Source organism: Mycoplasma sp. NEAQ87857, assembly GCF_009792315.1.
Classification (GTDB): Bacteria; Bacillota_I; Bacilli_A; order Mycoplasmatales; family Metamycoplasmataceae; genus Mycoplasmopsis.
Map to the genome: position 1 here is coordinate 692056 of NZ_CP045542.1, position 57671 is coordinate 749726.

Below are 57671 nucleotides of genomic sequence, written 5' to 3' on the forward strand. Positions count from 1 at the left end.
AAGAGATTCTTTAGGTAGAGAAGGGGTGATTATTATTAATACTCTTTATTCACCTAAATCAAAAAAAATTATCTCAAAATTACACATTAATTATGTTGGAGTAATTGATGAAACTGATCAACCTGAAATTAATAAATTAATTAAATCAATTTTAATTGAAACATTTAATAGTAAACAATTTAGTTCAATGCGTGAATTAAATGAAAAAGTTAGAAAAATTATTCGTAAGAAAATATTTAAACTAACTGATAAAGATCCAATGGTTGCATTAACTTTAACTAAATTATAAAAATGACTAAAAAACAATTTTATAACAAACTTGGTTTAAGTTATATTGAATCTGATGTTCAACAAAATAATGGATTTACTACAGGTATTAAAACAATATGACTTATATTATTAACTATAATATGGTTAGTTCTTTGTGTTTTTAGCATCGCTTTTGCTTATGGGATCAATAATAAGGTTTTAAACTACATTTATATTTATTCTTTGGATTTGGTGTTTGGTAATTTAATTTGAATTTTTCTGCCTTATTTTGCTTTTATCTTAATTGTTTTGATTTTAGAAAATATTTTTAAACAAAAAACAGTTGCTTGGTTTAAAAGAATTTATAAAATTCATTGATTTTATGCTAAAAAAATGATTATAAAAGCTAGTATATATTTATTACTAGCTTTTATACTTATGGATAATATAATTCTTTATTTTACTAATGGGATTGAATTAAATTTTGAATCAGAAAAAGTTTATTTATTGTTTATAAATGGTTGATGAAAATATTTTAAAGAAGGTTTTTATCAAACCAAACATATGGGTTTTGTGTTTGATACTATTATTAATTTAACTTATTTAATTACTTTATCAAGTATTGTTCCATTTCTTTTAATGTTTATCTTTTTCTTTTTAGCGATATTAAATTTACAACCATATAAGAAAATTAAAGATAAATTTCTTTCAATTTTAGGATTAAAAAATAAATGATTAAGCATTTATAAATTTAATGAAACAACAAATAATTTGCATTCAGTTTTAAAAGCTACTTCGGAAGTAATGATATATATTGATGCTATTTTTTATTTAGCTAGAAGAAAGAAATTAGATTTAAATAAGAATTTTTTAGCTTTAGAAAAAGAAATTAGATTAAAAGTTAGTTTTCATGAAATTAAACATTTTTTAGAAAAACATAAAAAAGAACAAAAACAACATTTAATTAATTTAGAATTACAAAGCAAGAAAACAGTTGTAGAACCATTTTTTGCTCAACAACTAGATAATAAGCAAATGATCAATAAAAACAATGAGGATAAAATAAGTTTTTCAGCTAATGTGGATGATTTTTTCAAATTAGATGACAAAGAAGGTGAAAATGATTAAACAATATTTATGAGAAGAAGCTAAAGAAATCTTAGATAATAACAAAGATAACAAATTAATTTTTCTAACTTTTACCACCAAATGATGTGGTGATTGTAAAATGATGAAACCTGTAATACAAAGATTATCAGAAAAATATCAAAATAAGAAAAATGTTACATTTATTGAAGTAGATGCTGAAGAAGCTAAGTTATTTAGAGAAGTTGATAATAAATGAAACGTTTTAAGAGTTCCAACTTTTATCTTACTTAAAGGCCAAGAGATAGTTGAAAAAGGATATGAATATATTCCTGAAGAAATCTTAAGTAATTGAATTGATAAAAAAATTTAAGATATAAAAGCAGTATAATCCTGTGTTTCCAAGTTTTGACCAATTTTTTAGCACTTTTCCACACTTACTATACTACGTATAGTAAAAAAATTATTTTTTCCACATAATTACATTGTAATTATGGTATAATTAGGAGTATGAAAAAAGAAAAGTGAATTATTGTTAGAAGTAAAAGAAAAGACACATACTACATCACAGCAGCTATCTCAAATGGTCATGCTAGAGGTTATAAGAGAAGTATTGGTTTGGGGAATTTAGAAAAATTAGAAAAATCTACAAAAGACCCAATTAATCTCTTAAAAGAAGCTTGTGTTAGTTGAGATCCTGAATGACCTAAAGACAAAATTTTGCAAGAAGTAAATAAAGTTCTTAAAAATTCAGTTGTTGAATCAAAAGTTGTTAATTATGGTCATCAAGTTTTATTTAACACAATTGATGACTTGGATATTTTTGAGAAGACAAAAGAAACAAGATCAAAAGAATTAATAAAAATATTGAAATTTATAATTTCAACACGTATCCTAAAACAACAAAGTCTTATTAAAACTTTTGAAAGTATTCCTGATTATGAAATTGAATTTGATTCAAAAAAGACTACATTTTACAACTCTTTAGATTATCTTTCAGATAATAAAACAACTATTTTAAAAAACATCAATAATTCATTAATTTCTAAAAACCTAAGATCTGTTGATGTTATGTGATTTGATTCATCAACTGTATATTTTGAAACTTTTACAAGTTTAGGTCTTAAACACCCTGGATATTCAAAAGATGGAAAATTCAAAGAAGATCAAATTGTAGTGGGTTTAATCACTGATGAAAATGGTATTCCAATCCATTACAAATTATTTAAAGGCAATACAGCTGACCCAAATACTTTCATTCCATTTATCAACGAAATCAAGAAAATTTACAACCTTAGAATGGTTACAATAATTGCTGATAGAGGAATGAGTACCAATAAAAACATTAGATTCCTAGAACAAAATAATATTGATTTTATAATCTCTTACAGATTAAAAATCGCTACTAAAAGAACTAAATTATTCGCTCAAGATCCTGAAGGATATGTTGATTTAGATAATTTTAAATTTAAAGAAGAAACTTATGAATCGCTATGACAGAAAAAACGTCCAAACGGAAGAACTAGACGTAGAATAATAACTTATAGTGAAAAACGTGCTAAAAAAGATAAACAAGATAGACAAATTCTTATTGATAATTTCAATAAAAAAGCTAAAAATGGTATTGTTGCTCAAGCTGATTTGCTTGCTGGTAAAAAATACAAATTCTTTAAAGAAATTGAAAATGGTAAAACAACTTCATACAAGTTAGATTATGAAAAAATCGAGAGAGATAAAAAGTTTGATGGTTTATACGCTTACGAAACATCAAGACACGATCTTACAGTTCAAGATGTTGTTGATTTATATGCAAAACAATGACAAGTTGAAGAAAACTTTAGAACATTAAAAAACGCTTTAAGAATCAGACCTGTGTATGTGCGAAGTGACAAACACATTGAAGGATATTTTCTTTTATGCTTTATATCATTGGTTCTTATGAGATATTTACTAACTTTAGTAAATAAAAACTTAGAACCTGTATTAGGTGTTAAAAACGAAAGATTTACTAACACAAGATTAATAAAAGCAATTTTAAGTGCTAATAAATATGTTGAAGTGATAAATTCAAAAATTATCACTGAAAAATTAATAGAAAATAAAGATAATATGCAATATTTAAATGATTTTGCTATTATCAAAAAGATATTAGAAACTCAAAAACCTTAAATTACAATGTAAATTTTTGAAAAAGTTAAAAAAAGAGCAATAAAATGCTCTTTTTATCGTTTTTTGTTAAAACTTGGAAACTCAGGAGATTCAAAAAGGATATTTATTTATTGGCGATAATCTTTCGTTATTAAAATTTATCAAAACCAATATTAAAGATTATTCTGCTGAATCAACTTATTATTTAGTTTATACTAAATTTGATTTTGATATCTTAGACGCAAATGAGAACAAAATCTTTTAATTAGCTATAGGTATTTACCTATAGCTTTTTTTATCCTTATATTATGAAATTTTTTCATTAAACAAATAATTTTTAAAGATTGGTTATAACATATTATTAAAAAATATAAAATTAATAATATATATAAATTTAAGTTAAGGAGTTATTATGAAATTCAAAAAAATGTTACTACTATTAGGAGGATCAATGATCACTCCAATTAGTTTAGTTTCTTGTGTTAATCCTAACACTTCAAATACTGAAAAAGAGAAATTTAACCAATATATTCAATCATTGCAAGGAATGGCAGAAATTTACTCTCAGAATAATCAATCTAGCTATGCTAATTATTTAAATAAATTAGTTACTAATGCTTTAGTTAAAAGCAAAAATAAAACTGCATCATTGACACAAATCACTAATAAAATTAATGATGAATTAAAATTACTTGATCAAGCTCAAAATAATGGTCTAACTATAGAAGAGCAAATTGAATTAAACAACAAGCAAAAAGAACCTGTAGAACCTATTAAACCAACAGAACCAGTTAAGCCTATAGAACCTGTAAAACCAGTGGACCCTGTTACTCCAATTGAACCCATTAAACCAATAGAACCCATTAAACCTATTGAACCTATAAAACCAGTAGATCCAGTTAAACCTATTGAACCTATTAAACCTGTTGAACCTACTAAACCAGAAACACCAGTAGAAAATGTGTCTTCTAATGAATTTTCTATTGATTATACTAAAGCTACATATCAAGATGTTGTTGCTAAATTACAAAACTTATTAAACAAAAAAAGTAGTCCTACTAAATATGGTCAACTAGAAGCTTCAAAAACTTTAGAATACCAAAACTTATTCCAAGTATATAAAAACGGATACATTGGTATCAAAAGTGGCGGAAATGAAGATAATAATAAATTAGTTTCATATACTGGTGAAGGATTATCTAAATATTTAAATGGTTCTATAACTACCAATGTAGATAAAAAAGTGATTTCATTAACACTTATAGTTGATCAACAAAAAAGTATTGTATTAGATTTATCTAAATTTAAAGGATTTAATGATCAACCTACTGAAAACGTAGAAAAACCTATAATAACAGATACACATAATAACACTCAACCTAAAGAACCTGAAAAAGACAAAACACCTGCTGATAACACACCTGTACAACCAGTAAATCAATTTACTGTTGATTATACTAAAGCCACATATCAAGATGTTGTTGCTAATTTACAAAACTTATTAGATAAAAAAAGAAGTCCTATTAAATTTAACCAATTAGAAGCTTCAAACACTATTAGCTACAGCAACTTATTCCAAGTTTACAATAATGGATTTATTGGTATTAGTAGTGGTGGAAATGCAGAAAATAATCAATTAGTCTCATATACTACTAAACCTAATGAAAAATACTTAAATGGTGAAATAACAACTGATTCAAATAAAAAAGTTATTTCATTAACTTTAATAATTAGTGATAATGAAAAAGTAGCATTAGATTTATCTAAATTCAATGGTTTTAATGATCAACCTACTGAAAATGTAGAGCAACCTAATAATCCTACTGATCCAGTAGCTCCAGTTGAACAACCTCAACCTCCTGTTAATCCAAACAACCCAACCAATCAACCTAACATTGATACAAATTCAGGAAATAATAACCCAGTTGTTGAAATAAGTGATCAAGAAAAACTAGATAATTGAGCTAATGAACACGCTTCAAACATTGTAAAAGTTGATGATTTAAAACAACTTTATGATGCTATTTCTCAAAAATTAACAAATAATAAAGCTACTTTACCTTTTGTTTGAAAAACTAACAAAAAAGAAAATATTAATGAATTAAGATTTAATATTGACAAAAATAATTTTATAACTCCTGACTTTTGCAGTTAAAAAATTTTTACTTATATACATAGTATATAAGTAATATTAATTTTTTTACTTGTTATTCTGTTAGAATATGATATAATGCGAATATGTTTGTGAAAATTAGTAAAGTAAGTGGTGTTGAATATGTAACACTAGTGGAATCAAAATGAGACAAAGTTAAAAAGAAAGCAGTTCATAAAGTTGTACAAAGATTGGGTAGAAAAGAAGATTTAATAGCAAACGATCCACTTGCTATTGAAAAATTAAAAGAAGAATGTAAAAAGTCAAAAGCAAAAATATCAGAAGCAAATCAATTAGTAACTGATGTTATGGATTCACTTCTTCATAATGTACTTCTTACTGATAACGAAACTTTAGACACTATGTGTTATGGTAATTTGATTTATAGAAAATTATTCAAAACACTAAAGTTAGACAAGTTTTTCAATAAAGTTGATAAAAGTTATAGGACAAAATACTCACTTTCTGAACTTACAGAATTCTTAGTAACTTCAAGAATTTTAAGACCTGAATCAAAACTTCAAACTTTCAATCAAAAAGAAAAATTTATTACAAATTATGACTTTTCTCTTGAGTCAGTTTATAGATCACTTGAAAAAATTGGTAAAGAAAAAAGCAAGGTTGTAAGTTATTTAAACAAACAGTTATCAAGCTTGTACAATAGAGATTTAACACATTGTTATTATGATGTAACAACAATTTATTTTGAAAGTTTTGACGCTGATGAATTAAGAAATTTTGGTTTTTCAAAAGACTTAAAAGTGAATCAAACACAAGTGGTTTTAGCACTTGCTATTGATAACAAAGGTATTCCTATTACATATGAAGTTTTTCCCGGAAATACTAATGAATTCAAAACATTTTTACCATTTTTAGAGAGTTTGAAAAACAATTTTGGTTTCCAAAACATCACAATTATTGCTGATAAAGGCTTAAATTCTAAAAATAACCTATTAGAAATGAAAAAATTAGGTTACAACTACATCATTACTGAAAAAATAAAATCATTAGATAAAAAGGTGTCTGATGCATTTGATTTAGATACTTTTGAAAGTGTTACAGATAAATTTTTCGTGAGAAAAATACCTGTAATTGACTATGTTAATAGTGACGAAAAAGTCTATGCTCTAGATGATGAATTAGTTTTAACTTACTCAAGCGAAAGATCAAAATATGACTTATATCACATTGAAAAATTAAAACAAAAAGCTACTAAACTAATTGAACAAAAGAACCATACAACATACAAATCATCTATTAATACAGGTGGCAAAAAGTATATTTCAAGTAAAGTTGAAAACGTTGAATTCAATCAAAAACAATATGATAAAGATTTAAAGACAATTGGGTTTTATGGGATAAGAACTAATATTAAAGAAATTGATCCAATGAAAATTTATAAACAATTAAGAGGTTTATGAAAGATTGAAGAATCTTTTAGAGTGCTTAAAACCAATTTTGAAGCAAGACCAGTTTATGTGTGAAAAAAGGAATCTATTTTAGGTCATTTCTTAATTTGTTATATATCTTTAGTTATTCAAAGATATCTTGAATTATTATTAAAAGAAACAGTAAATTTTGAAAAAGATGATCAATATTTAACTACATCTAAAATTATAAAAACCTTAAATGAGAAAGCTACAGTAGTCATTTGAGGAGAAGATAAAGAACATTTTTTAAGATTAAAAATGGATGAAGGACTTACAAGAATATTAAAAGCATTTAATATTAATTCACTACCTAAATATGGTAAGGTTGAAAATTTAAGTTCTATTATACTAGGAAAAAGATAAACAAAAAGACGAAAACGCAATAAATACAGGGGTTTTCGTCTTTTCTTTAACCATAACTGCAAAAGTCAGGAAAAACTAGATAATTGAGCTAATGAACACGCTTCAAACATTGTAAAAGTTGATGATTTAAAACAACTTTATGATGCTATTTCTCAAAAATTAACAAATAATAAAGCTACTTTACCTTTTGTTTGAAAAACTAACAAAAAAGAAAATATTAATGAATTAAGATTTAATATTGACAAAAATAATTTTATAACTCTTAAAATGAATATCGATCTACCTAATACATATAAGTTAGGTAATATAAGTAATAAAGGTAACTATAGTCCTAAATTAGAAGAAACTTTTGATGAAACATCAAAAGTATTAACTCTTACATACTATGTATGATCAAAAAATCTTCACTCTACAAATACTTATACATCAACTATTGATTTTTCATCTTTAACAACTTCTTCAAATGAGAACGAAAATACTCAACCAAAACCAGAAGACACAACTCATAACGAAGATCAAACTCCACCTGTATCAACTATAGATAATAATGGTTCTAATTCTGATGACACAAATGAATCTTCAAATCCTCAGCCATTAGTTAATGGAGGTCAACCAAATCATTCTAACGAAACAGGTGATTCTAATCCTGTTGTATCAGAACCATCACCAGTCAATGATGCCCCCGCAGAACCCCAACCAGTTGCTGAAACACCAAAAGAAGCTGTATTATTTGATGTAGATAAAAATAAATTAAAAGAAAAATTAAAAAGTAAGACAAAAGATCTTGTGACATATAAAGCTTGAGGCGATCAATTTGAAACAATCTTTGGTATTAAAAGTGGTGACATTAAAGAAGATAACAAAATATTCACATTAAAAAATGAATTTCAAGGAAAACTTAAATATTCTGGCGACAAGAAAAAAAGTAAAAAAATCATACAATACTACCTAAATGCAAATTACGATCAAGAAAATAAAAAATTCATAATAACATATAAACTTAAAGATAGTGATGAAGAACATACTTTTACAGTAGATTTAAATGATTAAATTATAATGAGCAATTAAAAATTGCTCATTTTTTAATCTCTTTAAGATCAGAGAAATTTATACTTTGACTTTAAAACCAAAATACTTTATATGAAAATGGTTTAAATAATTTTCATATATTTTATAGTAACTCGTTTAATATTAATGGCTTTAAGTATAATAAAAATAAGACTTATTTTTGTGTAAAAATCATTATATTATTCATATTTTAATAAAGGAGAGTATCTATGCTGTTAGCAGAATTATTAAACAAAAGAACCACATTACAAAAAGAAATGGGACAAATTAAAATTTGATTAAAACAAAACTCAATTTCAACAGTTGGTAATGAAAACAATAAAGAATGATTAGAAAAATACGATTTACTTTGTGAATATGAAGTTGAACTTCAAAACACAATAACTTTAATTAACGAAACTAACAACAAAGTTAAAGCTGGAAATTTCCAAAACATTAATGCTATGTTACTTCAAAGAGATCTACTTAATAAAAAAATATCATTTTTAGAACAAATAACCGAAACAATTCAAAACGCTAAAAGAGAGGAAATTAGAGCTTTTAAATATCAAAAAGAAGATGTAAAAATAACTCCAATGTTTATTAATGCATTAGATTTTCAAGAAGAAATTCTAAAATTAAAAAACGAACTTAAAAAGTTAGAAAACTTAATTCAAAGAACTAATTGAACTACTGAAGTTTAAAAATAGTTATATAAACTTGCTAAGTTTATAATTTATAGGGTTAATATCAAACACATTCTCAATCTACAATATTTTTTAAATATTGTAGTAAATATCTTAAACATTAAATGAGACATTTGTCAACCAAAGTAGTGTTATGGATCAATTTAATATAAAAGTTTTCAATTTACAATTTACACCACCATATCACTTTTACAATTTAAAATTGCACAATTTATAAATAACAATTTAATTACATTTGAGATGCTTAAATTTTAGATTAAAACTAATTTCTTTTTATAAGTATTATTTTTAATACGAATTTATTGTTTGATATTATGGAAGGGGTGGGTTAACAAAAAAAGAGATGTAAAAATCTCTTTTTTTTTCTACTTTATTGCAAAAATATTACTATTACAAATAAAAAACATAGAAGTATCATTCAAAATAGAACAAAATAGACAATGGTAAGAAAATTTTATCGATAAAAATTAAAAAAACATCATAATTATAAAGATGAAAAAAGGCAAATATGAAATGACAGAACTGACATAAGTTAGTTATTTTTTGATATCTTTAAATTTATATTTTTTTTCATATATAATCAAATTATATATTCAAAATTAGGAGGTAAAAAAATGAAAAACAATACATTGGATGCTTTAATGGGTGTAGCATCATTAGGAAGTGTCATACCTAATAATACACCTACATACGCAACAACTATTAATATAGACAAGGATATTCGAACTACATTAAATGATAGTTCGCTATTAGATATAAATGCTGCAGTCATAAGTAGAAATTTTGACTTTAAACTACCAGGGACACTTGTTTATGATGGACTTGATGCAATACATAATAAAAAAATAATAGCTAGAGAAATAGAATCATATGGAAGTGAAGTTTTAAAAAATATCGATAAAACAGTTGAAAAGTTTTTCGATGGAGAATTAAGTAAAAATATTCTTTTAGATACATTTTGTAAGGAAATAATCCAAAAAGAAGCGATGAAAAATTACCAAAAAATCAAATCACTTGATTTTAATGATGGAAAAACTCAAGAATTGTTTAGTAATCTACAAAAAACATATGAAGAAAACAAAAACAATAGTAATGAAGTCGTTTTCAAAACAATTGATAAAAAACTAAAAACTAATGTTGACGAAATAAAAAGAGAACAATTAAAAAAACAAGAAGAAATTCAAAGACAGAAAGAAATACAAAAACAAAAAGAAGAAGAGCATAAAAAAGAACTCGAGAGATTAAGATTAGAGAAAGAAAGAATTGAAAGAGAAAGAATTGAAGCTCAAAAAAGAAATGAAGAAATTAAAGAAATAGATAGTCAAATTCAATATCTTAAAAAATTAATTGCTAAAGGTGAAGAGATTATCTCTATTTACGAAGAACAAATTGAAAGAGTAAGAGTTCTTAATATTGTATCCACTTCTTTAACCGCTGCAGCTTGAGCTTTATTTGCTGCATATTCAGCAATGGCTTGATTTACTTTTGGTGCTACATTGGTCTCTGCCACAGCCGCTGCCTTTCAAGCAGGATTAATGACATATTCTGCAAAACAAGCTTGAGACACTTATCACAGTCTAGAAAATGATTTACAAGGTTTAAAAAATACCTTTAGAAGCACAGAAATGTTAGAAATTAAGAATTTATTAAATAATTATCCAGCTAATGAATTATGAAATTTAATACATAACGCTGTTAAAAGTAAAGAATTCAGAGGTGGTAATGTTATTAAGGATATATTATTACTAGTACTTATGAATAGACCAATAGCATTACTTACTACACCACTTATTTTTGGAGTTGTTATTCAAAAATTAATAAAAAGAGTGTTTAAGGTTCCTGTAGAAGTAACTTCAAAGATATTCACAAAATGAAGTTCAAAAGCAGCTATGGAAGGGATAAAAACAATATTTGTAGAAAACTTTGGCAAAAGTAATAATTTTTTAATTAAAAGTATCTCTAAACTATCTGAAAAACTTGCGGGAAAAGTAGCTAATATTACAGTTTCTGGTACTCTTACAGGTATAGGAGTTGCTTTAACTTTTGCTGATGTTGTGGCTTCTGCAACGCAATTAGGATTTGCTGGTAATTTTGCATCGAGATTAAATAAAGTATTATATGAAAAATAAATTTAATGCAAACTTAGTTAATCTTTGAATCTTACAAGGTATTGCTGCAGCTTGATTTTTAGTACCTATATTAATAAATATAGCTTTTATCAAATTACCAAATCGTACTATTATATTTAATTATATTTCAATTGGTATTGGGTGCTTTTTCCAATTATTTTTCTTTATATTACTATTAGTTTCTATCAAAAAAGGAATGAGACTAAAATCATTTTGTCAAGATTTTAACAGTAATTATAATGATTTATTTATTGAAAAATTTAGACATGTTACAGCATACTTATTTAATAAGGACATAGTGTCCGGATTTTGTTATAAACAACTTTTTAATCTTAAAAAACTCAAATATAAACAAGTTGAATATTTTGATAGCAAATATATTGAACAGTGAAAACAAAAGAGATTGAAATATTTAAGTATCTATATTTTTATCTTCAATTGATTTAAATGTTGATTCATTGCAACTTATATAGTTCCATTCTTTCTATACTTACCAATTATTTTAATGTTAGGAAACCCAAGACCAAATGAATTATGAATTTTAGTACTATCAATGCCCGGAATTGCTATGTTTATAGAATCATTTGTTGAGTCATTTGTATATAAAATGCAAGTTGAATTTGTGGTATTGTTCAACAATCCACATACTAGTGTTTATAAATTTGTAGCTTATATGAATCGATATAGTTATGACTATAATAGAGTTATTTTTAGTAGGAAAAATCGTTTAAGATATGTATTTATACATCGTTTCACTTTTATTTGAGAGTATTTTAAAACAGAAACATTAGTATGTTATGATAAAGATGATGCTAGTGCATGACCTTTACATATTCAAAATATTCAACAATCTATCGAATCTGAAAGTGATCAAGAAGTAATTGACAGAGCTTATCAAAAAATCCAAGAATACCGAGAATCAAAAGTTAATAAAAATTAAATACCACTATCCAATAACTAACATAAGTTAGTTATTTTTTCCTGACTTTTGCAGTTAAAAAATTTTTACTTATATACATAGTATATAAGTAATATTAATTTTTTTACTTGTTATTCTGTTAGAATATGATATAATGCGAATATGTTTGTGAAAATTAGTAAAGTAAGTGGTGTTGAATATGTAACACTAGTGGAATCAAAATGAGACAAAGTTAAAAAGAAAGCAGTTCATAAAGTTGTACAAAGATTGGGTAGAAAAGAAGATTTAATAGCAAACGATCCACTTGCTATTGAAAAATTAAAAGAAGAATGTAAAAAGTCAAAAGCAAAAATATCAGAAGCAAATCAATTAGTAACTGATGTTATGGATTCACTTCTTCATAATGTACTTCTTACTGATAACGAAACTTTAGACACTATGTGTTATGGTAATTTGATTTATAGAAAATTATTCAAAACACTAAAGTTAGACAAGTTTTTCAATAAAGTTGATAAAAGTTATAGGACAAAATACTCACTTTCTGAACTTACAGAATTCTTAGTAACTTCAAGAATTTTAAGACCTGAATCAAAACTTCAAACTTTCAATCAAAAAGAAAAATTTATTACAAATTATGACTTTTCTCTTGAGTCAGTTTATAGATCACTTGAAAAAATTGGTAAAGAAAAAAGCAAGGTTGTAAGTTATTTAAACAAACAGTTATCAAGCTTGTACAATAGAGATTTAACACATTGTTATTATGATGTAACAACAATTTATTTTGAAAGTTTTGACGCTGATGAATTAAGAAATTTTGGTTTTTCAAAAGACTTAAAAGTGAATCAAACACAAGTGGTTTTAGCACTTGCTATTGATAACAAAGGTATTCCTATTACATATGAAGTTTTTCCCGGAAATACTAATGAATTCAAAACATTTTTACCATTTTTAGAGAGTTTGAAAAACAATTTTGGTTTCCAAAACATCACAATTATTGCTGATAAAGGCTTAAATTCTAAAAATAACCTATTAGAAATGAAAAAATTAGGTTACAACTACATCATTACTGAAAAAATAAAATCATTAGATAAAAAGGTGTCTGATGCATTTGATTTAGATACTTTTGAAAGTGTTACAGATAAATTTTTCGTGAGAAAAATACCTGTAATTGACTATGTTAATAGTGACGAAAAAGTCTATGCTCTAGATGATGAATTAGTTTTAACTTACTCAAGCGAAAGATCAAAATATGACTTATATCACATTGAAAAATTAAAACAAAAAGCTACTAAACTAATTGAACAAAAGAACCATACAACATACAAATCATCTATTAATACAGGTGGCAAAAAGTATATTTCAAGTAAAGTTGAAAACGTTGAATTCAATCAAAAACAATATGATAAAGATTTAAAGACAATTGGGTTTTATGGGATAAGAACTAATATTAAAGAAATTGATCCAATGAAAATTTATAAACAATTAAGAGGTTTATGAAAGATTGAAGAATCTTTTAGAGTGCTTAAAACCAATTTTGAAGCAAGACCAGTTTATGTGTGAAAAAAGGAATCTATTTTAGGTCATTTCTTAATTTGTTATATATCTTTAGTTATTCAAAGATATCTTGAATTATTATTAAAAGAAACAGTAAATTTTGAAAAAGATGATCAATATTTAACTACATCTAAAATTATAAAAACCTTAAATGAGAAAGCTACAGTAGTCATTTGAGGAGAAGATAAAGAACATTTTTTAAGATTAAAAATGGATGAAGGACTTACAAGAATATTAAAAGCATTTAATATTAATTCACTACCTAAATATGGTAAGGTTGAAAATTTAAGTTCTATTATACTAGGAAAAAGATAAACAAAAAGACGAAAACGCAATAAATACAGGGGTTTTCGTCTTTTCTTTAACCATAACTGCAAAAGTCAGGAGAAAAAACTTTATTTTTATGATCCGAGTTTAGCACTAGCTGCTAGTGATTTAAATGAAAAGTTAGCTATTAAACATTTAAGTATTTTTGGTTTTTATTTTGAGAATCTTGTTTATAGAGATTTAAAAATTTATGCTCAATATTTAGATGCAAAATTATTTTATTATCGAGATTCTAACGGTAATGAAGTTGATTTTATTTTAGAATTTGAAGATAAAAGTTATTTTGCAATTGAAGTTAAATTAGGAGATAAAGAAAAGATTGATGAAGCTGCAAATAATTTGATTGCATTCAAAGATAGATGTCAAGTTCAAAAAGATAAAAATAAAAAAGAACGTTATAGATTTAGAGAATGAGTGCCTAAAGCATTAATAGTTATTACAGGATTAGGATCAGTTGCTTATCAACGAGAAGATGGTGTTTATGTTGTTCCAATTGGTATGTTAAAACCATAAAAAATACATTAAAAAATTGATTTTATATTTAATAATCAAGATAAATAATGTTTATTTTTAAAAAATCTATTTTTATAGCAAAAATCCCTTATTTTTGCTATTTTTTTATTCAAAAAAGTTTAATTTTTTATTATCAAAAAAATATATTTTTTCTATAATTATTTTTATGAAAAATAAGTACTTAATTTTATCCAAGTTACTTACTAAATTCATTCTATTAATTTTTAATGATTATACTTACCCTAATTTAAAATCCACCATAGAAGAATATAGTGAGGATATATTTGATAGAGTCTCCCCTTTAATTAATTTTGCTTAATAATTAGTTGAAAGGAGAATTTAAATGACAAACGAAAAAAAGAAACAAAAATTACCAATTATTGAGTTAACAGAAGTTGTTAAAGAATTTTCTGACAAAACAGTTCTACATAGTATCGATTTAGAAATTAAACGTGGAGAATTTGTTACTTTATTAGGGCCTTCAGGTAGTGGAAAAACCACAATTTTAAGACTTTTAGGTGGTTTTGAATGAGCTACTAGAGGTGAAATTAAATTTAACGGTATAGACATTAAAGATTTACCAGCACATAAAAGAAATGTGTCTACTATTTTCCAAGATTATGCTTTATTTCCACATTTAAATGTTGAAGGAAATATTGCTTATGGTCTTAAATTAAAAAGAATTAATAAAGAAGAAATTAATCAAAAGCACATTGCTTTATTAGAACAAAAAAAGAAACTTTGACAAAACAAAGCTACATTAAAAATGAATGAATTGGATAAAATCCAAGAACAATATGAACTTGAACTTGAAAAATACAAAGAAGGTACTTATCAATATCGTAAACGTCAAGACTGATTAGATGATTCGGACTTTAAATATTCTTATTGAGAAAATTATGTATCTCAAAAAACTGAAGCATTTGAAAATAAATATTTCAAAAGAAAAATGACTAAGCAAGAAATGCAAGATAAAATTCAAAAAATGATTAAGCTTGTAGGTCTTGAAGGTAATGAAACTAAAGCAATTTCTCAATTATCAGGAGGAATGAAACAAAGAGTAGCATTAGCTAGAAGTTTAGTTATTGAACCTGAAATTCTACTTTTAGATGAACCATTAAGTGCTTTAGATGCTAAAATTAGACAAAAAATGCAAGTTTTATTAAGAGAAATTCAACAAGAGTTAGGATTAACTTTTATTTTTGTTACCCATGATCAAGATGAAGCGTTGGAACTTTCAGATCGTGTAGCAGTTATGCGTGGAGGGGTTATTGAGCAATATGACACTCCTAAGAATATTTATGACTTTCCTGTAAATATTTGAGTAGCTAAATTTATTGGTGATTCAAATATTTTTGATGCTAAAATAATGAAAAATGGAAATGTTAAAATGCTTGATAAAGAATTTAAAACAATCCATGAGTATGAGCAATTTAAAAACAGCAATGTTGATGCTTTAATTCGTCCTGAAGACATTGATATTGTTTTAACTACAAAAAATACTAAAGATAAGATCAAAGGAAAAATTAAAGATATTTCTTATCGTGGAAGCTATTATTATTTAAGTGTTGAAACAGATGAAGAAGAAATTATTTATGTAGAAACTTCTAAGAAATTTGAAATTGGTGATAAAGTATATTTAAGTTGAACAATTGATTCAATTCATTTAATGGATAAAGATCCAAAGTGAGATTATTCAAACCATGATTTCCAAAATTAATGCGAAATTGCAATTTAATGGGAAATTAGCTTTATTAATCCCTTATGTTTTAGTTGCAATTTTTTTAATCATATTACCAATTATTTTAATTATTCATAGTGCTTTTTCTCAAGTGGGAGATTTTGATAGTTTTATTTTAATTAAAACTCAAACCACTTGAAATATTATTCTTAGAAGTATTTGAGTAGGTTTAGCTTCTGCTGTAATTTGTTTAATTATTGCTTTTCCTTATGCTTATTTTTTATCTACTTCAAAAAGTAAAATTTTCCAAATTTATGCTTTAAGTTTAATTATTTCACCAATGGCCATTTTTACCATTGCTCGTATTTATTCAATTAAAGGACTAGCTTTATCAATTTTTTCTACTGATCCTAGTGCTTTAAATAGTCATATTTTTATGATTATAGGTTTAACTTATTTAAATTTACCATTAATGGTTATGCCTTTATATTCAGTTTTTAAAGATATGCCTAAAAACATTATTGAAGCAAGTAATGATTTAGGTTACAATAACTTTAAAACATTATTTAAAGTTATTTTACCTTATGGAACTAAAGCGATTCTTAGTGGATTAGCAATGATATTTTTAGCTAGTGCTACTACTTTTATTATTTCTGATAAATTATTACCTGATGGAAGTAATTTTAAGTTAATTGGAAATGTACTTAACCCTAAAATTAATCCAGGTAATAAATATGATCTTTCAAGTGCTAGTGTGTTAGTTATTGTGGTTTCTGCTATATTCATTGGAATTTATTCATTATTTTTAATTATTCCTAGAATTATTTTTAAATTCAAAAAAGGAGCTCATTATGAATAAATTTTTTGAATATTTAAAAAGATTTTATATTTACATTATTTTAACTATTGTTTATGTTCCTTTAGTTTTTGGGGTGGTATTTAGCTTTAATAAACCAACTCCTAAAGGTGAAACTAATACAACTTGAACCAAAGGAACAGTAGATAACTGATTAAATTTTTTAAGTGATGGTAGAGATATTGCTTTAACTAATACTATTTTATTAGCTGTGATAGTTAGTTTTTTAGTAGTTGCTTTAAGTTTAGTTACTGTATATTCACTTTATCGTCAAAAAAGTAAAATAGCTAGACCGATTACTCATGCTACTAGTAATATTCCATTAATTAATCCCGATAACATTACAGCTATTGGTTTAGTTTTAGTTTTTGGAGCTTTTTTTGGAATAGTATCAACTAGTAGTGAGGGATTTTTAAGAGTAGTTGTAGGTCATACTATTATGGCTTTACCTTATGGAATTTCATTGATGCTACCAAGAAGCGATAAGTTTAATAATAACTTTTTTGAAGCTTCACAAGATTTAGGATATTCAAAGTTACGTTCATGATTTAAAACCTATTTTGTTTATATGTTACCTTCTATTGTGATGGTAATAGTAGTAAGTTCAGTATTAAGTTTCGATGACTTTATTATTACTCGTACAGTGTCTAATGTTGCTACTTTAGGAACCAAATTATATGAAGGAGCATTTAGACCTTGAGGATTAGTTCTTGGTTCTATTGTTTTATTTGCCACAATTATTGGAAATGTAGTTTATGTTTTAACAAAAAGTGCAAAAAATAAAAAAGGAACTAATTAAAATGAAAAAATTAAACAAATGATTACTAATAGGTAGTTCCATTCTTGCTGGAACTGGTATTTTTGTTAGTTCATTAGCATATAAACTAACTCATCCATTTAAACCTAGTTTTTTTAATTACAAATCATACATTTCAAAAGATAATCACCAAATTCTTTCTAAAGAATTTGATTATAAAGAATTTGATGAAATCAATCAATTTACTATTGCTTTAACCAATAATAAAGCTGTAGCAGGGATTGGTTCAGATTTTCAAGCGGTTAAATTAGTCCAAGATAATTTAATTAACAAAATTGATTATTCAGTTTTATTAAATGATCCAAGCTTAAAAGGAAATTATCAAAAAACTAAACAAGCTGTTAAAAGCTTAATTCGTCCTGTAATTTGAGATCATTTAGCAACTTATGATCATTTATTAACTAAAGAAAATAAAGGTGAATTATGAGAGTATTTTTTACCTTATTTTTCTCAAGATATGGTGATTTCTTATAACATCAATAAAATTCATCCACCTAAAGAAAATTTATTAGATGATGAAGAAATTGATTTTGAAAAATATAGAAATCAATATCAAGATAAGCTTTATGATATTGTTAATTTATTAAAAATTTTAAAAGCTAATAATTTTAATCACTGATTAATTACTGATGCAGTAAGAGATAATATGCTTTATGGTTCATCATATTGAAAAAATGCTGATGGAACTAGAACTGATGCAAGATTTACTGGAGAAGTAAAAACTAGTACTTATAAAGAATTGATTGATGCATTTACAGATTTAATTAAAGATGGTACAGGATATAGTGTTAAATCATCTAACATTGCTTTTAATGGTGATGGTTTAGAGATTGTTAATAATTTAATTAATCCTAGACGTAAAGATGTTAATGCTGCAATTATGTATAATGGTGATGCATTAGATGCTTATTATGGAGCAGACAACTTTGAAAATTTAACTGAAGATGGTTGAATAAGAAGTGTTAAACCAAAACAAAATATTTTATTGGTTGATGGGTTAGTAATTGCTAAAGATAACTCAGAAAAAGAAAATGAAGTATATTTAAAAAATATTGGTGAATCAATTTATTCTAATTTAAAAATTCATTATAAAGAACTTAAAGATGCAGGATTTTTAGATCAAAATGCATCAGTTGATATGACTACCAAAACTGAAACTTTAGTTAATCAATATTGAAAAGATTTAAAAATTAATGAATTAGAACAAGAAGATTATAACTTTGATCAAAATTATAATCTTGAGCAATTTATTAATAAATATGCAGCAATCATTGATTTAAATTCAGCTAAAAATATTGATTTTAAAAACGAATTTATGTCATTACAACAAAATGCTAATGAAGAAAATTTTGATAAAAGTATCAATATTTATCCATATATGATTCAAAAATATTTATTAGATAATGAATCACAATTATTAACTAAATTATTAGATTTAGTTAATCAACATCAAGATGATTTATCTAAGGTGCTTGAAGGTTTAGGAAATGAAACTTCAGTTATAGCAACATTATTAGTAAATAATTTAAAAGAAAATCCAGATAACTTAAAAACTGTTTTAGAGCAAAAAACTAATAATGATTTAGAAGGTTTTGCTTTAGAATTAGGACAATTAATTGCTTATATTGATTTATCTAACGAAGAAACTATTAAAGGTTGACATAATTTAATTAACTTTAATTTTGTTAATTATGTGCCAACTCAAGAAGTAGATTATGAATTTATTTTACGGAATTATTTTGCTACACCTTTTGAAGGACAAGATAAAATTGCTATTGATATTTTCAAAATCGAAAGTAAAAAAGGTAGAATTGAACATAAATCTATTATGCCTGTTGATAATAAACTTCAAAGTTTAATTACTAGTTATTACTTTGAAAAAACCAAATCATAAAAAGTCGAGTAATCGACTTTTTTATTTTGCTAAATAAATAGTTAATTATGGAAAAATTAAAGCAACACATTAGTGTTGCTTTAATCAGAACTTATTTAATTATTGTATGATTAATCTTTTTAAATGATTCATTATGTTTATTTAAATAGAATATCATTTCTTTGTTCAAACCTAATATATTATCTGTTGAAACCACATCAAAGAATAATACTTTTTGAAGTTTTGAGACTTCATCATTTAAAACTATTTTGTTATGTTTTAAATCAATAGTAATCATATGACGATCAAAGATTTTATCGTGATTTGGACAAAGAAGCAATCCGTTATTTACGTCTTTAGCATAAAATCATTTCATATCGATTGATAGATCATTACTGTTATTTATTTCACTAACTCCTCAGATATGTGAGGCAATAAGCAACTCTTTAATACCTCTGATATTGCAGTTTGCTATAGCACATCTATATTCGTATTTCTCTAATAATTCACGTTTATATAAACTTTGAAATTTTCTAGTAACGTTAATTATTGTGTCATTTTTAGATATGGAATCTTTTGCTATGTTGTCTTTTATTCGTTGAAAACACATATCGTAATTATATAAGTACATTTCAAAAACTAGGGGGAGACTATCTTGATGTACAGCAACAACATTTTTATTTTTTGTACTTTTTTTGGTGCTAAATTTTGTAGTAAATAATTTTGTATATTTAACAATATCATTGTTGTGATTATTTAATTCTTGGTGTATGTAATTAAGTGATATTCATCTATTTGATGAATTATAACTTTGTTCTAAGAATGTTTTTGAAAAGTAAATACATTCGGGTTTTACAAGTAAATAAACAACATTATTTATATCTAATTCGATTTTATTGTTTTGTAATATTAATGGAACATAGTAATTTATGATTAGTACTTTATCATAATTTAATAAATATTTCATTATTTCTTTTTTATGAGTTGGCAATGATATCTTTTTTGAATCATTTCCTTTAGATATATCCCTACCACCACTATCACAATGTTCAAAGTATAAAATTAATTCATTGATTAAGATTTGATTTTTATATAAATTTAGTCTATATATTTTATCTTTTATTTTTTCAACTTTATATTCTTTGTTATTTATTTTATTATTTGGGTTTTGGTTTAAGAGTTTAATAAATTTATTTAAAAAATAATTATCAGATAAGTTTGTTTCAAACTTGTAATAAGTTTCTAAATTACCCTTAATTTCTTCTAATGGATGGAATAAACGTTTATCATTGTTGGTAATTTGATTATTTAATATATGTATTCTAGGTTTAGACATTACTTAACCTTTAATAATTCTTCAAGAACAGCTTCAACAACTTTTACATTTATAGCATTACCAAATTGCTTATAAGAATAATAATCACTTCTAGAATCGTTACTAATATCAGAGTGAGTATGAAAAGACTTAGGAAAACTTTGAATGTTTGCACATTCTCTAGGTGTTAAATATCTTCAAGCATTATATCTTCCATCATACAAAATAGGTATTTGCACCATTGCGACAAGAGTAGGGAAGTTTAACTTTCTTTTGCACCTAATCCCAGATTGTCTTAATTGGATAAAAGAATTTTTGATATCTTTATTATCTTTGCCTGCTTGTCATTCGAATTTTTGTTCTCTTTTATTTCAATGCTCTACATTTCATTTTTTAAGCCATTTATCAATGAATTCTTTATTTTTTGAGTACAGATCACGCATTTTAAGTATGTAATTTTGCTTTCACTTTGCAAAGTGAGAAACATCATATTCTTTACCAAATTCATAGGTTCACACAACAGGTATTGTAGTGTTATTTGGTGTAATTATATTCTTTATAAATTCATCTCATGCGTTAAAACAATTTATTAAATATTTATCTGTTTCTTTATTAAGTAAGTATTTTGCATCAATATCTTTTTCTAAGAAATGTTTTCAAGCATTTTCTTTTAGTGGCACTTTCTTACTGTCTATATTTAGCTCTAAGAATTCATGTTGATAATTTGATTTTTCTTTTAATACTCCAGGTATAAAAACTCTAGGTCTATCTTGCGGAACATTAAAATTGATAGGATTGAGAATTAATGGATCCTTAGGAATAATATAACCAATTTCTTTTAAAGTGTTGTTAATTATCTCTCAAGTTTGACCATTATCATGATTTACTAAATGCTTAACATTTTCTAATAAAATATATTTAGGCTTCTTTTCCTTTAAAATGCTAACAATATCAAAGAAAAGAGTTCCACGTGTTTCGTCTAAAAATCCTAATTTTTTACCAGCGTTAGAAAAAGTTTGACAAGGAAAACCACCAAACAAAACATCAAAATCTTCAATATCACCAATGTTGATATTTCTAATATTTAAAATATCATTATTTTTTACTTTATGATTAGCTTTATACGTTAGTATAGCTTTTTGATCTATTTCACTCGCTAGCACACATTTTGCTTTAAAACCATTTCTTTTAGATACGTTTTTTATAGCAGTATGAAACCCTCCAATACCAGCAAATAAATCTATAAACTTATATATATATATATATTAGAGTGAATATTATCTTTTTTCATTTATTCTCCTAATATTAATAAAAGATATTATATAATGAATATCATTTTACTCACTATATAATATCTTATTTTTATAATTTATGTACTTCAATAATAGCTGTATGCTTTTGATTTTTAACAATTTCTATAACTTTAAAACTTACTTTATCATCTAGGGTGTATCTTGTGTTTTTAGTAAGTCTTTGTTTGTTAGTTTTGTTCAATAATCAATGTCTAAGAGTTAAATCTCATTCATCATCAGCTAATAAATCAGTATCAATTTCTAATTGTTTAAAAACTTCTGAAACTATAACATTGCTTTGAACTCTAGATTTTTCTAATGAAATTTCATAAATTTCTTCATCATCATCATACTCATCATAGATTTCACCAATGATTTCTTCAATAATGTCTTCAATAGTAATAATACCTATAGGTTCATTAGAATTATTGTTTTCAACAACAAATCCCATTTGTGATCTAACTAAACGTAATTTTTCTAAAGCACTAGATAAAATTGAGTTAGCTGAAATAAATGGTACGGTTTTAACATAATCAATAATTCGTTCTTTTTTATTGACATGAAATATATCTTTAAGTAGAATAATACCAATTAAAGTTCCTTCTTTAATTACTGGAATTCTTGAGTAATTAGTATCAATAAATAGATCTAAAGCTTCTGCAACTGTGGCTTTAGAATCAATAGTTTCTACGTCTTTAAGTTTAATATAATGTGCTTGAACTTTAGTTGAATCTAAATCTAAAGCTTTTTGAGCTAATAAAGATTCTCCAGTTTGTAACACACCTTCATTTTGAGCTATTTTAAGAAAGTTTTTAAGATCTTCTTCAGTATGTGTTTCATATACTTTTTTACTTAATTTTGAAATTGGATAAGTTAATACAAAGAAAAATCAATAATTAATTTCAATAAAAATTCCAAATATTTTTAAATACATTACTGGATGAGCTTTAGCTAATAATTTAGGAATAATCTCACCAAATAAGACTAATAACGGGGTAACTACTGCTGTAGAAATAATAGCAGCAGTTCCTGAATCAAAATTAGCTTGACCAATAATAAAACTCATTAAAGTAGCAGAACCTACATTAACTAAATTATTTCCAATTAAGATCGTACTTAGAATTTGGTTATATTTTTTTACATGTCTTTGGATTAAAGTTCCAAATCTTTCTTTCTTTTCTACCATTTCGTGAATTTTAGCAGCTGAAATTGACGAATAAGCAGTCTCACAACCACTATAAATACTACTAAGTAGAAATAATAAGATCAAGATAATGATTAATAAATATAATCATCAAGGTGTATGCATAGCAGAAGATGCTGCTTGAGCATATAGCAAACTGGGATAACTATCCATAAAATCTCCTAAATATCATTATTTTTATCAAAGTCTTTAAAAGTTACATAATCACCAAAATAAATTAAATGACCAGCTCCAGGTTGACCATTTCTATTTTTAGCAACGGTTAAATTAACTAATTGACTTTTGTTATTTTCGTTCATTTTGTCTTTATCTTTGGGTTCTTGAACTCTACTGATAAATAAAACAATATCAGCATCTTGCTCAATTGAACCACTTTCACGTAAATCGTGTAATTGAGGACGTTTGTCTTCTCTGTTTTCAACACTACGTGAAAGCTGACTTAATGCTATAATTGGCATTTTTAATTCTAAGGCTAATGTTTTTAAACTTCTTGAGATAATAGACACTTCATTTTGTCTATTTCCATTATGCTTATCTCCTCCAGAAATCAATTGTAAATAATCAATTACCACTAAGTCTAAATTACCTTCTAAAGTTTTATAAAGATGTTTAATTTTTCAAACAATATCAGTAATTTTACTTGTAGGTACATCATCAAAATACATATTAATATGATCTAAATTATTGTATTTTTCAGCAACAATTCTTGAAATTTCATCATTGGTTAATTGTTCTGGATTTTGTAATTTATTTAATGGTATTTCAGCACTAGAAGATAAAAAACGTCCAACAAGTTCATGAGTTGGCATCTCTAATGAAATAAAAGCAATATTTTTAGTTCGAGATTTAAAGGTAATGTTTTTAGCAATGTTTAAAGCTAAAGCAGTTTTACCAACTCCAGGTCTAGCTGCAAGAATAATAAATTGTCCAGGTTTAAAACCTAAAACATATTTATCAATTGAATGATATTCAGTAGTTAAATTACTTAATAATTGTCTTTTATTACGAACATCATCAATGTATTTAGCATATTCATCACTGGCATCTTTAATTGAAATAAAATTACTATTTTCCATTTGAGATTGAACATTTAAGGTTTTAAATTGATCAAAATCTTCTAATAAATCTTGATATTTTAAGTCCTTATTATTTTTAAAAACATTTTGATAAGCATTAAAAAACGATTCAACATTTCTTAATTTATATAATTCAATAAACTTATCTAAATTAGCAAAGAAATTATCAGGATTACTAATGGTTGAAGCAATATCATTTAGATAATAATTATCTAATTGATTGTACTCAATATTATTTTTATTTTTTTCAATCAATGAAGTAAGATCATTGAAATTGAAAAAAATATTTTTGTTATTAGATGCTTGTCTAGTGTTTTGGATTAATTTAAATAATTGTTTATTAGCTAAATTAAAAAACATATTTTCATTTAAATAATCTAAAGCTCTAGCTTGTTTATCATCATCGCTTATCATTAAAGATAAAATTGTTTTTTCTAAGTTGTTATCATGAAATATAGTGTGATTATTAACTTGGTCTAAAACAATATTTTTATAAGGTGATTTATTATTTGTGTACATGAATTGTAATTTCTATATTGATTTTAGCTTTAATATCTTTATATAATACCGCTTCTACTTCATGAGTTCCTTGAGAAACTAAGTGAATTTTTGATAAAGAGTGTTTTGGTAATTTATAACCTAATTCTTTTAGTTTTTTATCAACGTCTTTAGTTGAAATTGAACCATGAACATTTAAGTTTTGATTTCCATCAATATTTGCTTCTAATTTGAATTTTAAAGTTAATGTTTCTAATTGGTCTTTTAATCTTAAAGCATTAGTTCTAGTTTCATGCTCATCAGCAGCTAAGTTATCTAATGTTTTTTGTAGTTGTTTGTAAGTTTGTTCATTGTATGGTACAGCAAAACCTTTTCTTACTAAAAAGTTAGTTCCATAACCACTAGCTACTTCAATGATTGTGTTTGCTTTTCCGTCTTTACAATCTTTAATTAATATTACTTTCATTTAAATTTCTCCCTGTTGTCATTATTGCGTGTCAAATGTTATCGATAAATGTAGTCAAATCTTCATCGCTAACAGCAGCAGCAGTACCAAAATGGCCACCACCGCCAACAGCTTCACAAATGATTTGCACATTGGTATCAATACCTCTAGCACTTAATTTATAGAGTTTAGTACCTTTTAATTTAGCTACTACAAAACTTGCAACTCTACCTTGGATTTTTAATATTTCATTAGCAGCTATTGAAATAACATCATTAGTTGCTTCTTCTTCAGTATAAGCTAAATAAAATCCTTCTTTAACTTCTTTAATATTACTTAAAATTCTTTGTACTTGTTCAAAAGTATCATCATCAATTTTAAGTATTTCACTACTTTTAGTAGCTTTTGCTCCTTTAGTTTCTAATCATGCTGCAGCTTCAAAAGCCCTAGTAGTAGTTGATTTAGTAAATTGGTTGGTATCTAAATAAATACCATTTAATAATAATTGAGCTGCAGTAGAACTTAGATTAATTTTATGATCCATAAAATTAATAATTTCTGTAATTACTTCACAAGCACTACTTGCAGAAGTATCGACATAAGCATTAACTTTTGGACAAAAGTCAATGGCTTTAGTGATACGATGATGATCAAATACAAAAATATTATCTCTTTCAGCATTGATTAATGCATCAACATTATCAGTACGTTCAGGATCAGAGTTATCTACTAAAATTACTAAAGTATTAATATTAGTAAATTTACTTGCAAATTGATCATTTTTAACAAATATTTTTTCTTTTTTAAATGATTGATTTTTAACTAAATCATCTAATACTTTTTTAGCAGTAGCATCAAAAGTGGTATTACCAATATATACTTCTTTATTGAATGATTTAGCCATTTCATAAATGGCATAACTTGCACCTAAGGCATCTAAATCAGCTAATTTATGACCATAAACTATTACTTTTTCTATTTCACTAGATTTAAGTTTAGTTTCTAAAATTCTTGCAACTAAATTTACCTTACTACGGTTTTTATCAGCAACAATTTCTGAATTTGAACCATAATAAATTGGAGGGTGATCATTTGCAAAAATAGCAATCTGATCTCCACCACGACTTTGAGCTTGCACTAGTGCTTTTTTTGCTTGTTCAAGCTTTTCTTTAAGCATTGACCAACCTCTAGCAAAACCAATACTTAATGATAGTTTGCTAATGGTGTTATCTAATTCTGAAATTCGTTTGTGGATATTGATAAAAAGATCAAATTCTTTTTTACTTATTTCAGATAATGATTTTTCATTGGTAATAATAATAAATTTACCATTTGTATATTGACGATAAATTAAATTATATTTTTCCATATATTCTTTAATTACATCAACTACTACTTTGTTAATAGTAAATAATTGCTCTTCTGAAAGAATTGATTGATATAACTGAAAGTTATCAATTTCAATTTCTCCAATAACAGCTTTTTCTTCTCAAGTTTCTTTTTTAAATAAGTTTTCTACTGAAATATCACGAATAACTATTGTATTAGATAAAGGTCAAAATTGTGCTTCATAGACATTACCATTATTTTTAAATTCAATTCTAGTAGATTTAAGAATTTTATTTTCTTCAATTCTTGAATCAAGTTTAATGAAGAAATCTATTACACTAATTCCAATAAAATCTTTATTAAACTTATTAGAAATAAAATTACTACTTCATACAATTTTTTGGTTAATATCATAAATGATAATACCAATATTATTATTAGTCATAATTTCTTCAATAAAACCATTAAACGATTTTTTAACTAATTCTCTAGATTTAGCAAAATTATAAATTGCAAAATAAAGAATAGCAACTGTAGCAATTAATGTTAATACAATTGCTATAGCTAAAAAAACACTAATTCAATGATTGGGATTAGACCAAAAGAATAAAACAATTAGTATCAATGAAAGAATGAATAATAAAACAGTTGATGAAATAATAAGAATTGTAGTTTGTTTATTTCGCATTATACCTTTCAAATATATTATGCTTAAATTATATAATAATATGCAATATCACTTAATTTATATTAAGTATTTACCAGTTAAATAAAAAAGACACTTTTTTAAAAGTGTCTTAAATAATTATTTGTTAAATTGATTGTAGGTATCAATTCTAGAAAGAGCTTTTTTAAGTTTTAATTCAAGTTTTGAAATATCACTATCATTAGATTTATGTGATAATTGAGCTTGAATTGTATCTCTTTCACGTTCAGCACGCTTAACATCAATATCCTTAGCGTTAATTATATCATCAGTTATAATGTTAACTTTTTGTTGATCGGCATAAACTAATCCACCACCAATTACACATTTTATTGATGAAGGATCATGCTCTCAACCAATAATAACATGGCCAATTTCAATGTTACTAAATAGTGGGGTTCTGCTTGCGGATAATCCAATGTATCCTTCAGCGGTTTTTAAAGTAACAATATCAACATCGCCTTCATAAAAAGTTCCATTAGGTACAGTAATTGTTAAATGTACTTTTTTCATTATTTTTCTTCTTGAAGTTTGTTATATCTAGCTATAACATCATCAATGCTTCCTGCATATCTAAAAATATCTTCAGGATATTCATCATAAGCACCAGTGAAAATTTCTTTCATACTTCTAATGGTGTCGCTTAAAGGAACATAAGCTCCTTTAATTCCTGAGAATTTTTCAGCAACGTGGAATGGTTGAGAAAGGAAGTTTCTAATTCTTCTAGCTCTTGCAACTATTTTCTTATCTTCTTCTGAAAGTTCTCCCATACCTAAAATAGCAATAATGTCTTGAAGTTCTTTAAATCTTTGTAAGATTGCTACAACTTCTTGAGCTACAGCATAATGATCTTGTCCAACAACTAATGGATCGAGTAATCTTGATGATGAGTTTAATGGGTCAATTGCAGGATAAATTCCTAAAGCAGCAATCCCACGATCTAAAACTGTTTTTGCATCTAAGTGAGTGAAAGTTGTTGCAGGTGCTGGGTCAGTTAAGTCATCAGCAGGAACATAAACTGCTTGAACTGAAGTAATTGATCCTCTTCTAGTTGATGTAATTCTTTCTTGTAATGCACCCATTTCAGTAGCTAAAGTAGGTTGATATCCAACAGCACTAGGCATTCTTCCTAATAAAGCAGAAACCTCACTACCAGCTTGAGTAAATCTAAAGATGTTATCTATGAATAATAAAACATCTTGATTTTGTTTATCTCTAAAGTATTCAGCCATTGTTAAACCACTTAAAGCAACTCTCATTCTAGCACCAGGAGGTTCATTCATTTGACCAAATACTAATGCAGTTTTATCTAAAACTCCAGCAGCTTTCATTTCATAATAAAGGTCATTTCCTTCTCTGGTTCTTTCTCCAACTCCAGCAAATACTGATAATCCATTATGTTGAGTAGCAATATTGTTAATTAACTCTTGAACTAAAACTGTTTTTCCAACTCCAGCTCCACCAAATAAACCAATTTTTCCACCTTTAGCATATGGAATAAGTAAATCGATAACTTTGATTCCTGTTTCTAAAATTTCTGATGTTGTTTTTTGTTCTTCGTAGCTTGGACTTTTAGCATGAATTGATGAACGTTCAATATCTTTATCTAATGGTAATTCATCAATTGGATTACCTAAAACATCAAACATTCTTCCAAGGATTTTATTACCAACAGGTACTTGGATAGGAGCTCCAGTGTCAATCACTTCCATCCCTCTTTGAAGTCCATTGGTTGAAACCATTGAAATAGTTCTTGCAGTATCATCACCAATGTGTTGAGCTACTTCAAAAGTAAATACATTACCTTCAAATTCTAATGTTAAAGCATTAAGTAAATGTGGTAATTTACCTTCTTGGAATCTAACATCAACAACAGGTCCTAAAATTTGAACTATTGTTCCTTTATTTTGAATCATTATAACCTCCTTTATTATGTTGCATCAGCTCCTGCAACGATTTCATTAATTTCTTGTGTAATAACTCTTTGACGTTCACGGTTAAATTGCAAGTTTAAATCATGAATTAAATCTGAAGCATTATTAGTTGCATTTTCCATTGCATTTCTTCTTGAAGCCATTTCTGAAACTTTTGAAGAAGTACCTAAACAATAAATTAAACTTCCTACATATAGTGGGATTGAGTTTTTTAACACAACTTCAGCATTAGGTTCAAACTCAATAGTTTCTGAAGAAGCAGTATGATTGTTTAAGTTTAATGGGAATAATGTTAAACAAACAGGATCTTGATTAATATTATTAATGAACTTAGTATAAATTAAATTAATTTCTGAAATTTCTTTATTGTTATACATTGCTAATGCTTTTTTTGTAATTTGACTACCAATTTCATAACTTACTTTTTCACCATAATTTACATAAGAGTCAATAATTTGATCTCTTAAGTAAGATGAATGAATAATGTTATATCCTTTAGTACCAATTACAATGATTTTATCTTGCTTAGAAATTTGAGATTTTAACATATTAATAACATTGGTGTTATATGAACCACAAAGTCCTAAATCACTGGTAATTACAACATATAATTTAGCTTTAATATCAGTGTTTTTTGGGAATATGTTATAAAAATCTGTTTCTTTAACATGATCTAATAAACTATTAAATGTATCGTTTAATAAATCTAAATAAGATTGAATGTTTTGAAATTCTTCTCTTGTACGTCTAAGTTTTGCAGTAGCAACAAGTTGCATTGCGTTAGTAATTTTTTTAGTGTTATTAACAACAGAAATACGGTTTTTTAAACTATTTAAATTAGCCATTATTCACCTTGGTATTTAGCAGGAAAAGGTTTGTACATATTTGCATCATAATTTGGAATTGTTAATATAATGTTTTTAATGATATCAACTAATGCTTTAGCAATTAGTTGATAATTTTGTTCACTAATTACTTTAGTTTGATTTATTTCTTGATAAATACTTTGTCCTTGATCATCAATTCAACTTAATACTGCATCACGATATTCGTGCATTTTATCTTTTGGTAATGGATTAATAATTCTTTCTTTAACTCCAATTAACATAATTGCTTGAGCAGTTTGAGCAATTGGGAAATATTGTTCTTGACGTAGAAGTTCATAAACTTTTGCACCATGTTGTAAGATGGTTTTGGTTGAGTCATCTAAATCTGAACCAAATTGAGCAAAAGCTTGCATTTCATTGTATTGAGCTAATTCTAATTTTAATGAACCAACTACTTGTTTCATTGCTTTAGTTTGAGCTGCAGAACCAACTCTAGAAACACTAAATCCAATATCAACTGCAGGACGTTGTCCTGAGTTGAATAAACTTTCTCTAGTAAAGATTTGACCATCAGTAATTGAAATAACATTAGTTGGGATATATGCTGAAATATCTCCTTGTTGAGTTTCAATAATTGGTAAAGCAGTTATTGAACCTCCACCATAATTTTTGTTTAATCTTGCAGCTCTTTCAAGTAATTGAGAGTGTAAGTAAAAAACATCTCCAGGATAAGCTTCTCTACCTGGTGGTCTACGTAGTAATAATGATAATGTTCTATAAGCAACAGCATGTTTTGATAAATCATCATAAACAATTAAAACATCTTTACCTTGAGACATTCATTCTTCAGCAATAGTTACTCCTGTATATGGAGCAATGTATTGTTGAGGAGCTAATTCACTAGCTCCTGCAACTACTATAGTTGTATATTCTAAAGCATCAGTATCTGCTAGTTTTTGTACAATTTGAGCTACAGTAGAGTTTTTTTGTCCAATAGCTACATAAACACAATTTACATTTTTACCTTTTTGGTTAATAATTGTATCAATAGCTATAGCAGTTTTTCCAGTTTGTCTATCACCAATAATTAATTCTCTTTGTCCTTTACCGATTGGAATCATAGTATCAATTGCTAAAATTCCTGTTTCTAAAGGTTGATTAACTTCTTCTCTAGACATAACTCCAGAAGCAACTTTAAAAATTTCACTTCTTTTTGTGTCTTTGATTGCTCCTTTTCCATCAATAGGATTTCCTAAAGCATCAACAACTCTACCTAATAGTGCATCACCAACTTGTACTGAAATAACTTCACCGGTTCTTTTAACAATATCACCTTCAGAAACTGAGTTAGCATCACCAAATAAAGCTACCCCAACAGTTTCTTCTTCAAGGTTTAGAGCTAAACCATATACATCGTTATTAAAGGCAACAATCTCACTATTACGTACTTTTTGCAATCCTGATACAAGTGCAATACCATCAGCTATTGAGATAACTTGACCAATTTCACTTCTATCAGCTTTATGATTCATATTTTTAATACGATCTTTAATGATTGCTGATATATCATCTAATCGAATTGCCATCTATGCTCCTTTCTTGTTTGAATTAAGAAGTTCTTTTTTGATTTTAAGCAAATCATTATAAAGATTTAACTCTAAAACTTCAGTTTTAGATTCAATTCTTATTCCACTGATTAAAGAAGGATCAACAACATTTTTTAATTCAATGGTCCTTCTTGTTACTTTTTGAATTTTTTCTTTAATTAATTCTAATTGCTTTTCAGTTAATGGAAAAGCTGAAACAACTTTTAAGAATCTAATTTTTAGTTCTTTGTTTGATAATTTTAAATATTCAACAATGATTTTGTGCAAATCACTAGTTGCTTTTCTTTGAATAATAACTTTAACAGTGTTAATTACTATTTCGTGTTTATCTTTTAAAATTAGATCAATTGTTTCCATTCTTTCTTTTTCAGGTATTAAAGTATTTTTTAAATATTCAATAAACTCAGGATGGGTATCAAATATTTCTTTTAATTCTTCAAATTGAGGTTGAATTTCTTTGAATAAATTTTCTTCTTTGACTAAGTCAAAAATAGCAACAGCATAAGCTGAGATGTTTCTTTTAATATACATTAAAGTTCCTCTACTGACTTATCTGAATTTAGAAATTCATTAATGATTTCATCTTGAGTTTTTGAAGAAATTTCTCTTTTTAATATTTTGTTAGCTAATTCAGTAGCTACTTCCACAACATATTTTCTTGAATTAGTTTGAAATTCATTATGTTGAGCATTAATGTCAATAGCTGTTTCTTCTAACATTCTTTTTGTTTGTGCTTTAGCCTTTTGAGTGTAAAAATTAGAAATTTTTTCAGCTCTTAATTTAGCTTTAGTAATTATTATGTCTGCTTGACGATGTGAATTTTCTAAGTTAGTATTAGCTTCATTGAATTTAGCTAAGCTTTCTTCTTTTTTCTTAATTGATTCATCAATGTTTGATTGAATAAATTCACTACGTTCTTTAAGCATTTTTTTTACGGGTTTATATAAAAGTTTATATAAGATAATAAACACAATAACAAAAGCAATAATAGTTGACACCATTATTGGTCAAGAAGGGATTAATTGAGCAAATTTTTCAGCTACCCCATCTCCAGGACTTTTTGGACTACTTGTTGCTAATTGATGTGTAATATTAAGAATCATTGTAAACCTTAGGCGAATTTAATTAATAAAGCAATAACAAAGGCATAAATAGCTGCGGTTTCAGCAATCCCTGCACCGATAATTAACATTAAACGAATTTTACTTTCAGCTTCTGGGTTTCTTCCAACTGCTTCACAAGCTTTACCTGCAGCATATCCTTGACCAACTCCAGTACCAATAACCCCAATAGCTGCTAAACCAGCACCAACTGCTAATAATCCAGCTTTTAATCCATTATCTGCTTCTTTAACTGTATTTGCAGCAGTAGTAGCAGTAGTAGCAGCTGTTGATGTAGTTGCTTCGCTTAATAAGTGTGTTAAGTTTTCGATCATAATTTCCTCCTAATAAACTGTTTCAGGTTCTACCTGAACTTTTTTTGTTTTTTTATTAAAATATGTTTTTACTTTAGTAAGTAATGATTTTTTTGGTTTTTCTTCTTCTGCTGTTCCAGATTCAACTAGTCAATACACCGCTGTAAGCAAGGTAAAGATATATGCTTGCAGAGTTGAACCAAATAAGTCGAAATAGAAATGTAGAGCAGGAGTGATTATCGGTGCAAAGAAGACTAATGGTCCTGAAGTTGAACCAGGAATTGTAGGACCAACTAGATATCCTAATAAAGCATAAATCATAAAGATAACTGTACTTCCACCGATGATGTTTCCATAAATACGGAAACTTAATGATATTAATGGTGATACTTTACCAACTAATTCTAATGGGTTAATTAATTGAAATAAATATTTTCATTTACGATATACTGCACCACAAACAAAAATACCTAATCAACTAGCTAAAGCTAAGGTAAATGGAACACTATAAGATGTAACAATTGGTTCAAATCCTAATACAGTAGTTAAATTACCAACTAATAAAAAGGTTCCTAAAGTTAAAATATAAACTCTAGATTTAGCTAAATTATTTCCAAATGTATCATCTAATTGTGATTCAATTCCACCAATATATGCTTCAGCAATTAATGCAACACCTTTAGGAGCTTCATTAGGTTTAACTTTTTTAACCTTAATATAAGCAGTTAATGATAAAGCAAAAATAATAATGACTGTTACAATTAGCGAAATTAATTGTGGATGAAATGGGTCATTTAGTTTTTCACTAATTGTTTCAGCATGAGATTGTGTCAATTGACTTATCATATATTAATCTCTCCTCCTTTCCATGTTGTTTCATTTTTTGGATTTTTGGATAATTGCTAAAGTTATAATTGTTAAAAAACTATTCAAAAATCCAAAACACATTGTAAAAAGATTGATAGGTTTATTAAATATTTCAATCTTATTTGCAGAGATTGAAATATTATTTTTTTCAATATAAGTTGTATTAATAAGCACAAGAAAATAAAAAATAACAGCCAATAATCCAAAAAACAATAATATTTTTAAGATACTAGCTATAAAACGAATTTTTTTAGTTTTTGTTGTGATTATTCAAGTGCTAAACACTCAATTAATTGATGTAAAAAAATAAATTATTAACCCACCGATAGCATATCCAAAAGCAAGACCGTAATTAATCTTAGACAAGGATAAAAAAATGATTAAAAAAATCGAAAAAATAGTTCAAAAAACTATTTGAAATTTTTTTTGATATTGTTTTATCATTATCCCCTTTCAAATTGCTTATGCTTATTTTATTACTTTTAAGCAAAAGTAAATAATATTTTTTGATTAATTTTGAAATAAATTTCTAATTAATTGGTTTTAGAAAAAAATTAATAAAAAAAGAACAAGTATTGTTCTTTTTGTTAGTTTAAACCATCCATTGAAACATCTTGTTTAGCAGTGGTTGAAGCTTGGAAATAAGGTAAAGTTGTTAAACACATTGCACAAGCAATAACGTTTGAAGGTCAAGTGAATAATGAACTATTAAATGATTGAACTTTAGAGTTATATAATCTTCTTGCAGCTGCTATTTCTCTTTCAATGTATGTACTTTCTTCCATTAATTGTTGGTATAAGTTTGATGATTTAAGATCTGGATAGTTTTCAGCTACTGCAATTAATCTTCCAAATACTGAACTATTTAATGATTCAATTTCAGCAGAATTTAATGCAGTTTGACCACTATCAGTTAATTTTCTTAATTTAGTAATTTGTTCATAAGTAGATTTTTCAAATTCTTTATATGAAGCAACTTGTTTTACTAATTTATTAAGTGTATCATAACGCTTTTGTAGTTGAGTATCAATTAATGATGCAGCTTGATTAACTTCATTTTGCATTCTCATTAATTTGTTTTTGATTACTACATTAATAATCATAGGAATGATAAGGATTCAAGAAGCATATCAAACCACTTTTCCTATTGTTCCACATTTAGCACTAACAATTGTGTTATCAACTTCAATGTTAGTTCCTTGTGGTTTTTTTACTTCTTCTTGATTGTATAAGTTAGCCATTAGAGCTCCTTTTGTTTTTGATTGATTTGATGAAATTATAAATTCGTTTTGGTAGAATTAATGAACAACCATAAATTACTACATAAATCACAAATACTACCATTGCATCTCAAGGATATCATAATCAATTTATCACATTATCTTTAGTTGCTGTGGGTATTCAAGTAAAAGTAACTAAAACACCTAAAGCAAAAATAACATTTTGTAAGGTAAATAAAGAAATCTTTTGTTTAATAAACAAATAGATTCCGCTAGAAATTACTAAAATAGTAAATAAAAAGTTCATTAAAATTCTTGCTCAAATTAAACTCTTAGAATTAAGAGAGAAATTTGAAATAGAATAAATATTACCACTAAGCAATAATAATACTATTCCAATAACAAAGAAAGTTATTAAATAAATATTTTTAATATTAAGAAGTTTTTTACTCACGAGAAGCCTTTAATTCATGAAGCATAATTACAAAATCTTTTAATGGCATAGTTGTAGTAGCTTGTTCACCATATTTTCTAAATGAAACTGATTGAGTTTCTTTTTCATTTTGTCCTAAAATTACTTGAATTTTTGATTTAGACATTTGTGCTTCACGCACTTTTTTATTTAATCTTTCATTTCTAGAATCTAATTTTGATCTAAATCCATGATCAAATAAATAATTATTTACTTCATTAGCATATTCTAAATCTGTTTCATTATTTACTGGAATAACAGTAATTTGTTTAGGTGCTAATCAAAATGGTAATACCCCTTTAGTTTGTTCGATTAAAATCGCAACAAATCTTTCATATGTACCAACTAATCCACGGTGAATCATAACTGGTTTTTCTTCTTCATTATCTTTATTAACAAAGCTTAAATCAAATCTTTGAGGTAATAAGAAGTCTAATTGTAAAGTAGATACTGTGATTTCATGTCCTAAAGCAGTAAAGATTTGAATATCCATTTTAGGTCCATAAAAAGCAGCTTCACCAATTTTTTCTTCGTATTTAACATTTAATTCATTTAATACATCACGTAATTGGTTTTCAGCTTCATTTCACATTTTGTCATCTTCATAGTATTTTTCTTTATCTTCTGGGTCTCTTAAACTTAATGAAACATAGCTAATTTCAATTTTAAATGCTTCTAGGGTTTCTTTAACTTGTTGGTACATATGTTTAAATTCATCAGCAATTTGATCTTTTCTAACAAATAAATGACCTTCAGTTAATAACATTCCTCTAACTCTTTCAAGTCCTGTTAAAGCTCCAGATTTTTCATAACGATAAAGTTGTGATTGTTCACTATATCTAATTGGTAAATCTCTATAAGATCTTTTTTCAGTTTTATAACAAATAATGTGATGAGGACAAGTCATAGGTCTTGGGATTAATCTTTCGTTTTCAACCACAATAGGTCTAAACATATCATCTTTATAATGAGCTAAATGACCTGAAATTTTATATAACTCTTCTTCACCAAAATGTGGAGTTAATACTTCAGTAAATCCAAATTTACGATCCATTTTTAATACTAAATTACGAATTTCATTGTGAATATACATTCCATCTTCTAATCAAAATGGTAATCCTTGACCTCCAAGTTTATTAAAAGTGAAAAGCTTCATTTCTTTACCAATTTTTCTATGATCACGTTCTTTACGATCTTTTAAGATTGCTAAGTATTGGTCCAATTCTTCTTTAGTATCTCAAGCAGTTCCATAAATTCTAGTTAATTGAATATTATCTGAATTTCCTCTTCAGTAAGCTCCTGCTAAGTTTAATAATTTAAAATGTTTAATTTTTTTAGTATCTTCAACATGACCACCAGCACAAAGGTCAATAAAAATAATTTCTTTACTTAAAGGATCAATTAAAGCATAAAAAGTAACTTCCTTACCTTGAGCTTTAAATTCATCATATAATTCTTTTTTATAAGGTTTATTTGTAAAATCATATTTAGATTCATCAACTTGTTGCATCACTAGGTTTCTTGAAGCTAAACGTTTCATTTCTCTTTCAATTTTATTTAATTCTGTATCGCTTAATGATTCTACAAATTCAAAATCATAGTAAAATCCTTCATCAGTTGCAGGACCAAATCCTAGTTTTACATTAGGATATAATCTTTCAACAGCAGCACCAAGAAGGTGACTAGTTGTATGGTTTAATAATTTATTTGCCTTCATTTTTTTCTCCGTATAATCCCATTTTTAACATTAAACGATTTAAAGTATTGCTTGCTAATGCTTTAGCATTTAATGCTCCATGGTTTGTTGCTTGATCTATTATTTCTAAAGCTTGATTGTATTTTTCTTGAATATTAATTAATAATGATTTAACAGAACTTGCTACAGCAATTTTAAACTCTTTATAATCTTTATCTTTAAATAAAGCTTCTGCTTGTTCTAAAGTAATATCATTTAAAGAAGCATAAATAGTTAATAAGTTTAAGATTCCAGGTTTATCTTTTGAGATATAGATTTTATTTTCTGAATCAGTCACTGCTTTTAATATTTTGTTATAAGCTTGAGTTGGATCTTCAAGTAAATAAATACATGATTTTACTGATGGATCACTTTTTGACATTTTTTTCTCAGGTTCTGTTAATGATTTAATTCTAGCTCCAACTTCAGGAATATAGCATTCAGGAATTTTAAAGTTCATTCTATATTTAGTATTAAATCTTTCAGCTATATTTCTTGTAAGTTCTAAGTGTTGTTTTTGGTCTTCACCAATTGGAACTAAATCTGCATTATAAAGTAAGATATCTCCAGCCATTAACGTTGGATAAATTAATAATCCCGTAGGGATTTTAACCGTTCCATTTCCTTGTTTTAATTTTTGAGATTTATCTTTAAATTGCGTCATTCTTTGTAATTCACCAATTGTAGTTTGATTGGTACATAATCATTGCATCATAGCGTGTTCAGCTACTTGTGATTGATAAAATATATTTGCTTTGGTGTAATCTAAACCACAAGCAATATATAATGCTACTACGGTTTTACGTGCTTTGATTAAATCTTTAGGTTTTAATTCATTAGTAGTTAGTGCATGTAAATCAGCTACAAAGAAATATGAATCATATTGATCTTGTAGTTTGATAAAGTTCTTAATTGCACCAATATAGTTTCCTAATGTTAAATTACCTGTTGGTTGAATTCCGCTAACTAATCTTTGTTTCATAAATAATCCTTTATTTATATTAATATATTATTTAATTATATTAAATGTATTTAAAAATGTAGCGATAAAATAAAAACTAGTTAATCACTAGTTTTTATTTTATCTTATTATTTTATAAAAAGAGAATCTTGGAAAATACTTGTTCCTTGAGATTTTAATGTTTCTTGATCAATTGCTGAATTAAAAGTTTTTAAATAACTTGTATTCATAAAAGCTCTATTACCAATGTTTTTAATATCGTTTAAAGCTTCGAAATTAACTGTTTGTATTCTTGAACCATAAAAAGCTTGATCACCAATTTTTGTTACTTTGTTAAATGTAGCTGCTTCTAATGCTAATGTTGAATTAAAAGCATTGTCTTTAATTTCAACTACATTAGCTCCAGTAATTGATTTTAATTTTTGGTTTTTAAAAGCATTTGGACCAATAATAGTTACTGATTCAGGTAAAACTAAATCTGTTTGTTTGCTTCCCGCTTCAGTAAGTCCAACAAGTTCATTTCCTTTAATTTTGAAATATCCAGTTTCTTTATTACATGAAACCATAGTAGCAATACCAGCCATAGGTACAAAAGCTGCTAATGTTAAAAATAATGATTTAAATTTCTTCATATCTCTCCTTATTAATTAAATATTATTAATATTAATAATAAAGCATTATGCTAAAAAGATAAATAAAAAAATGTAGCTATAAATAAATATAAATCAAATTATACTTATTTATAGCTACATAAAAATTGGCAGGAGTAGCAGGATTCGAACCCACAACACACGGGGTTGAAGCCCGTTGTTCTACCGTTGAACTATACTCCTAGCTTTGCCAATTTATTATACACTAATTTAAGTTCTTTTCAACTAAATTTATAATATCTTTTATTTGTTGAATTGACATTAATTCTTCATCACTAATAGTGATATTGAATTTATTTTCTAAATCTACAACTAACATAGCTAAATCTAATGAATCGATATTTAATTCTTTAACATTAGTATCTAGATTAAAATTCTTTTTAGTAACTTTATGTAATTCATCAAAAATAATTTGTTTAATTTCCATTATTGCTCCTAATTATTATTTCTTTAGCTTTAATTAAATCTTCATCAGTGATTAAATCCTTGTTTGAGTTGATTATTATTCTAACTTTATCAACAAGTTCAATCACCACTTCTTTATTAATTTCAAAAAATGAATCTTGATATTCAAAAATACTAAAGTGATATTTTTTATCTAAGCTCACATGTAAAACAATGTAATATCCAAAGTTTTGATAATATAAATATCCTGCATAAATTCCTGGATGAAGTTTAACTACATTATCATTAATTTTAAGATAGTTTTCTAATAAAGTAATACCGCTAAAACTGTAGTTATAAACTAATAATTGATTTAATTGATTAATATTACCAAATGTTATTTCGTCTTTGAGATATTTGGTACTAATTTTAGCATCTTTAACTTTTAATAGATCAATTGAAATAAAATTAATTTGTTGAAATTGATCTATTAAATCACTTAATTTAGTATTTCTATTATTCCCGAATTTAAAATCAGTTCCAGCAATAATAGTAACTGGTTGATTTTGGGTTAATTGATTAATAAATTCAGTAGCTTGTAAGTGTTTGATTTTTTCAAAATCTAACTCAACAACAGCATCAAAATTTAATTTAGCTAAGTTTAAATATTTAGCATTATTATCACAAAAGATACCTTTAACAATTTTTCTAGTATCAGTTTCATTGTTAAAAGTGACTATAATTTTTCTTCCTTTGTGCTTTAATGCTTCTTTATAAAGTTGATAATGACCTAAATGAAAAGCTTCAAAACAACCAATAATAAAAACATCGTTTTTATTACATTGAAATTCCTCAAAGTTATAAATTATTAAATCATTCATTAAATTAAACCTAATTCTTTAAGTTTTAAATATGCACCATCATATTCACAATCTAAAGCTATATCTTTAGCTACAGCTTTTAATTTGCTACTTGCTCTTTGCATAGCTACACCATATACTGCATCTCTAAGCATTTCAAAATCGTTTGAACTATCTCCAAAAGCAATTAAATTATCCATTGATAAATTTAATTTATCGCATAATACTTGTAATGTATGACTTTTGGTGATACCTATTGGACTGATGAAAAATCCTTTTGATCAATAAGAAGAGATTTCCATTTGTAAGTTGTGTTCTTGGATATATTCTGCCATTAATTGTGATAATTCTTTAGGATTAGAACAATTAATAGTGATTACATATAAATTATTTCTACTTAAGTATGCTTCATTAAAATCTTTGTAATTTTCTGCAAACGGTTTAGCAAATCAACTAGTTGGTTGCATAGTAGGTGATTTATAAACTGTATCAAAATCAGTTACTGAAAAAGCACTAATTTGATTTTCAAATCTCTCATACAATTGCACTACCTCTTCTTTAATTAATGTAGCTTTAAACATAAAATCTTGTTTTTTAACATCTCAAATAAATGAACCATTAGCACCAATAAAATAATCTACATACTTTAATTGTTCTAAAAAATCTCCAATAGTTGCGAATTCTCTAGCGGTTGAAATTACAGTAGTAATATTATTTTGCTTTAATAATTCAAACATTTTTTTGGTATTTGGTGAAAAAGTAGTGTATCCATTTGGTAAGATAGTACCATCAACATCAAATGCTGCAATTTTAATTATATCCTTTAAGTTTTTCATATTATTTTAACCTTTCATTAAATACGTTTTTAGGAAAAAAAGTATTATTCTCAACTCTTCCAATGGTAGCTACTTCATTATTTGAATTTAATCCAAAATATAAACCATTTAGAGCTTTTAGTTCAAAAGATCTACCATATTTAAGTGCATCAAAGTTAGAATTAACTAATTTAAAAGTTGGATTATCAAACAATAAGGTAGGATCTAGATCAATAAATTCTCCAGGATTAACCCCTGTTAAGTCAATTTCTCCTATTTTGGTTCTTTTTAAATAAGTCATAATGCAATTATTATTGCATTCTTTAGCTAAATCAACTAATAAAGTACGAATATAAGTGCCTTCAGACACTTCAATTTCAAATTCAGCAGTTTGATTTTTAAAATCAAAATTTAATAAATCTAATTTAAAAATTTTGATTTTATGAGCTGGAATTTCTACTTCTTGATTAGCTCTTGCGTATTCATATCCTTTTTTACCATTAATTTTTTTAGCACTATAAATGGGTGGAATTTGAGTAGTTTGTTGTTTTATAACTTCAATTGCTTTAATTAGTTGGTTTAACTCAATAGGTTCAGCATCAACTTTAACAACTTCTCCTGTAGCATCTAAAGTATCTGAAGCATAACCAAAACTACATTTAGCTATATAAGTTTTTTGTTTATTAGCTATATATTGTAATAGTTTTGTATCATAATCACTAGCAACTATCATTAATCCCTCAGCCATAGGATCTAAAATTCCATTATGCCCAATTTTTTTAGTATTAATAGATTTTGATATGTTTCTAACACTTTGATTAGCAAAAGAATTTGTCTTTTTATAATATTTATAGAACAATATTTTCTCCTTTGTTATCTAATTATATTCTAAAGTTGCATTATATAAATAATTAAAAAACTCCCAATTAGGAGTTTTTGTATTATATTATTGAAATTTAAAATTATTCAACTGAAACGTCAGCTCCAGCTTCAGCTAAAGCAGCTCTAATTGGTTCAGCTTCTTCTGGTTTAATGTCTTCTTTAATTGTTGCAGGTAAGTTGTCAACGATTTTTTTAGCATCCATTAAAGCGATTCCTAAGATATCTTTAACTGCTTTAATGATTTGAACTTTTTTACCGTTATCTGATTTAAGAACAACTTTAACGCTTGATTTTTCTTCTTCTCCACCTTCAGCAGGAGCTGCAGCAACAGCCATAGCAGCCATTGGGTCGATTCCAAATTCTTCTTTCATTGCGTCAACAAGTTCCATAATTTCTTTAATTGACATTTCTTTTAATGATTCAATAAATGTTGTTTTTTCTAATTTAGCCATTTTTATATTTCCTTTCTAAAAAAATATTATTATTCTGATTTTCCTTCACTTACTAATTTAAGTGATAATGACATTTGTTGTAATGGTTGCATCATTGAACGAGCAAGGATAGCAAGTGCTTCTTCGTATGAAGGTAATGAAGCAACTGTTTTAACACCAGCAGCATCAACCACTTTTCCTTCGTATGATCCAGCTTTAACCACCATTAATTTGTGTTTTTTAGCAAAATTAATTAATAATTTTGCAGCTGACATATCATCGTTTAATGAAAATGCAAAAATGTTAGGTCCTACTAAATGTTCAGCAAGATCTGCATAACCTGTTTCAGCAGCAGCGATTTTGAAAAGTCTATTTTTATAAACTTTAATTTCAACTCCAAGTTCTTTAGCTTGTTTTCTAAATTCTTGAAGTTCAGCTACTGTTAATCCACGGTATTCAGCTAAAGCGAATGCTTGAGAATTTGTAATTCTATCTTTAATTTCAGCAACAACTTCTCTTTTAGCAGCTTTGAATTTTGATTCTGACATTATTTGCCCCCTTTCAAAATTTTATGCAATACATTCTAGTTAAAACCAATTAAGGATATACACTTGGTAACTAATATTAAGCATAATGCAGTTACTGTCTTTATGTATTGCTTACATATTATAATGCAAAAGCTATATTTTAAAAATATTTTTTAATATCTTTTTTTATGTCTTATAAAAAAAGCACGGTTCTTTAAAAGAATAACCGTGCTTTTAGTTTCCTTGGATGTAAATATATATTTAAAAATTGGATGAAAAATAATACGGTAGGAAACTACATTAATTATAATCAATAAATAAAAAAATACAATAAATAAATTAAATTTGATGCTGCCTAAAATGCTTTAAATTCGTTTAAATATTAGAACTATAAAACTTTAATAAATAATATAAATATCTTTAAAAATTATATTGATTTATAGGTTAGATAGTTGTATAATATTTATGCTTCATCTTGCTAAAAAACCACCCCCAGGTTCGAAGTAGGAGGTGGTTTTGCAAAATGAAACAAGTTGTTTTTGGAACGATTTCTTAATTATAAGATATCGTTTTTTATAATCTTACTTATTTAGTTAAGATAAGCAAAATTATTAAAAGTATTAACAAAACAATTTGTCTCATTTTGCTTTTTTTTAATTCCCTTTATTAATTGCTTCATCTTGCCTCCTTGAGATACAGCAAGATAGCACCAAGGTGCGTGCCGCACCTCAATATGTATATAAAAAAACACACATAATGAACCAAAAATAAACTAACTTTAAACAAAGTGAAGCTATAGTAAACTCTATAAATATAAAAGAAAATGGAAAAATCCATTTTCTTTTTCATTAGCATAAAAAATCAAAATGCAAAATAGTGAAAAATGGTTATTCAAGGTCAAAAATTTTTAAGATTTTATGATAAAATTTTAATTAATAGTATGCTATAAATCAGTTTGTTTGGTATGATTTATAGTTTTTATTTTTTATATGGAGTTAAAATGAAATTATCAATTATTTCGCTAGTTGGAGAATCTGCTAGAGATGTAAGAAATTACTTACAAGATTTAAAAGAACAAGAAAATCAAGATTTTGAAGTTATCTTATTTATCAATAATAAAAAAGAAGCAAAAAACATCTTTGCTGAAACTAATTCATTTTTTGATTTCTTTAAAAATAGATTAAATATTGTATTTAATACTAAAAATAATTCATATCAAGTAAATTTAATCAATGCTTTTAAAATGGTAAAAGGTGATTTTGTTACTGTAATTAACTCTGATACCAGTTTAAAAAAAACTTATATCCAAAAAATTATTGACCAAGCTCAAAACGCCAATGTAGATGTTTTAGAATTTAGACCTAGAATCATCGGTACAATTAGGTATAAACCAAAAACCAGAATAAAAAGTGATATCGCTTATAAAACAAGTGATAACCCTTCAATTGTCGCTTACACTCATCCATTTATTTTTAATAAAGTTTTTAAAAGAAGTTTAGTATCTCAAATGTCTAAATATAAAGTGGTTAATTCAAATGATTCAAAATTATGTATTGGAATTATGTATTTATTAATGCTTAATGCTAAAACATATATGTATTTAGATTATAGAATTTGAAGAGAATATTTTGATTCAAATATTTGATTTAATTCTAAAAATTTTTTAAATGAATTTAGTAGTATCTTACAATATATCAATACCAAAGATATCAAACGTAGTGAAGAAGTTATTTATGCTAAGTATTATTTTTTAAAAATTTTACTTACAGCATTTTTAACTGAGACATCATTTATGTATAAAAAGTTTAAATATTTTGGAAAAGATGAAATTAATGAAAAGCGTAGTGCTTTATTGCAAAAAAAACATATTGAACTAATTACTAAAACTGAACAAAGTTCAGAGTATGAAAAGTTCATTTCAACTAACATTTATATGTTAAAAAATAATGATGAAACAAATCTATTAATCAAACCTGTTAAAACAATTAATAAAAATAAAATTTTGTCTAATTTAGAATAATGTATCAAAATAGTGGTTTATTAAGAAGATTTTTTGCTAACTTATTTGATTTTATATTAACAATATTTATTAGTATTGTTTTTTTTGCGACGGTATTAAACAAAACAAATGATCATAATTTAGTTGATATTACTAAGTCAACTAAATTATTTTATACTCCTTTTATTTTAATGTTGTTTTGGATTAATTTCTACTACATTGTAATGCCTTTATTATTCAAAGGAAGAACTTTATTTTATTGAATATTTGGGATTAAAATTATTTATACTCAAACAAAAACCTTTGATTGAAAATTAATTGTAAAACGTAATTATTTAGGTTGTCTTTATTTTTCAATTGTCATAATTTTGTTTTTGGTTTTTATCCATCCAAATCATTTTCATTTTAAGGATAATAAGATTGCTCTTGATAATACTATTTATACTCAGATAGTGATTAAAGTATTATCTATTTTTCTATATGTCTGAGTCGTGATTTTAGGTTTTGGTTCAATTTTTATGATTTTTAATCGCAAAAAGCTAACATTAATTGACAAAATAACTGATTCTAGAGTAGTTTTAAAAGACCAAATTATACTTGAAGAAAAACAAGAAATAATGCTATTACCTTTTTATAACTACCATAGAAATTACAAGTATTTAAATAATATAAATAACAAGGGAGAAGAATATGATACTTAAGAAAATTGATTTACTTTCTGATTTAAATGATAAGCAAAAAGAAGCTGTTGAATATTTTGAAAAACCATTAAGAATTATTGCAGGAGCAGGTAGTGGTAAAACTAAAGTATTAACAAGAAAAGTTGCTTATTTAGTTAATACTTTAGGAATTTCTCCAAAAAATATTCTTGCAGTTACTTTTACTAATAAAGCATGTAATGAAATGAGTTCAAGAATTGCAAAATATTGTGAGGATAACAAACTAAAAATCAAAGTATTTACTTTCCACTCTCTTTGTGCTAACATCTTAAGAAAACACATACGTTTAATAGGTTATCCAACTGATTTTTTAATTATTGATGAAATTGATAAAGTACAAATTTTACAAGAAATTTACCGTAGATTACAAGTATCAACTCATGAAATTAGTTATAAAAATATGATTCAATACATTTCTTGAGCTAAAAATTATGGTTATGATGCTAATCAATTTGCTGATAAATTAAAAGATCAAGTAAGTGATGTAATTCCTAGAATTTATCAAGAATACTTAAATGAGTTAGCTTCTAAAGGTTCATTAGATTTTGATGATTTAATTATTAATACCAATATTTTGTTTGAAACCCATCCAGAAATAGCAGCAAGATATCAAAAATACTATCAATATGTATTGATTGATGAGTTTCAAGATACTTCTGAAAATCAATATAACATTATTAAATCAATCGTTGGTAAAAATACCCATTTAACTATTGTTGGAGATCCTGATCAAACTATTTATAACTGACGTGGAGCAGATGTAAATTTAATCCTAAACTTTGATAAAGATTATAAAGATGCAAAAACTATTGTTTTAGATACTAACTATCGTTCTACTAAAAAAATTCTAACTGCAGCTAATAAATTAATTAAACATAATTCAAATAGATTCAATAAAGATTTAATTACCAATAATGAAGAAGGCGAAGACATCGAATTTTATCATGGATTTAGTGTTGAAGCTGAAGCTAGATGAGTAGTACAAAAAATTAATGAACTTAAAAAACAAAAAAATCAATTAAAAAATATAGCGATTTTATATCGTTCAAATTATTATTCTCGTCCTTTTGAAGAAGCTTTAATTCAAGAAAATATCAATCACAAAATTTTTAACGGTACTAAGTTTTTCCAAAGAACTGAAATTAAAGATGCTATTGCTTTTTTAAGAGTAATTGCTGATGGTCAAGATATTGCATTAAACAGAATTATTAATATACCTAACCGTGGGATTGGGGAAGTTACTCTTAAAAAATTAAAAGCATTTGCAGATAAAAACAGTAAAACATTATTTAAAACCTTAGTTGAAGATTGAAAAAAACTACCTTTAACTAAAGAAATGATTATTAAAAATATTTTCCCATTTCTTCAAATTATTGCTAAATATCAAAATGCTTTAAAATCAAACAGCATTAGTATTGTTTTAGATAAAATGCTTGAAGAAATAGGATATTATAAACATATTGAAGGAAACAAAAACCTTCGTGGATCAGCTATTGATAATGTTAAGGAATTAATTAGCTCAATAGCAAACTGAGAAGCTAAAAACCCTGAATCAAACGTTATTGATTATTTAAATATGGTGTCATTATTATCTGTTTCTGATGAATATGATAATATCACTAACTATGTTTCACTAATGACTATCCATTCAGCTAAAGGATTAGAATTTGATAATATTTTTCTTGTTGGACTAACTGAAGGAGTATTTCCTAGTTATAAATCATTAAGAAAAGATGAATATTTAGTATCTAGTGCTCAAACTAATAAAGATGAGGCAATCGAAGAAGAGCGTAGATTAGCTTATGTGGCAGTAACTAGAGCTAAGAAAAAATTATTCATTAGTGATTCAAGAGGTAAATTAATTGGTACTGATCAAAATAAAGTTCCTTCAAGATTTATTGTTGAAATGGGAATTAATTTACAAGATACCATTTTATTCAACAATCACTCATTAGATTTAGATGATGAAGATGAAAACGAGGATCAAGAAAGTGGAAATAATATTTTAGTGGGTGATATTATTAGTCACATTGTCTTTGGTGAAGGAGAAGTGTTAGATGTTAATTCATATGACATTGTGGTTAAATTTATTAAAGATGGAGCACAAAAAACTTTAAATAAAAATCACCCTTCTATTAAAGTGATTTCTAAATAATGTCTTGATTTATTGTATTAATTTTCTTAATTCTATTTTTCATACTAATTTGTGGAACATTTTTAATTATTCTTTATTATTTATACTTCCGTTCAACTTCTGGAGTAATTATTTTTGTTGTTGATAATAACAATCAAAGAGTTTTAAGATTAACTAATCAATATTATTTCTTTTCTAATATTTTTGATTCTAAAAAAATGAAATTTGATCGTTATTCATTTATTCGATTAGATGATTTTTATACATTTTTAGATCAAAAAGATGTTGAAATTCTTAAACATTTTTTTCAAAACGAAGAAACAGAATTAACTTTAGAATTTAGCATCAATCCTAATATTGTATCTAATTTAACTTTAGTTGAAAAAGTTATAAGTTTCTTTGATAAAACTGTTTTGAAGAAAAATAACTACTATTTAAATATTAAAAAAGTCGATAATAACCAATTTATTGCTAACATTAAATGAAATAATCAAATCAAAAATACTAAAACTGTTTTTAAAAAACAAATTTTTGGAACTAAAAAAATTAAAAGTTATCATCCAATAAGCGTTATTGGTTTAAGCTTAAGACCAATTTATTACAATAAAGAATTAAGTAATAATGCTTTAAAAGATATTTTTGATTTTTTAGAGATTAATGACTTTAAAAAAGTTTATTTCTATGATAGGGATTTAATTTATCTAACTTTAAATGATATATCTAAGAAAAAATATCAAACTATATTGCATAAAATTGATTTATTAAATAAAAATACTATTTTATCTAAATATTTTAATTCTGGTGCAATTATTAATAATTGAGAAATCAAAGACAATAACGATGTTGAACAGGTTTTAGGTTTAATTAGATATGCTAATGATTTAAATATTGTTAATAATCAACAAATAACATTAACTAAATCAACCTTAACTTCTAAGGAATATTTAGAATATAAAACCAATATGATGATTTATGTTGCAGAAAATCAAAATTGTGAATTTAAATATCAATTTATTGATATTTATCGTTATTTAACTAAAAATAAATCACTATTAGCTATAGCTAAAGTTAAACATCGAAACATCGATCCTAAATGAATTAAGTTTTTTGAACAAATTCCTAGATTTAATTATTCATATGAAGAATTATGATTCAACAACTTAAATCAAAGAAATAACTTAGAACATAAAAACATTTTATTAAAAATGTCTCAAGAAGTCTTTTTAAATCAAAAATTTAAAAAGACAAATCATGTCATTCCTTTAGTTTATTCTGATTTATTTGAATATAGTGAATTAAAAGATAAAATTAATTCTAACTATAGTTTAGGTATTGCTACTGCTTTATATGTTAAAGTAATTGATAAACCATTGATTAATGTTATTAATAGTACCAAGTTAAAAGCTATAGTTATTGCAAAAGATTTAGCTCAACAATTAAACAATACTCAAGTTTATTTTGATTGCATTAATCTAGTAAGACTTGCTAGTTACAATAAGATTCAAATTATTTATGAACAACCAAGAGATAATCTTGATCCTTTAATTGTTAAAAAAGCTAAAGTATTTATTGCTTACAATGAATAGGGGTATAATGAGACGTATTTATGTTGCTGGTGGATGCTTTTGAGGAGTACAAGGGTATTTTAAAACCATAAACGGAATTATTTTTTCAACAGTAGGATATGCTAATAGTGCAATTAACAATCCAAGCTATCAACAAGTGAAAGCACATATTACTAATGCTGTTGAAACTGTGGAATTATATTATGATGAATCTAAAATTACTTTAGTTGAAATTATTAATAAACTGTTTGATGTGATTGACCCTACAGCTTTAAATTATCAAGGGCCAGATTTTGGTAGTCAATATCGTAATGGAATTTATTATGAAGTTGATAGTGATTTAGCTGTTATTCAAGACACTATTAATAATTTAGCTAAAAACTACTCAAAACCAGTAGTTACTGAAATTAAGAAATTAGAAAATTATTTTCTTGCTGAAGAATATCATCAAGATTACACTGACAAAAACCCAAACGTTGCTTGTCATATTGATTTTTAACAAAAAAACAAAAGCTTTTAAAGCTTTTGTTTTTAATTTAAGTCATTAATTTTACTAAATTGTTCAACTAGAGTATTAGAAATTTCTTTAGGATTAGATCCTAAAATTGGAGCAACTTTAGTACCACAATATTCAATAGTTTGCACTGATTTAGCACCTAGAAAATTAAAAGTACCTTTTAATCATTCAATGTGACTACCAAATGGATATCAATCTCTGGGAGCTCCTTGGGTTGCTACTACTATTACATTTAAATTAGTTAACAATCCAATAGCATCACCTTTTGTTGAATATTTATAACTAAAAGTCTTATTTGCTACACAAATAGAATCAATAAAGTTTTTAACTAAAACAGTAGGGCCAAAATTTGTCATTGAACAAGAAATTACTAAAGTATCAATTTCTTTTAATTTGTCAATTCAAAAATCTGATTCTACATCAGCAAAATAAGTTTTGAAGTTTGCTTGTGTTAAAAAGATTGAACTTAATTTAGTGTCGTTTAAATTAATTCTTTCAACTTGGTCTTTATCAAAGTTTTTTAAAGTATACTGATAAAATGCATCCATAATGTTTCTTGAATAAGAAACTTCATTAGCTGAAAGATTTCCGTCTAAAAATAATATTTTTCTCATATGTTACCTCTACATAAATAATACAAAAATTACGTATAAAATCATAAAAATAATATATTTTTAATTTTTTTATGATTTTAGGACGTCATTTACTTAATTAAGTAATAAAAAATATTAAAATTATAAAGATATTATTTTTTGATAATGTCCAGAATAGGAGAAATAATGGCAAAATTCAAACGTGTATTTATGATTGTAACTGACGGTTTAGGTATTGGTCCTGACCGTGATCAAAAAGCTTTTGGTGATGCAGGGGCTAATACTATTAGATCTGCATCAATGGCTGAAGAATTCAAAATTGATACATGAAAAAAACTTGGTATTGGTAATATAACAGAGTTAAATGGTAATTACCACGTAAAACAACCTTTAGCTTATATGGCTAAAGTACAAGAAGTTTCAAATGCTAAAGATACCTTAGCAGGACATTGAGAAATGATGGGTATTAAAACCTTAGTACCATTTCCTACATTTTTTGAAAACGGTTTTCCTCAAGAATTAATCGATGAACTATCAAAAGCATTTGATGGTAGACCAATTGTTGGAAATAAAGCTTCTTCAGGAACAGAAATTATTAATGAATTAGCTCATGAAGAAAAAGAAAAAGGAGCAATTATTGTTTATACTTCTATGGATTCAGTGCTCCAAATTTGTGCTCATGAAGAATGAACTGGTTTAGATAACTTATATAGATATGCTAAAGCTGCTAGAGAAATTTGTTCTTCTAAACCTGAATGAAATGTTGGAAGAATTATAGCTAGACCTTATGTTGGAGAAGAAGGAAACTATACAAGAACCTTCAACAGACATGATTATGCAAATAAACCAAGAGAAATGATTTTAAATGAACTTCAAAAACAAGGTGTTGAAGTTATTTCAATTGGTAAAATTAATGATATTTTTGTAGGTCAAGGTATTTCTAGACATCTTGCTAGTGGTAGTGATGAAAGAGGAATGGATATCACTATTGATCTTGCGACTCAAGATGGAGAAAATCAATTTATTTTCACTAACTTAGTTGAATTTGATTCACATTATGGACATAGAAGAAATGTGCATGGTTATGCTCAAAATATTGCTAACTTAGATGTTAAATTAGCAAAATTAATTAACGCATTAAAAGAAGATGATTTATTAATCATTACTTCAGATCATGGTAATGATCCATTATATCCAGGATTTAACCATACTAGAGAATTTCTTCCAGCTACTATTTATTCAAAATCATTCAAATCACCTAAAGTATTAGAAAACTTTAATGGACTTGGAACATTAGGAAACATTGTTGCAAGAAACTTTGGTGCTGATATTGTTGTTGAAACTGGTGATGATGTTTTTGACAAATTAGTTTAGATAATTTAAATAGACACAAACTTGTGTCTATTTTTCTTTAATCTAGTTTTATTTTTGCTTTTGGTATAATAATTTTATGAATCACATCAATCTACAAAGAAAAGAAGCACAAATTCATCAATTAGTTGCAGATATTGTTACTAATGATTTAACTAATGTTAATGTTATTGATCCAGTAGTTATGGATGTTAAACTTAGTGCCGATTTATCTTACTTAAAAGTTTATGTTAATCTTTATGGAAATACAACTAAAGGTCTTCAAGCATTAAATAATGCAAGTGGTTATGTAAGAAAAGTTTTATCTAAAAGTTTAAATTGAAGAAAAGTTCCACAAATTACTTTTTATTTAGATGAAGTTAGTGCAAATGGTTTAAAAATTGATCAAATTCTTAAACAAATTAAAGACTAAAAACTAATAAATCATTCATTTATATTGATGATTTATTAGTTTTTTATTTTCTTAAAGAGTTGAATAAGACTTAAATTTGAATAATAAATATGGCTTAATTCTTTCTCTTATAGTATTTATTAAAATATGATATCATTTACAAAGTAAATAAAATTAATATTAATTTTCAAAATACATACCTAATATGGATGTTTTATAAGGGGACAAATGTCAAAAAGTAAATTATTTTTACTTGGTATTGCAGGAGGGTTAATCGGAGCAGCATTAGTTGCTACCCCTGTTTTAATCACCAACTCAATTCAAACCAAGAATCAAAATCAATTAAATCAAGCTAAAAACGAATTAAATTCTAAAATCGTTGAAGCTGATGCATTATACAATGCAAATAAAGAAAATCCAGACTTAGTTGATGCTCTAGCAGTTTTAGAAGCAGCTAAAAGACAAGGGAATATTGTTTTAGGAAATATTTATCCATCAATTTCAAGTGTTAAACAAGCTACTGCTAACATTAGTGCAGCAATGAAACTTTTAAATGATAGACTTAACAAATTGCAAGCAATTTTTGAACAAATTAAACTTTTACAAGATAAGATTAAAAACTTACAAGCAACAGTGGATGGTTTAGGTTCATCAGCTTTAGAATCAGGATACAAAAAAGAACTTCAAGATGCTATTGCTAAAGCTCAAGCTTTTGAAAACGAAAGAGAAGATGTAAATAATGTTAAGAATGCTATTAATGAATTAGAAACTGATGTTGCTGCTGCAACTTCTAACTTCGAGAAAGCTAAAGCTTCATTTGATCTTCTTCAAGCTAAAATCACTGAAGCAGAAGCTGAAGAAGCTAAAATTGCAGATGATGCATACTTAGCAAGTGTTAAACAAGATTTAGCTAATGCTATTGCTACAGCAAAAACCGCTTTAAATGAATCTACAACTAAAGATCAATTAGATCAAGCTTTAGCATCATTAACTAGAGCATTAACTACAGCTAAAAATGACTTATCAAGCTTAAGTGCAGCTCATGATGCATTAATGGTTAAAATTAATGAAGCTAAAGAAGTAAAAGTTGCTCCAGAACAAACATTCTTAAATGCAGTTGCTAAAGTATTAGCTGATGCTATTGCTAAAGCTGAACCAGTATTAGCAGTTTCAAATGTTGATCAAATTACTGCTGCTACAACAGAATTAAATGATGTATTAGTTAAAGCAAAACAAGATATCTTAGATTTAACTAATGCTCATTCAGCTTTAGAATCAGTATTAACTGAAGCTAATGAATTTAAACAAGCTAACCAAGCTATTGTTAGAAACGCTGAAGCTGTTGCATTAATTACAGATGAATTATTAAAGAATGCTACTACAGCATTAACCGCAACTGAAGTTGCTCCAATGAGCGAAGCTAAAGCAGCTTTAGAAGCTGCTTTAACTGAAGCTAAATCTAAAGCTGCTGAAGTTGCTTCAACATTTAATCAAGCTAAAGATCAATATACTCAAGCTTTAACCGAAGCTAAAACTTTAGCTGAAAATCCTAAATACGTTGCTCAAAAGAATGATTTAGATACAGTTATTACTGCAGCAGAATCTGCTATTGCTGCTGTTGAAGAAAATAATCAAACTGCAGCATTATATACAGAACAAACATCTAAATTAGATGATGCTATTACAAAAGCTCATTCAGATAATGCTCTTTCAACATATAATGCTGTATTAGCAAAAGCTAAAGCATTAATCGATTCTTCAGCTACTCCTGCTACATATACTGAAGCAGCTAACACTGAAGCATATACTACAGTTAAATCTGCTGTAGATGCTGCAGAACAAGCAGTAACAGCTGCTAGTGATCCAAAAACTCAAACATATTTAGATCAAACAACAAACTTAGAAAAAGCTATTGCTAAAGCTGCATATCTTGATGCTAAAGCTAAAACTACAGCTTTATCAAATACTGATACTACTCCTAAAAGTCAAAAACAAGTATTAACTCAAGGATTAACTGATGCAGCTACAGAAGCTGAAAAAGATACAACAGAAGCATTTGATAATGCTAAAGCTATTTTAGATTTAGCTAATGCAAAAGGATTATACGTAGCTGCTTTAGATAAAGCTAAAGTTGAAAAATTCAACACATTATTAGCTAACCTTAAAAATGATACAGATGCTACATTAGCTTCAGAATATACCCCTGCTTTAGAAGCTATTGAAGCTAAAGTTGCTGCACCTCAAGAAAATAAAGCTGCAGAAATTGCGTTATATGAAGCTCAAACTACAGAATTAAATAACTTAATTTCTTCATATGAAGGAAAAGCAAAAGTTCAAGCCACAAAACTTTATGATGAAGCATTAGCTCAGACAAAAGCCGTTGGAACTAAATATGATGCTCAACCTGAAGTTAAAGCAACATTTGAACAAGAAGTTCAAGCTGCTACATTTGCAACAGAAGATGCTAAAACAGCTGCTACAGCATACGAAATTTATAACAATGCTCAAGCTTTACTTGCAGCATTAGTAAAAGCTAACTTAGAATTAGCTAAAGCAAATTACAATGCTCAAGTACAAAAAGTTAATACAGCTATTGCAGATAATGGTACATTAGTTTCAGTTAAACCTGAATTAGAAGCTGCTTTAACAGCTGCAAATGAAAAAGTTGCTGCAAATACTATTGAAGCATATGAAGCTGCTAAAGCTGATTTAGAATTAGCTTATGCTAAAGCTGAATACAATGCAGAATTATTAGTAGCAAAAGCTGCTGATAGAACTCAAGTTTATACAGCAACCGCTCAATTAGAAACATTTAATACTTCATTAGAAGCTATTGAAGCAAAAGTTACTGATCAAACAACAGCTACTCAATTCGGTGAATACAAAACTGAAGTTACTACGTTAGTATCAACTACAGATCAACGTGCAAAAACAGCTGCTAAAGATATATTTGATCAAACAAAAAATAGTTCAAATGAATCTATGAAACCATTTGAAGCAACAAATAAAGCTATATTTGACGCTTATACAACTGCTGTAAAAGCTTTAACTGATCCTACAGACGGAACAGAATTAGAACAAGCTAAAAAATACTTAGAATATAACGATACTCTTCTAAATACACTTGCTTCAAGTATGTACAAAATTAACCTTGACGTTGCTGAAAAATTATTAGCTACTTTAGGTGATGACGCTGCTGCTAATGGTGAAGTAGAAGCATACAATGCTAAATCTACATTAGAAGCTGCTATTACAGCTGCTAAAGCTTTAGTTGCTGATAATACAACTACACACTTTACTACAGCAAATCAAAACTTAAAACAAGCTGTAGAAGCTGCTAAATTAGCTAAAGCAAAACACGAATACCAAATGGTATTAGCATTTGCTAATGGTGAATCAAAAATATTATATGCTAGATACGATACCCAAGCAAATAACCAAACATACACCACAGCTATTGCTAATGCTCAAGCAACATTAACTGAACCTACAGTTAATAAATACAACGCTGCTGCTAAAGCTATTTTAGACGCTCAAAAAACAATTAATGAAACAACATTATCTGCTATTGATACAGCAAAAAATAATCAACAACAAATTATTGAAAATATTGAAAAATCAATTGCTGATATTAAATCTTCATTAGAAAAAACAGAATCAGAAGACAATAAAAAAGCTCTTGTAAAACAAGAAAGTTCATTAATTGATGCTCAAGCACAATTAAAAGTTTATGAAACAGATCGTGCAAAATTAGAAGCATCAAAAACAACAATTGAACAAAATTTAACTAAATATACTCCTGCTCCAGCTACACAACCTAGTGGATCAGCAGGTGATTCAGCATCAAGTGGTCCTTCAGTACCTCAACCTGGAGAAGCAGGAGCTGCTTCAGGAGATCAAGGAGTTCCAGCCGCTCCAGCTAATGGACAACCTGCAGCTGCTACTGCCCCAGCTGAATAATAAATATTTAAATAAATAATAAGATACCCAATTAACACCCTTTAAAACCTTCTTTCTAAAGAAGGTTTTAATATAATTAAAATTTTTTAATAAATATAAAACATTTTACGGAAGCGTTTCCACAATATACAAAATAACAAAGAGAAATTATCTTTGTTATTTTTTTTATTTTAGAATGTTAAAAAATTACATTATAATAATGAAGCATATTAATACATATACTACATTTTTGTTTAATTTGTTTCTACAATTATTTAATATGCATTATGAATAAATATGAAAGGAAACATATGAATTCTTTATTTAAAGGAAAACTTTCTTCAAAGAAAGAAAAAAAATCCTTAAATAATAGTGGTTCAGGAAAATTTAGAAAAATTCTTTCTAAAATTTCTGGAGCTTTCATGCTACCTATTTCAGTTATGGCGATTGCTGGACTTCTTTTAGGAGTTGGATCAGCTATCGGAGGAGCTGGAAACGAAGCTTTAAAAACATTTGGTCTTTTTATTAAAGTTTTAGGAGACCCTGTTTTTGCTGCACTACCATTATTATTTGCTGCTGCATTTGTTATTGCTTTTACAGATGAAGCAGGAGTTGGGGTTTTTGCCACAATTATTGGATTTATAGTGTTTTTAATGGTTCAAAGTGTTTTCATTAAAGAAGTCACAGGACCTATTAAAAATTTAACTACACCAACTCCAAATATAATTACAACAGTTGAATTTGCAACAGCTAAAAACGCTAACGACGTTCAAGCTATAGTTGGTTTAAAATCAGGTGAAGTAGTTGATTATTATAAATTACAACCTGGTATTCTTGTAACATTAACATCAAATACCGAAGGAAACGTAGTATTTACACGTAATTTAGATTTAACACCATTAAAATTCGAAAACAATGAGTTTAGTGTAATTCCAGGTGCAACCAATTTATCATATACTGAATTCACTCCTTTAAGTGGTGAAAGAGCAATGATTAATGAAAAACCATACACTTTTGCATCATTACAATATGTTGATAAAAATGGTTTACTTAACAAAATTATTGGTTATACTATGAAAAGTGGTGAAAACACCATTTTCAACGGTGAATTATTACAATTCAAACCTAAAGGTGTTTCAAT

Annotated in this window: 53 protein-coding genes, 1 tRNA gene and 1 pseudogene (2 of these 55 only partly in view); 27 read left to right on the top strand and 28 right to left on the bottom strand. The window is 26.3% G+C overall.

The window, feature by feature from the left end:
* The 18 genes and pseudogenes from GE118_RS02365 to GE118_RS02445 form a co-directional block, all read left to right on the top strand.
* A protein-coding gene (locus GE118_RS02365; RefSeq protein WP_158763851.1) for a ribonuclease J crosses the window boundary here: on the top strand, nt 1-289 show its 3' end. 1364 nt of this gene lie to the left of the window's left edge; only the last 289 of its 1653 coding nucleotides appear in the window; its start codon lies off the left edge, out of view; it ends in the stop codon at nt 287-289.
* 2 nt (nt 290-291) lie between these two features.
* On the top strand, nt 292-1377 hold the full coding sequence (locus tag GE118_RS02370; protein WP_158763852.1) for a hypothetical protein: 1086 nt from the start codon (nt 292-294) through the stop codon (nt 1375-1377).
* Complete coding sequence (locus tag GE118_RS02375) at nt 1370-1708, top strand: thioredoxin family protein (RefSeq protein ID WP_158763853.1); 339 nt, start codon at nt 1370-1372, stop codon at nt 1706-1708. The genes GE118_RS02370 and GE118_RS02375 overlap by 8 nt, the downstream gene beginning before the upstream one ends.
* Nucleotides 1709-1845: 137 nt before the next feature.
* Complete coding sequence (locus tag GE118_RS02380) at nt 1846-3504, top strand: IS1634 family transposase (protein WP_158763429.1); 1659 nt, start codon at nt 1846-1848, stop codon at nt 3502-3504.
* Nucleotides 3505-3577: 73 nt separating this feature from the next.
* Nucleotides 3578-3748 carry a hypothetical protein gene (locus tag GE118_RS02385; RefSeq protein WP_158763854.1) on the top strand — a complete coding sequence of 57 codons (171 nt, stop codon included), beginning with the start codon at nt 3578-3580 and terminating at the stop codon, nt 3746-3748.
* 147 nt (nt 3749-3895) lie between these two features.
* Nucleotides 3896-5638, top strand: coding sequence for a hypothetical protein (locus GE118_RS04365; RefSeq protein ID WP_233262740.1), 1743 nt, complete (start codon nt 3896-3898; stop codon nt 5636-5638).
* 83 nt (nt 5639-5721) lie between these two features.
* Complete coding sequence (locus GE118_RS02395; protein ID WP_158763855.1) at nt 5722-7428, top strand: IS1634 family transposase; 1707 nt, start codon at nt 5722-5724, stop codon at nt 7426-7428.
* A gap of 267 nt (nt 7429-7695) precedes the next feature.
* The gene (locus tag GE118_RS02400; RefSeq protein ID WP_158763856.1) at nt 7696-8478 is read left to right on the top strand and encodes a hypothetical protein; all 783 of its coding nucleotides are present in this window, start codon (nt 7696-7698) and stop codon (nt 8476-8478) included.
* Nucleotides 8479-8705: 227 nt separating this feature from the next.
* A complete protein-coding gene (locus GE118_RS02405; RefSeq protein ID WP_158763857.1) occupies nt 8706-9179 on the top strand; it encodes a DIP1984 family protein in 474 nt (157 codons plus the stop codon).
* Between the two features lie 617 nt (nt 9180-9796).
* Nucleotides 9797-11311: a hypothetical protein gene (locus GE118_RS02410; RefSeq protein WP_158763858.1), complete on the top strand. Its 1515-nt coding sequence runs from the start codon at nt 9797-9799 to the stop codon at nt 11309-11311.
* Nucleotides 11301-12251, top strand: coding sequence for a hypothetical protein (locus GE118_RS02415; RefSeq protein WP_158763859.1), 951 nt, complete (start codon nt 11301-11303; stop codon nt 12249-12251). The genes GE118_RS02410 and GE118_RS02415 overlap by 11 nt, the downstream gene beginning before the upstream one ends.
* Before the next feature lie 141 nt (nt 12252-12392).
* Nucleotides 12393-14099: an IS1634 family transposase gene (locus GE118_RS02420; protein WP_158763855.1), complete on the top strand. Its 1707-nt coding sequence runs from the start codon at nt 12393-12395 to the stop codon at nt 14097-14099.
* Between the two features lie 72 nt (nt 14100-14171).
* Nucleotides 14172-14402 (top strand): annotated as a pseudogene (locus tag GE118_RS04405) (DUF4143 domain-containing protein); the annotation flags it as partial.
* Between the two features lie 48 nt (nt 14403-14450).
* Nucleotides 14451-14624 carry a hypothetical protein gene (locus GE118_RS04370; protein ID WP_233262741.1) on the top strand — a complete coding sequence of 58 codons (174 nt, stop codon included), beginning with the start codon at nt 14451-14453 and terminating at the stop codon, nt 14622-14624.
* A 343-nt stretch (nt 14625-14967) separates the two neighbouring features.
* Nucleotides 14968-16344, top strand: coding sequence for an ABC transporter ATP-binding protein (locus tag GE118_RS02430; RefSeq protein ID WP_158763860.1), 1377 nt, complete (start codon nt 14968-14970; stop codon nt 16342-16344).
* Nucleotides 16328-17164: an ABC transporter permease gene (locus GE118_RS02435; RefSeq protein ID WP_158763861.1), complete on the top strand. Its 837-nt coding sequence runs from the start codon at nt 16328-16330 to the stop codon at nt 17162-17164. The genes GE118_RS02430 and GE118_RS02435 overlap by 17 nt, the downstream gene beginning before the upstream one ends.
* A complete protein-coding gene (locus GE118_RS02440) occupies nt 17157-17960 on the top strand; it encodes an ABC transporter permease (protein WP_158763862.1) in 804 nt (267 codons plus the stop codon). The genes GE118_RS02435 and GE118_RS02440 overlap by 8 nt, the downstream gene beginning before the upstream one ends.
* Nucleotide 17961: 1 nt before the next feature.
* Nucleotides 17962-19872, top strand: a complete 1911-nt coding sequence (locus GE118_RS02445) for a hypothetical protein (RefSeq protein ID WP_158763863.1) — start codon at nt 17962-17964, stop codon at nt 19870-19872.
* A gap of 91 nt (nt 19873-19963) precedes the next feature.
* On the opposite strand, the gene GE118_RS02450 is transcribed toward GE118_RS02445, so the two are convergent.
* The 27 genes from GE118_RS02450 to rplJ all read right to left on the bottom strand — a co-directional run bounded on the left by GE118_RS02450 (nt 19964) and on the right by rplJ (nt 43323).
* The gene (locus GE118_RS02450) at nt 19964-21187 is read right to left on the bottom strand and encodes an HNH endonuclease (RefSeq protein ID WP_158763864.1); all 1224 of its coding nucleotides are present in this window, start codon (nt 21185-21187) and stop codon (nt 19964-19966) included.
* On the bottom strand, nt 21187-22428 hold the full coding sequence (locus tag GE118_RS02455) for a DNA cytosine methyltransferase (protein ID WP_158764203.1): 1242 nt from the start codon (nt 22426-22428) through the stop codon (nt 21187-21189). Before GE118_RS02455 ends, GE118_RS02450 begins: the two co-directional genes overlap by 1 nt.
* 100 nt (nt 22429-22528) lie before the next feature.
* Nucleotides 22529-23815 carry a CNNM domain-containing protein gene (locus tag GE118_RS02460; protein ID WP_158763865.1) on the bottom strand — a complete coding sequence of 429 codons (1287 nt, stop codon included), beginning with the start codon at nt 23813-23815 and terminating at the stop codon, nt 22529-22531.
* A gap of 8 nt (nt 23816-23823) precedes the next feature.
* Nucleotides 23824-25257, bottom strand: coding sequence for a replicative DNA helicase (locus GE118_RS02465; protein WP_158763866.1), 1434 nt, complete (start codon nt 25255-25257; stop codon nt 23824-23826).
* A complete protein-coding gene (gene rplI / locus GE118_RS02470) occupies nt 25244-25702 on the bottom strand; it encodes a 50S ribosomal protein L9 (protein ID WP_158763867.1) in 459 nt (152 codons plus the stop codon). Before rplI ends, GE118_RS02465 begins: the two co-directional genes overlap by 14 nt.
* A complete protein-coding gene (locus GE118_RS02475; RefSeq protein ID WP_233262742.1) occupies nt 25683-27698 on the bottom strand; it encodes a DHH family phosphoesterase in 2016 nt (671 codons plus the stop codon). Before GE118_RS02475 ends, rplI begins: the two co-directional genes overlap by 20 nt.
* A 117-nt stretch (nt 27699-27815) precedes the next feature.
* Complete coding sequence (atpC, locus tag GE118_RS02480; protein ID WP_233262743.1) at nt 27816-28229, bottom strand: ATP synthase F1 subunit epsilon; 414 nt, start codon at nt 28227-28229, stop codon at nt 27816-27818.
* Nucleotides 28229-29632: a F0F1 ATP synthase subunit beta gene (gene atpD / locus GE118_RS02485; protein ID WP_158763868.1), complete on the bottom strand. Its 1404-nt coding sequence runs from the start codon at nt 29630-29632 to the stop codon at nt 28229-28231. Before atpD ends, atpC begins: the two co-directional genes overlap by 1 nt.
* Before the next feature lie 14 nt (nt 29633-29646).
* The gene (gene atpG / locus GE118_RS02490) at nt 29647-30495 is read right to left on the bottom strand and encodes an ATP synthase F1 subunit gamma (protein WP_158763869.1); all 849 of its coding nucleotides are present in this window, start codon (nt 30493-30495) and stop codon (nt 29647-29649) included.
* Nucleotides 30495-32063: a F0F1 ATP synthase subunit alpha gene (gene atpA / locus GE118_RS02495; RefSeq protein WP_158763870.1), complete on the bottom strand. Its 1569-nt coding sequence runs from the start codon at nt 32061-32063 to the stop codon at nt 30495-30497. Before atpA ends, atpG begins: the two co-directional genes overlap by 1 nt.
* A complete protein-coding gene (atpH, locus tag GE118_RS02500) occupies nt 32064-32615 on the bottom strand; it encodes an ATP synthase F1 subunit delta (RefSeq protein ID WP_158763871.1) in 552 nt (183 codons plus the stop codon).
* Nucleotides 32615-33187, bottom strand: a complete 573-nt coding sequence (gene atpF / locus GE118_RS02505; RefSeq protein WP_158763872.1) for a F0F1 ATP synthase subunit B — start codon at nt 33185-33187, stop codon at nt 32615-32617. Before atpF ends, atpH begins: the two co-directional genes overlap by 1 nt.
* 8 nt (nt 33188-33195) lie before the next feature.
* Complete coding sequence (gene atpE / locus GE118_RS02510; protein ID WP_158763873.1) at nt 33196-33519, bottom strand: ATP synthase F0 subunit C; 324 nt, start codon at nt 33517-33519, stop codon at nt 33196-33198.
* 9 nt (nt 33520-33528) lie between these two features.
* Entirely contained in the window at nt 33529-34344 is an 816-nt protein-coding gene (locus GE118_RS02515; protein ID WP_158763874.1) for a F0F1 ATP synthase subunit A, read from the bottom strand.
* A gap of 3 nt (nt 34345-34347) precedes the next feature.
* Nucleotides 34348-34809, bottom strand: coding sequence for a hypothetical protein (locus GE118_RS02520; protein WP_158763875.1), 462 nt, complete (start codon nt 34807-34809; stop codon nt 34348-34350).
* 143 nt (nt 34810-34952) lie between these two features.
* A complete protein-coding gene (locus tag GE118_RS02525) occupies nt 34953-35606 on the bottom strand; it encodes a LemA family protein (protein ID WP_158763876.1) in 654 nt (217 codons plus the stop codon).
* Entirely contained in the window at nt 35599-36039 is a 441-nt protein-coding gene (locus GE118_RS02530) for a hypothetical protein (protein ID WP_158763877.1), read from the bottom strand. The genes GE118_RS02525 and GE118_RS02530 overlap by 8 nt, the downstream gene beginning before the upstream one ends.
* Nucleotides 36032-37774, bottom strand: a complete 1743-nt coding sequence (gene thrS / locus GE118_RS02535; protein ID WP_158763878.1) for a threonine--tRNA ligase — start codon at nt 37772-37774, stop codon at nt 36032-36034. The genes GE118_RS02530 and thrS overlap by 8 nt, the downstream gene beginning before the upstream one ends.
* Complete coding sequence (gene trpS, locus GE118_RS02540; protein ID WP_158763879.1) at nt 37761-38774, bottom strand: tryptophan--tRNA ligase; 1014 nt, start codon at nt 38772-38774, stop codon at nt 37761-37763. The genes thrS and trpS overlap by 14 nt, the downstream gene beginning before the upstream one ends.
* A gap of 107 nt (nt 38775-38881) precedes the next feature.
* The gene (locus GE118_RS02545) at nt 38882-39385 is read right to left on the bottom strand and encodes a leucine-rich repeat domain-containing protein (RefSeq protein WP_158763880.1); all 504 of its coding nucleotides are present in this window, start codon (nt 39383-39385) and stop codon (nt 38882-38884) included.
* A gap of 126 nt (nt 39386-39511) precedes the next feature.
* A tRNA-Trp gene (locus GE118_RS02550) sits at nt 39512-39586 on the bottom strand.
* Between the two features lie 22 nt (nt 39587-39608).
* Nucleotides 39609-39830, bottom strand: coding sequence for a phosphopantetheine-binding protein (locus GE118_RS02555; RefSeq protein ID WP_158763881.1), 222 nt, complete (start codon nt 39828-39830; stop codon nt 39609-39611).
* The gene (locus GE118_RS02560; RefSeq protein ID WP_158763882.1) at nt 39820-40668 is read right to left on the bottom strand and encodes an FAD synthase; all 849 of its coding nucleotides are present in this window, start codon (nt 40666-40668) and stop codon (nt 39820-39822) included. Before GE118_RS02560 ends, GE118_RS02555 begins: the two co-directional genes overlap by 11 nt.
* On the bottom strand, nt 40668-41483 hold the full coding sequence (locus GE118_RS02565; RefSeq protein WP_158763883.1) for a YcsE-related riboflavin metabolism phosphatase: 816 nt from the start codon (nt 41481-41483) through the stop codon (nt 40668-40670). The genes GE118_RS02560 and GE118_RS02565 overlap by 1 nt, the downstream gene beginning before the upstream one ends.
* A gap of 1 nt (nt 41484) precedes the next feature.
* Complete coding sequence (truB, locus tag GE118_RS02570) at nt 41485-42321, bottom strand: tRNA pseudouridine(55) synthase TruB (protein ID WP_158763884.1); 837 nt, start codon at nt 42319-42321, stop codon at nt 41485-41487.
* Between the two features lie 103 nt (nt 42322-42424).
* The gene (gene rplL, locus GE118_RS02575; RefSeq protein WP_158763885.1) at nt 42425-42796 is read right to left on the bottom strand and encodes a 50S ribosomal protein L7/L12; all 372 of its coding nucleotides are present in this window, start codon (nt 42794-42796) and stop codon (nt 42425-42427) included.
* A 29-nt stretch (nt 42797-42825) separates the two neighbouring features.
* Nucleotides 42826-43323 (bottom strand): 50S ribosomal protein L10, encoded by a 498-nt coding sequence (rplJ, locus tag GE118_RS02580; RefSeq protein WP_158763886.1) that lies wholly within the window; start codon nt 43321-43323, stop codon nt 42826-42828.
* 979 nt (nt 43324-44302) lie between these two features.
* On the opposite strand from rplJ, the gene GE118_RS02585 reads away from it, so the two are divergent.
* From GE118_RS02585 to msrA, 5 genes are read left to right on the top strand one after another with little or no spacing between them, the layout of a single operon-like run.
* Nucleotides 44303-45322, top strand: a complete 1020-nt coding sequence (locus GE118_RS02585; protein ID WP_158763887.1) for a glycosyltransferase — start codon at nt 44303-44305, stop codon at nt 45320-45322.
* Nucleotides 45322-46002, top strand: coding sequence for an RDD family protein (locus tag GE118_RS02590; RefSeq protein ID WP_158763888.1), 681 nt, complete (start codon nt 45322-45324; stop codon nt 46000-46002). Before GE118_RS02585 ends, GE118_RS02590 begins: the two co-directional genes overlap by 1 nt.
* Complete coding sequence (locus tag GE118_RS02595) at nt 45992-48175, top strand: ATP-dependent helicase (RefSeq protein ID WP_158763889.1); 2184 nt, start codon at nt 45992-45994, stop codon at nt 48173-48175. The genes GE118_RS02590 and GE118_RS02595 overlap by 11 nt, the downstream gene beginning before the upstream one ends.
* On the top strand, nt 48175-49740 hold the full coding sequence (locus tag GE118_RS02600; RefSeq protein ID WP_158763890.1) for an MHO_4530 family protein: 1566 nt from the start codon (nt 48175-48177) through the stop codon (nt 49738-49740). The genes GE118_RS02595 and GE118_RS02600 overlap by 1 nt, the downstream gene beginning before the upstream one ends.
* A 7-nt stretch (nt 49741-49747) precedes the next feature.
* On the top strand, nt 49748-50218 hold the full coding sequence (gene msrA / locus GE118_RS02605; RefSeq protein WP_158763891.1) for a peptide-methionine (S)-S-oxide reductase MsrA: 471 nt from the start codon (nt 49748-49750) through the stop codon (nt 50216-50218).
* Between the two features lie 32 nt (nt 50219-50250).
* On the opposite strand, the gene GE118_RS02610 is transcribed toward msrA, so the two are convergent.
* Nucleotides 50251-50850, bottom strand: a complete 600-nt coding sequence (locus tag GE118_RS02610; protein WP_158763892.1) for an FMN-dependent NADH-azoreductase — start codon at nt 50848-50850, stop codon at nt 50251-50253.
* A 165-nt stretch (nt 50851-51015) separates the two neighbouring features.
* Here GE118_RS02610 and GE118_RS02615 point away from each other — a divergent pair, with 165 nt between their 5' ends.
* From GE118_RS02615 to GE118_RS02630, 4 genes are all read left to right on the top strand, one after another.
* Nucleotides 51016-52203, top strand: coding sequence for a phosphopentomutase (locus tag GE118_RS02615; protein WP_158763893.1), 1188 nt, complete (start codon nt 51016-51018; stop codon nt 52201-52203).
* Nucleotides 52204-52279: 76 nt separating this feature from the next.
* Nucleotides 52280-52612, top strand: coding sequence for a 30S ribosome-binding factor RbfA (rbfA, locus tag GE118_RS02620; protein ID WP_158763894.1), 333 nt, complete (start codon nt 52280-52282; stop codon nt 52610-52612).
* 207 nt (nt 52613-52819) lie between these two features.
* A complete protein-coding gene (locus GE118_RS02625; RefSeq protein WP_158763895.1) occupies nt 52820-56551 on the top strand; it encodes a hypothetical protein in 3732 nt (1243 codons plus the stop codon).
* A 290-nt stretch (nt 56552-56841) separates the two neighbouring features.
* Nucleotides 56842-57671: the beginning of a PTS transporter subunit IIABC gene (locus tag GE118_RS02630; RefSeq protein ID WP_233262744.1), read on the top strand. Its footprint extends 1960 nt past the window's final position; only the first 830 of its 2790 coding nucleotides appear in the window; its start codon is at nt 56842-56844; the stop codon falls past the right edge of the window.